At 61.0% G+C, this 57523-nt stretch carries 50 protein-coding genes (2 of these 50 running past the window's edge); 23 read left to right on the forward strand and 27 right to left on the reverse strand.

The annotated features are described in order from the left end of the window. Positions 1-93, reverse strand: partial view of a murein transglycosylase A gene (locus HNQ83_RS02235; RefSeq protein WP_175387462.1) — the start only. The gene continues 1092 nt to the left of window position 1, outside the view; 93 of the gene's 1185 nt are visible here — the first part of the coding sequence; it begins with the start codon at positions 91-93; the stop codon falls past the left edge of the window. Positions 94-221: 128 nt separating this feature from the next. Between HNQ83_RS02235 and HNQ83_RS02240 the strand changes: the two genes are divergently transcribed. Then, on the forward strand, positions 222-671 hold the full coding sequence (locus tag HNQ83_RS02240) for a cytochrome c (RefSeq protein WP_175387463.1): 450 nt from the start codon (positions 222-224) through the stop codon (positions 669-671). 130 nt (positions 672-801) lie between these two features. On the opposite strand, the gene HNQ83_RS02245 is transcribed toward HNQ83_RS02240, so the two are convergent. The 4 genes from HNQ83_RS02245 to HNQ83_RS02260 all read right to left on the reverse strand — a co-directional run bounded on the left by HNQ83_RS02245 (position 802) and on the right by HNQ83_RS02260 (position 5441). Further along, positions 802-1197 (reverse strand): DUF1090 domain-containing protein, encoded by a 396-nt coding sequence (locus HNQ83_RS02245; RefSeq protein WP_175387464.1) that lies wholly within the window; start codon positions 1195-1197, stop codon positions 802-804. A gap of 99 nt (positions 1198-1296) precedes the next feature. After that, positions 1297-2976: an NAD-dependent DNA ligase LigB gene (ligB, locus tag HNQ83_RS02250; RefSeq protein WP_175387465.1), complete on the reverse strand. Its 1680-nt coding sequence runs from the start codon at positions 2974-2976 to the stop codon at positions 1297-1299. Positions 2977-3236: 260 nt separating this feature from the next. Then, positions 3237-4427 carry a methionine adenosyltransferase gene (metK, locus tag HNQ83_RS02255; protein WP_175387466.1) on the reverse strand — a complete coding sequence of 397 codons (1191 nt, stop codon included), beginning with the start codon at positions 4425-4427 and terminating at the stop codon, positions 3237-3239. Positions 4428-4445: 18 nt separating this feature from the next. After that, positions 4446-5441, reverse strand: coding sequence for a metalloregulator ArsR/SmtB family transcription factor (locus tag HNQ83_RS02260; RefSeq protein WP_175387467.1), 996 nt, complete (start codon positions 5439-5441; stop codon positions 4446-4448). Positions 5442-5713: 272 nt separating this feature from the next. Here HNQ83_RS02260 and tkt point away from each other — a divergent pair, with 272 nt between their 5' ends. The 6 genes from tkt to fba all read left to right on the forward strand — a co-directional run bounded on the left by tkt (position 5714) and on the right by fba (position 12070). After that, positions 5714-7711: a transketolase gene (gene tkt, locus HNQ83_RS02265; RefSeq protein WP_175387468.1), complete on the forward strand. Its 1998-nt coding sequence runs from the start codon at positions 5714-5716 to the stop codon at positions 7709-7711. A gap of 151 nt (positions 7712-7862) precedes the next feature. Next, positions 7863-8918 carry an erythrose-4-phosphate dehydrogenase gene (gene epd, locus HNQ83_RS02270; protein ID WP_175387469.1) on the forward strand — a complete coding sequence of 352 codons (1056 nt, stop codon included), beginning with the start codon at positions 7863-7865 and terminating at the stop codon, positions 8916-8918. A gap of 25 nt (positions 8919-8943) precedes the next feature. Further along, positions 8944-10107 (forward strand): phosphoglycerate kinase, encoded by a 1164-nt coding sequence (locus HNQ83_RS02275; RefSeq protein WP_175387470.1) that lies wholly within the window; start codon positions 8944-8946, stop codon positions 10105-10107. 34 nt (positions 10108-10141) lie between these two features. Further along, positions 10142-10363, forward strand: a complete 222-nt coding sequence (locus HNQ83_RS02280) for a hypothetical protein (protein ID WP_175387471.1) — start codon at positions 10142-10144, stop codon at positions 10361-10363. Between the two features lie 56 nt (positions 10364-10419). Next, positions 10420-10752 (forward strand): MliC family protein, encoded by a 333-nt coding sequence (locus tag HNQ83_RS02285; protein WP_175387472.1) that lies wholly within the window; start codon positions 10420-10422, stop codon positions 10750-10752. A gap of 253 nt (positions 10753-11005) precedes the next feature. Further along, positions 11006-12070, forward strand: a complete 1065-nt coding sequence (gene fba, locus HNQ83_RS02290; protein WP_007975467.1) for a class II fructose-bisphosphate aldolase — start codon at positions 11006-11008, stop codon at positions 12068-12070. Between the two features lie 180 nt (positions 12071-12250). Here fba and HNQ83_RS02295 read toward each other — a convergent pair whose 3' ends face one another. Further along, positions 12251-12919, reverse strand: coding sequence for a polysaccharide lyase family 7 protein (locus HNQ83_RS02295; RefSeq protein ID WP_175387473.1), 669 nt, complete (start codon positions 12917-12919; stop codon positions 12251-12253). A gap of 323 nt (positions 12920-13242) precedes the next feature. Between HNQ83_RS02295 and HNQ83_RS02300 the strand changes: the two genes are divergently transcribed. The 3 genes from HNQ83_RS02300 to HNQ83_RS02310 are packed head-to-tail and all read left to right on the forward strand — an operon-like array spanning position 13243 to position 16235. Then, positions 13243-15366, forward strand: a complete 2124-nt coding sequence (locus tag HNQ83_RS02300) for a bifunctional diguanylate cyclase/phosphodiesterase (protein WP_175387474.1) — start codon at positions 13243-13245, stop codon at positions 15364-15366. Positions 15367-15411: 45 nt separating this feature from the next. Beyond that, the gene (locus tag HNQ83_RS02305; RefSeq protein WP_175387615.1) at positions 15412-15900 is read left to right on the forward strand and encodes a M48 family metallopeptidase; all 489 of its coding nucleotides are present in this window, start codon (positions 15412-15414) and stop codon (positions 15898-15900) included. 38 nt (positions 15901-15938) lie between these two features. Beyond that, the gene (locus tag HNQ83_RS02310) at positions 15939-16235 is read left to right on the forward strand and encodes a helix-turn-helix domain-containing protein (protein WP_046818280.1); all 297 of its coding nucleotides are present in this window, start codon (positions 15939-15941) and stop codon (positions 16233-16235) included. 98 nt (positions 16236-16333) lie between these two features. Here the strand turns inward: HNQ83_RS02310 and HNQ83_RS02315 are convergent, their stop codons facing one another. Further along, a complete protein-coding gene (locus tag HNQ83_RS02315; protein ID WP_175387475.1) occupies positions 16334-16786 on the reverse strand; it encodes a GNAT family N-acetyltransferase in 453 nt (150 codons plus the stop codon). A 255-nt stretch (positions 16787-17041) separates the two neighbouring features. Here HNQ83_RS02315 and HNQ83_RS02320 point away from each other — a divergent pair, with 255 nt between their 5' ends. Further along, positions 17042-17779 (forward strand): ABC transporter substrate-binding protein, encoded by a 738-nt coding sequence (locus HNQ83_RS02320; protein WP_175387476.1) that lies wholly within the window; start codon positions 17042-17044, stop codon positions 17777-17779. Between the two features lie 135 nt (positions 17780-17914). On the opposite strand, the gene yccS is transcribed toward HNQ83_RS02320, so the two are convergent. From yccS to betI, 9 genes are all read right to left on the reverse strand, one after another. After that, entirely contained in the window at positions 17915-20098 is a 2184-nt protein-coding gene (yccS, locus tag HNQ83_RS02325) for a YccS family putative transporter (protein WP_175387477.1), read from the reverse strand. Positions 20099-20363: 265 nt separating this feature from the next. Continuing rightward, the gene (locus HNQ83_RS02330) at positions 20364-21542 is read right to left on the reverse strand and encodes an NAD(P)/FAD-dependent oxidoreductase (RefSeq protein WP_175387478.1); all 1179 of its coding nucleotides are present in this window, start codon (positions 21540-21542) and stop codon (positions 20364-20366) included. Between the two features lie 144 nt (positions 21543-21686). Continuing rightward, complete coding sequence (gene dbpA, locus HNQ83_RS02335) at positions 21687-23024, reverse strand: ATP-dependent RNA helicase DbpA (RefSeq protein ID WP_256668837.1); 1338 nt, start codon at positions 23022-23024, stop codon at positions 21687-21689. A 262-nt stretch (positions 23025-23286) separates the two neighbouring features. Continuing rightward, a complete protein-coding gene (gene mdtD, locus HNQ83_RS02340) occupies positions 23287-24714 on the reverse strand; it encodes a multidrug transporter subunit MdtD (protein ID WP_175387480.1) in 1428 nt (475 codons plus the stop codon). Positions 24715-24825: 111 nt separating this feature from the next. Further along, the gene (locus HNQ83_RS02345; protein WP_175387481.1) at positions 24826-26163 is read right to left on the reverse strand and encodes a TldD/PmbA family protein; all 1338 of its coding nucleotides are present in this window, start codon (positions 26161-26163) and stop codon (positions 24826-24828) included. Continuing rightward, on the reverse strand, positions 26163-27605 hold the full coding sequence (locus HNQ83_RS02350) for a TldD/PmbA family protein (RefSeq protein WP_175387482.1): 1443 nt from the start codon (positions 27603-27605) through the stop codon (positions 26163-26165). The genes HNQ83_RS02345 and HNQ83_RS02350 overlap by 1 nt, the downstream gene beginning before the upstream one ends. A gap of 260 nt (positions 27606-27865) precedes the next feature. Then, positions 27866-29566, reverse strand: a complete 1701-nt coding sequence (betA, locus tag HNQ83_RS02355) for a choline dehydrogenase (protein WP_175387483.1) — start codon at positions 29564-29566, stop codon at positions 27866-27868. A 153-nt stretch (positions 29567-29719) separates the two neighbouring features. Continuing rightward, entirely contained in the window at positions 29720-31192 is a 1473-nt protein-coding gene (betB, locus tag HNQ83_RS02360) for a betaine-aldehyde dehydrogenase (RefSeq protein ID WP_175387484.1), read from the reverse strand. Positions 31193-31253: 61 nt separating this feature from the next. Continuing rightward, positions 31254-31847, reverse strand: coding sequence for a transcriptional regulator BetI (gene betI, locus HNQ83_RS02365; protein ID WP_175387485.1), 594 nt, complete (start codon positions 31845-31847; stop codon positions 31254-31256). A 379-nt stretch (positions 31848-32226) separates the two neighbouring features. Here betI and HNQ83_RS02370 point away from each other — a divergent pair, with 379 nt between their 5' ends. Then, on the forward strand, positions 32227-34167 hold the full coding sequence (locus HNQ83_RS02370; protein ID WP_372241872.1) for a BCCT family transporter: 1941 nt from the start codon (positions 32227-32229) through the stop codon (positions 34165-34167). Positions 34168-34365: 198 nt separating this feature from the next. On the opposite strand, the gene choV is transcribed toward HNQ83_RS02370, so the two are convergent. The 3 genes from choV to HNQ83_RS02385 form a co-directional block, all read right to left on the reverse strand. Beyond that, on the reverse strand, positions 34366-35544 hold the full coding sequence (choV, locus tag HNQ83_RS02375) for a choline ABC transporter ATP-binding protein (protein WP_175387487.1): 1179 nt from the start codon (positions 35542-35544) through the stop codon (positions 34366-34368). Beyond that, on the reverse strand, positions 35541-36386 hold the full coding sequence (choW, locus tag HNQ83_RS02380) for a choline ABC transporter permease subunit (RefSeq protein WP_175387488.1): 846 nt from the start codon (positions 36384-36386) through the stop codon (positions 35541-35543). Before choW ends, choV begins: the two co-directional genes overlap by 4 nt. Before the next feature lie 66 nt (positions 36387-36452). After that, positions 36453-37400, reverse strand: a complete 948-nt coding sequence (locus HNQ83_RS02385) for a choline ABC transporter substrate-binding protein (protein WP_175387489.1) — start codon at positions 37398-37400, stop codon at positions 36453-36455. Between the two features lie 436 nt (positions 37401-37836). Between HNQ83_RS02385 and HNQ83_RS02390 the strand changes: the two genes are divergently transcribed. Beyond that, complete coding sequence (locus HNQ83_RS02390; RefSeq protein WP_175387490.1) at positions 37837-39213, forward strand: L-serine ammonia-lyase; 1377 nt, start codon at positions 37837-37839, stop codon at positions 39211-39213. A 513-nt stretch (positions 39214-39726) separates the two neighbouring features. Beyond that, positions 39727-40830, forward strand: a complete 1104-nt coding sequence (locus HNQ83_RS02395; protein ID WP_090325880.1) for a GlxA family transcriptional regulator — start codon at positions 39727-39729, stop codon at positions 40828-40830. 103 nt (positions 40831-40933) lie between these two features. Here the strand turns inward: HNQ83_RS02395 and HNQ83_RS02400 are convergent, their stop codons facing one another. The 6 genes from HNQ83_RS02400 to HNQ83_RS02425 all read right to left on the reverse strand — a co-directional run bounded on the left by HNQ83_RS02400 (position 40934) and on the right by HNQ83_RS02425 (position 46377). Beyond that, a complete protein-coding gene (locus HNQ83_RS02400) occupies positions 40934-41200 on the reverse strand; it encodes a hypothetical protein (protein WP_175387491.1) in 267 nt (88 codons plus the stop codon). 369 nt (positions 41201-41569) lie between these two features. After that, positions 41570-42733, reverse strand: a complete 1164-nt coding sequence (locus HNQ83_RS02405; RefSeq protein ID WP_175387492.1) for a gamma-butyrobetaine dioxygenase — start codon at positions 42731-42733, stop codon at positions 41570-41572. A 12-nt stretch (positions 42734-42745) separates the two neighbouring features. Beyond that, positions 42746-43222 carry a thioesterase family protein gene (locus HNQ83_RS02410; protein ID WP_175387493.1) on the reverse strand — a complete coding sequence of 159 codons (477 nt, stop codon included), beginning with the start codon at positions 43220-43222 and terminating at the stop codon, positions 42746-42748. A 124-nt stretch (positions 43223-43346) separates the two neighbouring features. Then, a complete protein-coding gene (locus HNQ83_RS02415) occupies positions 43347-44312 on the reverse strand; it encodes an L-carnitine dehydrogenase (RefSeq protein WP_007985952.1) in 966 nt (321 codons plus the stop codon). 142 nt (positions 44313-44454) lie between these two features. Then, the gene (locus HNQ83_RS02420) at positions 44455-45342 is read right to left on the reverse strand and encodes a 3-keto-5-aminohexanoate cleavage protein (RefSeq protein ID WP_095195952.1); all 888 of its coding nucleotides are present in this window, start codon (positions 45340-45342) and stop codon (positions 44455-44457) included. A 90-nt stretch (positions 45343-45432) separates the two neighbouring features. Continuing rightward, positions 45433-46377 carry a choline ABC transporter substrate-binding protein gene (locus HNQ83_RS02425; protein WP_175387494.1) on the reverse strand — a complete coding sequence of 315 codons (945 nt, stop codon included), beginning with the start codon at positions 46375-46377 and terminating at the stop codon, positions 45433-45435. A 195-nt stretch (positions 46378-46572) separates the two neighbouring features. Here HNQ83_RS02425 and HNQ83_RS02430 point away from each other — a divergent pair, with 195 nt between their 5' ends. Continuing rightward, positions 46573-47517, forward strand: coding sequence for a GlxA family transcriptional regulator (locus HNQ83_RS02430; protein WP_085716447.1), 945 nt, complete (start codon positions 46573-46575; stop codon positions 47515-47517). A 130-nt stretch (positions 47518-47647) separates the two neighbouring features. On the opposite strand, the gene HNQ83_RS02435 is transcribed toward HNQ83_RS02430, so the two are convergent. Next, positions 47648-48064, reverse strand: coding sequence for a DUF3010 family protein (locus HNQ83_RS02435; protein ID WP_175387495.1), 417 nt, complete (start codon positions 48062-48064; stop codon positions 47648-47650). A 59-nt stretch (positions 48065-48123) separates the two neighbouring features. Further along, entirely contained in the window at positions 48124-48525 is a 402-nt protein-coding gene (locus HNQ83_RS02440; protein WP_175387616.1) for a lysozyme inhibitor LprI family protein, read from the reverse strand. Between the two features lie 236 nt (positions 48526-48761). On the opposite strand from HNQ83_RS02440, the gene HNQ83_RS02445 reads away from it, so the two are divergent. The 8 genes from HNQ83_RS02445 to HNQ83_RS02480 all read left to right on the forward strand — a co-directional run. After that, the gene (locus tag HNQ83_RS02445; RefSeq protein WP_175387496.1) at positions 48762-49739 is read left to right on the forward strand and encodes a dipeptidase; all 978 of its coding nucleotides are present in this window, start codon (positions 48762-48764) and stop codon (positions 49737-49739) included. 78 nt (positions 49740-49817) lie between these two features. Next, positions 49818-50348 (forward strand): DUF5943 domain-containing protein, encoded by a 531-nt coding sequence (locus HNQ83_RS02450; protein WP_008019495.1) that lies wholly within the window; start codon positions 49818-49820, stop codon positions 50346-50348. 15 nt (positions 50349-50363) lie between these two features. Further along, a complete protein-coding gene (gene dgcA / locus HNQ83_RS02455; RefSeq protein ID WP_175387497.1) occupies positions 50364-52424 on the forward strand; it encodes a dimethylglycine demethylation protein DgcA in 2061 nt (686 codons plus the stop codon). A 155-nt stretch (positions 52425-52579) separates the two neighbouring features. After that, the gene (gene dgcB, locus HNQ83_RS02460; protein WP_175387498.1) at positions 52580-54526 is read left to right on the forward strand and encodes a dimethylglycine demethylation protein DgcB; all 1947 of its coding nucleotides are present in this window, start codon (positions 52580-52582) and stop codon (positions 54524-54526) included. Continuing rightward, positions 54526-55746: an electron transfer flavoprotein subunit alpha/FixB family protein gene (locus tag HNQ83_RS02465; protein ID WP_175387499.1), complete on the forward strand. Its 1221-nt coding sequence runs from the start codon at positions 54526-54528 to the stop codon at positions 55744-55746. The genes dgcB and HNQ83_RS02465 overlap by 1 nt, the downstream gene beginning before the upstream one ends. 15 nt (positions 55747-55761) lie before the next feature. Continuing rightward, complete coding sequence (locus HNQ83_RS02470; protein WP_175387500.1) at positions 55762-56532, forward strand: electron transfer flavoprotein subunit beta; 771 nt, start codon at positions 55762-55764, stop codon at positions 56530-56532. Between the two features lie 122 nt (positions 56533-56654). After that, on the forward strand, positions 56655-57221 hold the full coding sequence (locus HNQ83_RS02475; protein WP_175387501.1) for a GNAT family N-acetyltransferase: 567 nt from the start codon (positions 56655-56657) through the stop codon (positions 57219-57221). 218 nt (positions 57222-57439) lie between these two features. Continuing rightward, positions 57440-57523: the start of a TIGR02281 family clan AA aspartic protease gene (locus tag HNQ83_RS02480; protein WP_256668831.1), read on the forward strand. It continues 1131 nt past the right edge of the window; only the first 84 of its 1215 coding nucleotides appear in the window; it begins with the start codon at positions 57440-57442; its stop codon lies off the right edge, out of view.

Below are 57523 nucleotides of genomic sequence, written 5' to 3' on the forward strand. Positions count from 1 at the left end.
TTTGTTGTCGCCACCGGTGCAGCCTGCGAGCAGGGCCACCATTGGCAGGGTCCAGGCCAGGCTGCGACGCCATGCCTTGATACGGCTGTTCATGGAGTGATTCCTTTGCCGGTTGCCTGAGTGCTCCATGCCCTCAGACAACCCTTATTGATAATAGGGCTATTGGTGTTTGCCGATGAGGCGAGGATACTGGCCGCCGTTTCCCGTGACCTGAAGCCACCATGACTCTTAAAAGACTTACTGTTGTATTGCTGGCCTGTCTGACGTTGTCCGCGTGCGGCGGTGTCGACCCCAACTCGCCGCTTGGTCAGCGCAAGGCTATTTTCAAGCAAATGCTCAAGACCGGCGAAGACCTGGGTGGCATGCTGCGTGGCCGTATTCCGTTCGATGGCCCGAAATTCGCCGACGGTGCGGTGAAGCTCGACACGTTGTCTCGTGAGCCGTGGAAGCACTTCCCGCAGGTGCGTGAAGAAGACCACACCAGTGCCAGGAGCGAAGTCTGGCAAAAACAGGAACGCTTTCAGGAGATGGCTCGCACCCTTGAAACCGCAACCGGTGAATTGGTGACCGCCAGCCAGGTTCAACCCTACAAGGCCAGCAACCTGGGGCCGGCGGTGCAGAAGGTCGAAGACGCCTGTAGTGCGTGTCATAAAGAGTTTCGGGATCATTGATAGGCAGCGCCGGGTCTGACGCCTTCGCGAGCAGGCTCGCTCCCACAATTGATCGCATTCCCCTGTGGGAGCGAGCCTGCTCGCGAAGACTGATCTGGCAACACCAAAGATCCTGGTTTATTGCCTGTTGTTATTTGTCCAGCTCGTCCACTGCTTCCTGCAATTCCTTGCGGGACTCGGCGAGTTTGTCCTTGCGCTTGTTGATCTTCTCCGGATCGCCTTTTTTCATGGCTTTGTCGAGATCGGCCTGGCGCCTGCTGACTTCGTGCTTGGCGTCGAGCACCTTGTTTTCCCGCTCTTTCTTCAGCGAGGCTTCAGTGCAGTTGGCGCTGATTTCGCTCAGGGCTTTTTCCAGGCCTGCCTGTTGCTCGGCATTGCCATGGGATTTGGCCAGTTCGATCTGGTTGATGATGCCTTGTTTCTTGGCAGCGCAGCCGGTCAGCCCCGGTGCTTCTTCGGCGGCCATCAACGGGGCGGCCATCACACTGCAAAGGGTCAACAGGGCGAGCGGTGAAAGAAATTTCATAAAAACTCCATGTCAAAAGGCAATCGGATCGATGCGGCGATGGCTTGTTGGAGCCCATCGGAACTACAGGGTTCCCGGGCAGAAAAGCATTGCTGGTCGCTAAAAACCGTCAATCCCTGCCTCCCGTAATATTTCACTCAAGGCCAGAACCTGTGGGTCGCGAAAAAATGCGCTCAATTGTGCTGCGCGTCCCGGGCCGATACCGGCTTCGGCCTGCCATTGTGCTGTGTCTCGTTGCGCCAATTCCTGCCACGAGTCAGCGAGGCGTGCCTGGCCTGTTGGTGGCATGCCCAATGCTTTGAGCCAGCGGGTGAAAGGGCGCTGGCGGGCGCTGTCGAAACTGGTCCAAAGGCGCGCGGCACTGCGTTCGCCCAAACCGTCAATGTTAGCAAGCTCTTGGGCATCGAGGGTCAACCAATCCAGCAGACCGTCAAGATGACCCGCTTCAAGCAGTTTTTCCCAAGTGCCAGGGCCGACATGGGGCAAGGCCAGTCCTTGTTTGCCACTGAGCCAGGTCAGGCGAGCGAGAAACTGACTCTCGCATCCCGCTATCGGCTGCCAGCAGCTTAGCGGATGAAAGTCCGTTGCCTGCGGCACATTCAACGTCGGGCGCTCAGTGCTGCGCAGCACGACACCGTCCAGCCTGGGAATGGTCAGGCCAGCCAGGCTGATGGCGACCTGGTCGCCCGGCCGAATGTCCAGCATTTGCCAGCGCTGCAGGGAGCTTACGCTGACGCGTTTGATTTGCCGGTCATCGAGCATCACTGGCGTCAGCTCCAGCACCGGGGTGATCCGTCCGGTTCGGCCTATCTTGAAATGAACCTTGCGCACTTCAGCCAGTGCCTGGGCGTAGGGATACTTCCAGGCAACGCTCCAATAGGACGGCTTGGCTTGCCAGCGCTCGGCGGCCGGGCGTTGCCCTTGGCGCAGGACGATGCCGTCGCTGGCAAACGGCAGGGGCGAGCGATACCAGTGATCACGCCAGTGCTGCGCATCGGCCATGGTGTTGATCGGTTGGCTGAACCCGGCGGTGTCGGGAAACCCCAGTTCATTCAATGTCGCGGCGCGTTCCGGCAAGCTCGCCGGGCCTTGTGGCCAGTCCCAGGCAAACAGGCCGATCCCGGTGACTTGCTCCACGCTCAACGTCTTGCGATTCATCAAGCCCGCGACCGTGGCTCGGGCTTTGAGGCTGCCGGCCCGGGCCTGCACGTGCTCAGGCAGGCGCCAGTAGAGTTCGCCTTGCACCAGCAGGTCCAGGGACTGCGACAGTTGTTGGGGGATGGCGGCGATCTGGCGGGCCGCCGCTGTCCAGTCCTGGCCGTGCGACCCGTCGCCGCGACTGATTGCCTGGGTCAGCAAGCCGTTGCGGTAAATCAGGGTGACGGCGACGCCGTCCACCTTGGGTTGCGCCCAGACATCCGTACGATTGCGCAGCCAGCGTTCGACGGCTTGTTCATCGTGGAGCTTTTCCAGTCCGGTGTGGGCGATGGGGTGGGCAATGGTGCCGCGTGCAGTGCGTAAAGGATTTGTGGGCGCCCCGGTATTGAAGCACTGGCGCCAGTCGGCAAGTCGTACGCGGGACTGGTCGTAGAGTTCATCGGCGACCGGGGATCTTCCTTTGCGGTGATAGTCATCGTCCCAGGTGTCGATCTGGTTTTGCAGTGCGGTGATTTCGTTCGAGGCGCGTTCGGGTGGCCAGTCGGGGCATTGGGTGGCGTTGGCGTTCTGGCTGACGAAGGCGAGGAGGCCGGTGAACAACAGGCGCAGGGTGAAGGGCATCGTGAGCGTCCTTGCTCATGGGGATGAATCAAGGCTAGGTCAGTTTTTCAGGCGTAACGGGAGGGTGTTTTGCTGAATGTTTTTGCTGGCTGGGCCGGCCTCTTCGCGAGCAGGCTCGCTCCCACAGTAGATCTTCTGAACACCGCAGATCACTTGTGGGAGCGAGCTTGCTCGCGAAGGGGGCGACGTGGTCTTGGCGCAGGCAATAAAAAGCCCCGCACGGCAAACCGTGCGGGGCTTTTGGTACAGCCGGGAAAGGCTTACAGGCCGGCAGCGGAACGCAGGGCGTCGGCGCGGTCGGTTTTTTCCCAGGTGAACGTGGTGAAGGTGTCGTCACCGACAGTTTTGGTGCCCGGGATGCGACCGAAGTGGCCGTATGCCGCGGTTTCCTGATACATCGGGTGCAGCAGGTCGAGCATCTTGGTGATTGCGTATGGACGCAGGTCGAACACTTCGCGGACCAGTTTGATGATCTTGTCATCGCTGATCTTGCCGGTGCCGAAGGTGTTCAGCGAGATCGAAGTCGGTTGAGCGACACCGATGGCGTAGGACACCTGGATCTCGCAACGCTCGGCCAGGCCGGCGGCGACGATGTTCTTGGCCACGTAACGACCGGCGTAAGCAGCCGAACGGTCAACCTTCGATGGATCCTTGCCGGAGAAAGCGCCACCGCCGTGACGGGCCATGCCGCCGTAGCTGTCGACGATGATCTTGCGACCGGTCAGGCCGCAGTCACCCACCGGGCCACCGATGATGAACTGGCCAGTCGGGTTGATGTGGAACTGGGTGTCCTTGGACAGCAATTCGGCAGGCAGCACGTGCTTGACGATCAGCTCCATCACGCCTTCGCGCAGGTCGGTGTACGACACTTCCGGGTTGTGCTGGGTCGACAGGACCACCGCATCGATACCGACAACTTTGCCGTTTTCGTAACGGCAGGTGACTTGCGACTTGGCATCCGGACGCAGCCAAGGCAGCAGGCCGGATTTACGGGCTTCGGCTTGCCTTTGCACAAGCTGGTGCGAGAACGTGATCGGTGCAGGCATCAGCACGTCGGTTTCGTTGCTGGCGTAGCCGAACATCAGGCCTTGGTCGCCGGCACCCTGATCTTCAGGCTTGGCACGGTCGACACCCTGGTTGATGTCAGGGGACTGCTTGCCGATGATGTTCATCACGCCGCAGGTCGCGCCGTCGAAACCGACGTTGGAGCTGGTGTAGCCGATGTCGGTGATCACGTCACGTACGATCTGCTCCAGGTCAACCCAGGCCGAAGTGGTGACTTCGCCGGCGATGATTGCCACGCCCGTTTTCACCAGAGTCTCGCACGCCACACGGGCGAACTTGTCTTCAGCAATGATGGCGTCCAGCACCGCATCAGAAATCTGGTCGGCGATTTTGTCCGGATGCCCTTCAGACACGGACTCGGAGGTGAAAAGGGAGTATTCGCTCATCTCGATGTTTTCCTGAAATTACCGATGGTGAGTGTCGCCAGCCGGCCGCTGAAAATGGCGGACCTGGATCTGGAAACCATTACGTAAGCCTACATAGAGGCTTTCCCCGGGAACGAGTCCCGCAGCGGTGGCCCAACGGGCCAGATCGTCCTGTTCAAACCCCAACCAGAGATCACCGCAGGCCTCCTTGGCCCAACTCTGGTTGTGGCTACATAACTCTGTCACCAACAGGCTACCGCCTGGTTGCAGCAAATGGGCCATGTGTTTGAGCGCATCGGCCGGCGCAGCAAAATGATGCAGCACCATGTTCAATACAACGCAATCGGCCTTGAGGCTCACGCCGTTCAAGGCATCGGCCAGTTGCAGGCTGACGTTGGTCAGCATCTGCCGTTCGCACACCTGGCGCGCCAGTTCGAGCATCGCCTGGCTGTTGTCCAGCGCCGTGACCTGGCTGAAGCGGCGCGCCAGTTCCGGTAGAAAAGCACCGTCCCCGGGGCCGACCTCGATGGCCGTGGCGCCTTCGCTGAAACTCAGCTTGTCGAGTAGTGCCACCACGCTATCGCGGTATTGCGACAAGCCGGCGATCAAGTCTTGCTGGGCGCGAAACTTCTCCGCGACCCGTGAAAAAAAATCCTGACTGGCCGCCGCCCTTTGCCCGTGGACCTGGGTGATGCGTAACTGCACATCGGCAGGCAAAGTCAGGTCATCCACTTCTTCGAGCAAGGCAGCATGCAGCTTGCCACCCAGCAAATCGGTGTGGGGCAGGGCGCGACGGTAGAAGATCGCGTTGCCTTCACGGCGAGTGGCAACCAGGTCGGCCTGGGCCAATACCTTGAGGTGATGACTCATCCCCGACTGGCCGATCCCGAAGATCTGCGCCAATTCAAGTACGCCAAACGAATCGTTGGCCAGTGCGCGCAAAACATTCAACCGCAAAGGATCGCCAGCGGCCTTGCACAAGGCCGCCAGCTCATCGCAATCGTCATGGCGAATTGAAGGCACGCGTAAATTCATAAGGCCGGCAGTCTAGTCACGCGCCCGAAGCATCGCAAGAGCAATATCAAAAAGTTTTGATATTGCTCGATAGATGGCACTTCTTAACGTTAGCTTCAGTCAACAAACGGATGGCGGAAAGGTTTCACCAGCCGAAACCGTCGTTATCCATTGGAAAAACGCCTCCAGATGACTATCTGTCATTGCCCCGAGGCGTCCGGGTGAGGGAAAATGCTCGCCTTTTTTCCGTTTCGTTTATTCACTCTCGTTTCAGAATTCCCAGGAGATCAGCGATGCCTAGCCGTCGTGAGCGTGCCAACGCCATTCGTGCCCTCAGCATGGATGCCGTGCAAAAAGCCAACAGCGGCCATCCCGGTGCCCCTATGGGTATGGCAGATATCGCCGAAGTGCTTTGGCGCGACTACCTCAAGCACAACCCGAGCAATCCATCCTACGCCGACCGCGACCGCTTCGTGCTGTCCAACGGTCACGGCTCGATGCTGATCTACTCGCTGCTGCACCTGACCGGCTACGACGTGTCGATCGATGACTTGAAGCAGTTCCGCCAACTGCACAGCCGCACACCGGGCCACCCGGAGTTCGGTTACACCCCGGGCGTTGAAACCACCACCGGCCCATTGGGCCAGGGCCTGGCCAACGCCGTGGGTTTTGCCCTGGCTGAAAAGGTCATGGCGGCGCAGTTCAACCGTCCTGGTCACAACATCGTCGACCACCACACCTATGTGTTCCTGGGTGATGGCTGCATGATGGAAGGCATCTCCCACGAAGTCGCTTCCCTGGCCGGCACTCTGGGCCTGGGCAAGTTGATCGCCTTCTATGACGACAACGGCATTTCCATCGACGGTGAAGTCGAAGGCTGGTTCACCGATGACACGCCAAAGCGTTTCGAATCCTACAACTGGCAGGTAATCCGCAACGTCGACGGTCATGATCCGGAAGAGATCAAGATCGCGATCGAGACCGCTCGCAAAAGCGCTCAGCCGACACTGATCTGCTGCAAGACCACCATCGGTTTCGGTTCGCCGAACAAGCAAGGCAAGGAAGACTGCCACGGCGCCCCGCTGGGTGACGCGGAAATCGCCCTGACCCGCGCTGCGCTGAAATGGAACCACGGCCCGTTCGAAATCCCGGCCGACATCTATGCCGAGTGGGATGCCAAGGAAGCCGGTCGCGCGGCCGAAGCCGAGTGGGACCAGCGTTTCGCTGCCTACTCCGCAGCCTTCCCTACCGAAGCCAACGAGCTGATCCGTCGCTTGAGTGGTGAGCTGCCGGCCGACTTCGCCGAAAAGGCTGATGCCTACATCGCCGAAGTGGCTGCCAAAGGCGAAACCATCGCCAGCCGTAAAGCCAGCCAGAACGCCCTGAACGCGTTCGGCCCGCTGCTGCCAGAGTTCCTCGGCGGCTCGGCTGACCTGGCCGGTTCCAACCTGACCCTGTGGAAAGGCTGCAAAGGCGTGACCGCTGAAGATGCCAGCGGCAACTACATGTACTACGGCGTGCGCGAGTTCGGCATGACCGCGATCATGAACGGTGTTGCCCTGCACGGTGGCCTGGTGCCTTACGGCGCGACCTTCCTGATGTTCATGGAATACGCCCGCAATGCCGTGCGTATGTCGGCCCTGATGAAGCAGCGTGTGATCCACGTCTATACCCATGACTCCATCGGTCTGGGCGAAGACGGTCCGACTCACCAGCCAATCGAGCAACTGGCCAGCCTGCGCTGCACGCCGAACCTCGACACCTGGCGTCCGGCCGACGCCGTTGAATCGGCGGTGTCCTGGAAGTACGCGCTGGAGCGTAAAGACGGCCCTTCGGCCCTGATCTTCTCGCGTCAGAACCTGCAGCACCAGACCCGCAATGCCCTGCAGATCGCCGACATCAGCCGCGGTGGTTATGTGCTCAAGGACTGCGCAGGCGAGCCTGAGCTGATCCTGATCGCCACCGGTTCGGAAGTCGGCCTGGCCGTTCAGGCCTTCGACAAACTGACCGAGCAGGGCCGCAAGGTGCGCGTGGTTTCCATGCCTTGCACCAGCGTGTTCGACGCCCAGGACGCCGGCTACAAGCAATCGGTCCTGCCGTTGCAGGTCAGCGCCCGTATCGCCATCGAGGCTTCCCACGCCGACTACTGGTACAAGTACGTCGGTCTGGAAGGTCGCGTGATCGGCATGACCACCTACGGCGAGTCGGCACCTGCGCCTGCCTTGTTCGAAGAGTTCGGTTTCACCCTGGAAAACATCCTGGGTCAGGCTGAAGAACTGCTGGAAGACTGATCCAGAAGTGAGTCGCCCGGACTGCCGCCTTCGCGAGCAGGCTCGCTCCCACAGTTGGAATGCATTTCCCTGTGGGAGCGAGCCTGCTCGCGAAAGCGGTGGTTCGGTCAACGCTGCAATGACAGATTGACCACGGTAATCGAGAACCCCCATGCCTCAACCGCGTCCTTACAAAGTTGCACTCAACGGCTACGGCCGGATTGGTCGTTGCGTCTTGCGTGCGTTGTTCGAGCGAGGCGAGAAGGCCGGGTTTGAAATTGTCGCGATCAACGATCTGGCCGACATGGCCAGCATCGAATACCTGACACGCTTCGACTCCACCCACGGGCGCTTTCCCGGTGAGGTGAAGGTCGACGGCGATTGTCTGCATATTAATGGCGACTGCGTGAAGGTCCTGCGCAGTGCCACCCCCGAAGGCATCGATTGGGCGTCCCTGGGCGTCGATCTGGTGCTGGAATGCTCCGGTGCCTATCACACCCGTGAAGACGGTCAGCGCTTCCTCGACGCCGGCGCGCCGCGCGTGCTGTTTTCCCAGCCGATGGCCAGCGAGGCGGATGTCGACGCCACCATCGTCTATGGCGTGAACCAGGATTGCCTGACCGGTGACGAACTGCTGGTGTCCAACGCCTCCTGCACCACCAACTGCGGCGTGCCGCTGTTGCGCCTGCTGGATCAGGCCGTTGGCCTGGAGTACGTATCGATCACCACCATTCACTCGGCGATGAACGATCAACCGGTAATCGACGCCTATCACCATGAAGATCTGCGCCGTACCCGTTCGGCGTTTCAGTCGGTGATCCCGGTGTCCACTGGTCTGGCGCGCGGCATCGAACGCCTGTTGCCGGAACTTGCCGGGCGAATTCAGGCCAAAGCCGTACGTGTGCCGACGGTGAATGTGTCGTGCCTCGATATCACGATGCAGACCGTGAGTGATACCGACGCCACCGAGGTCAACCGGATTCTGCGTGAGGCTGCCACCAGCGGCCCGCTCAAAGGCCTTCTGGCCTATACCGAGTTGCCCCACGCAAGCTGTGATTTTAACCACGACCCACATTCGGCGATCGTCGATGCCAGTCAGACCCGCGTTTCCGGCCCACGGCTGGTAAACATCCTGGCCTGGTTCGACAACGAATGGGGTTTTGCCAACCGAATGCTGGACGTTGCAGAGCACTATCTGCAAACAGCGACTCCAACATCTGCTCTCTAAATCAGTAACCCAGGAAATGCGACCCATGACCGTGTTGAAGATGTCCGACCTCGATCTGCAAGGTAAGCGCGTACTGATCCGCGAAGACCTCAACGTCCCAGTCAAGGACGGTGTAGTCACCAGCGATGCGCGAATCCTGGCTTCGCTGCCGACCATCAAGCTGGCCCTGGAAAAAGGCGCGGCAGTGATGGTCTGCTCACACCTTGGCCGTCCGACCGAAGGCGAATTCTCCGCCGAGAACAGCCTCAAGCCAGTCGCCGACTACCTGAGCAAGGCTCTGGGTCGTGAAGTGCCGCTGGTAGCCGATTACCTGGGTGGCGTCGACGTCAAGGCCGGCGACATCGTGCTGTTCGAAAACGTGCGCTTCAACAAAGGCGAGAAAAAGAACGCCGATGAACTGGCCAAGCAATACGCCGCCCTGTGCGACGTGTTCGTGATGGACGCCTTCGGTACCGCGCACCGTGCCGAGGGTTCGACCCACGGCGTGGCCAAGTTCGCCAAAGTCGCAGCGGCCGGTCCGTTGCTGGCGGCTGAACTGGACGCACTGGGCAAGGCCCTGGGTGCACCGGCCAAGCCAATGGCTGCCATTGTTGCCGGCTCCAAGGTGTCGACCAAGCTCGACGTACTGAACAGCCTGAGCCAGATCTGCGACCAGTTGATCGTTGGCGGCGGCATTGCCAATACCTTCCTGGCGGCCGCCGGTCACCCGGTGGGCAAGTCCCTGTACGAGCCAGACCTGCTGGACACCGCCCGCGCCATCGCCGCCAAGGTCAGTGTTCCGCTGCCAGTGGACGTAGTGGTTGCCAAGGAATTCGCCGAAAGCGCCGCGGCCACCGTGAAGCTGATCGCTGACGTCGCTGCCGATGACATGATCCTGGATATCGGTCCGCAGACCGCGGCGAATTTCGCCGAGCTTCTGAAGTCGTCGAAAACCATTCTGTGGAACGGCCCGGTCGGTGTGTTCGAATTCGACCAGTTCGGCAATGGCACCAAAGTGCTGGCCCAGGCCATCGCCGAGAGCGCGGCGTTCTCCATCGCTGGCGGTGGCGACACTCTGGCGGCCATCGACAAGTATGGCGTTGCCCAGCAAATCTCCTACATTTCTACCGGTGGCGGCGCATTCCTCGAATTCGTCGAAGGCAAGGTGCTACCAGCCGTTGAAGTCCTGGAAAGCCGGGCCAAGGCCTGAGGTCGTCCGTTTGGCCAGGCAAGGGAGTGTTTTCATGGTCAAGACGTTAGCGCTGTTGATCGTCGCGGGTTCACTGGCGGCTTGCGGGAGTGACCCGAAAGCTCCGCAGGTGCCCGAGACGCCTGCACAGGATAAAGGCTGCTACCAGGCCGACTGGCAGGCGGAAACCAACCCGGTGCTCAACAAGCGCTCCGGGCCTGACGGCCTGGACAAATACGAGACACAGACCCCCGCCAAGGAACATGGTTGTCCTTGACGGGTCTGACTCTTTACTCAGGGTTGGCAGCGTGGGCCGCCAACCGAGGAACACGGATGAAAGGTTTTATCGCCATTACGGCGCTGGCTTTGCTGGCCGGGTGCACTCACTTGAACCCGTTCCAGTCGTCCGCCCCGGCGGATAACTGGACCACCTGGACCTGCGACAGCCAGGCCAAGGTGCTTTGGCGTTACACCGACGACAGCCGCCGCGAAGTCGACGTGCGACTGGGCGGTGCGGATCAGGTTTACCGCTTGAAGCAGGAACCGGGCGCGTCGGGTTCGCTGTACAGCAACGACATGCTGGCGTTTCACGTAAAGGGTGAGGAAGGCCTGGTTTACTGGGTCGCCACCAATGATTTGATTGGCCGTGGGTGCAAGGCGCAATAAACGGATTGCGCTGTACCTGTAGGAGCGAGCCTGCTCGCGATGGTCGTTAACGATAACGCTGGGCGCCTGAATGCCCGCGTTGTCCGGGCCACCATCGCGAGCAGGCTCGCTCCTACAGGGGGCCGCGTCAGAACTGATGCAACACCGAATTCGCAGGCCGGGACCAACCCCCGATCTGCAATAACTTGAATAGCCGCCGCCGCTACGGCAGGCTGGCACGATTAACGACCCTCAACCGGGAGAGACACACACAATGGCACTTATCAGCATGCGCCAGATGCTGGACCACGCAGCCGAGTTCGGCTACGGCGTTCCAGCCTTCAACGTCAACAACCTTGAGCAGATGCGCGCCATCATGGAAGCCGCTGACAAGACTGACTCCCCGGTGATCGTCCAGGCTTCGGCCGGTGCTCGCAAATACGCCGGCGCGCCGTTCCTGCGTCACCTGATCCTGGCAGCCATCGAAGAATTCCCGCACATCCCGGTGTGCATGCACCAGGACCACGGCACCAGCCCTGACGTCTGCCAGCGCTCCATCCAGTTGGGCTTCAGCTCGGTGATGATGGACGGTTCCCTGGGTGAAGACGGCAAGACCCCGACCGACTACGACTACAACGTCCGTGTGACCCAACAAACCGTGGCCATGGCTCACGCCTGCGGCGTTTCGGTTGAAGGCGAGCTGGGCTGCCTGGGTTCGCTGGAAACCGGCATGGCCGGTGAAGAAGACGGCATCGGCGCCGAAGGCGTTCTGGACCACAGCCAGATGCTGACCGACCCGGAAGAAGCCGCTGACTTCGTCAAGCGCACTCAGGTCGATGCCCTGGCCATCGCCATCGGCACCAGCCACGGCGCGTACAAGTTCACCAAGCCACCTACCGGTGACGTACTGGCGATCGATCGCATCAAGGAAATCCACAAGCGCATTCCGAACACTCACCTGGTGATGCACGGTTCGTCTTCGGTTCCGCAAGAGTGGCTGGCGATCATCAACCAGTACGGCGGCGACATCAAAGAAACCTACGGCGTTCCGGTTGAAGAAATCGTCGAAGGTATCAAGCACGGCGTGCGCAAGGTCAACATCGACACCGACCTGCGCCTGGCATCCACCGGTGCGATGCGTCGCCTGATGGCCACCAACCCGAGCGAGTTCGACCCGCGTAAATTCTTCGGCGCCACCGTGACCGCCATGCGCGACGTGTGCATCGCACGTTACGAAGCCTTCGGCACCGCCGGCAACGCCTCGAAGATCAAGCCGATCTCCCTGGAAGGCATGTACCAGCGTTACCTGAAAGGTGAGTTGAACGCCAAGGTCAACTAAGTCCTGAGCGTTTGAGTCCCACAAAAAACCCGCAGAAATGCGGGTTTTTTTATGGCCGAAGATTCACGGTCGGATGCGGTCATTGTGGGAGCGGGCTTGCTCGCGAAAGCGGTGGGTCAGCCGGCATCAATGTTGACGGTGAAACCGCATTCGCGAGCAGGCTCGCTCCCACATAGATCACTACTTATCGTGATCGATATCCAGCTTGCTGAACGTCACTTTCCCGCCCTCGCTGGTGTACCCGGTGTTGTCCTGCACATACACCCCGGCCTTGAAGTACAGCGGCTTGTCGCGCCATGTCGCGCTGATGTTGGTGTCCCACTGGTAACCCGCGGCGCTGATGCCGAGCGCGCCGCCAGGGCTGAGGTGGATGAGGTAGGAAAACTCGCGGTCCAGTTTCACGCCGGTGGCGATGGTGATGACCCGGCCTGCGTCGTCATCGGGGCGCATGCGTACTTTGGCGACGATGTTGCCGGTGGCCGTCTTGGTCTTGTACTGGTATTCGACCTTCACCATTGGCTTCTGGCTGTTATAGGCGTGGATCTGACCGATGACGATCTTGCCCGAGCTTGGCACTTGATTGACCGCCAGGGTGGCACGCAGGGAATTGTCGGCGTCGGGGTAGTACCAGTTTTTCAGTGTGCCGTTGCTGTAGGTTTCCCGCAGTTCGGTGCGAGGGTAGATGGCGTTTTCAGTGCGGGAGCCGGTCACCGGGGCCCAGAAAAACAGCGTGCCGGTGTCGGAATGAAAGTATTGATCCTTGAAGCCGTTAACCAGTTTGGAGGTTTCAACGGTGTACGGCGGATTGCCGACAGGAACGCTGAGGTTCCAGGATGCGAGGTCGATCATGGGAAAAGCTTCCAGGGTTTTTGCAGCACGGACGTACCAGAAGCTCTAGCACGGGCCTTCGAGGGCGCTCTTTATAAGCGTAGGAGGCTTTTTTGTTAATGCTGGCCAGACAAAATGGGTGAAGTCAAAATCCTGTTAAAAGGCCATCTTCGCCGGTTTTAGCGGCCTCCAGATGTTACCGTTAGTCGGCAAACTAACGCATTGGTTAAATGATGGCGTACTGACACCTACTGCTTTAGTAGAACCCGGACTAGAGTGATGGCACAGTATCTGTCCGGTTTTCACGAGAAACCGGCCTGACGTCCCGAACAAAGAGAAGCAGCATGGAATGCGCGCACCCCCCGCCAGATGAAGGCCGTTCAACGTTATTAATTGTCGACGATTACCCTGAGAACCTGCTCAGCATGCGCGCGTTGTTGCAGCGCCAGGACTGGCAGGTCATGACCGCAGCCTCAGGTTTCGAAGCCCTCGGTCTGTTGCTTGAGCACGATGTCGACCTGGTGCTGCTGGATGTGCAGATGCCGGGCATGGACGGTTTCGAAGTGGCACGCCTGATGCGCGGCAGCCAGCGGACCCGACTGACGCCGATCATTTTCCTGACCGCCAACGAGCAGTCCCAGGATGCGGTGATCAAGGGTTATGCCAGTGGCGCCGTGGATTATCTGTTTAAACCGTTTGACCCGCAGATCCTCAAGCCCAAGGTCCAGGCCTTGCTCGAGCACCAGCGCAATCGACGGGCCTTGCAGCGCCTGAGCCATGATCTGGAGGTTGCCCGCGCCTTCAATGCCTCGGTGCTGGACAATGCCGCCGAAGGCATCCTGGTGGTGAATGAGGAGGGCCTGATCCGCTTTGCCAATCCGGCGATGTCACGCCTGCTCAATGCCACCGTGCAAGAGTTGCAAGGGCGGATGTTCCTGGATTTCCTGCAAAAACCGCATATCCCGAACTGGGCCGACTCCGATTTGCTTGCTGGTTACAAACGCGGTGAAACCCTGCGCTTGCATGACGCTCTGCTGCGTACGGCCCCGGGTCAGCAGGTGCCGGTCGCGTTGTCCTGTGCACCATTGCCAAAGGAGCAGCAGGCAATGGTGGTGACAGTGCTGGACATGTCGGTCGTGCGCCACCTGCATCAGCAACTCGAATTCCAGGCGGTCACCGACCCGCTGACCGGGTTGCTCAATCGTCGTGGCTTCTACCAGACCGTCGAAAACCTGCTGCTGCGCGGTGAGCGCTCCGACAGTGCCTGGGTCTTGATGTATCTGGATCTGGACGGATTCAAGCGGGTCAATGATTCGCTCGGCCATGATGCCGGTGATCGGGTGCTGCGCTGGGTGTCCGAGCAGTTGAAGGCATGCCTGCGTCCATTCGATATCCTGGCGCGCATGGGGGGGGACGAATTCACGGCGTTGCTGGACCTGGAGTTTCCCGAACAAGCGGCCAAGATTGCCGAGAAGCTGATAGAACGTGTGTCGATTTGCCAACAAATCGACGGCCTGGAAATGACCCTGGGCGCCAGTATCGGCATTGCCACGTTCCCGGATTGCGGGGCCAGCCTGGACGGTTTGTTGCGGGCTTCCGACATCGCCATGTACGAAGCCAAACGTGCCGGTCGTCAGCAATACCGCTTCTACGATCACGAAATGAATGGCCGGGCACGCTCACGGCTGATGCTCGAAGAAAGCGTGCGCACAGCCATCGAAAACCGCGATTTCAGCCTGGTCTATCAGCCACAGGTGGCCATTGCCGGTGGCCAGATTCGCGGGTTCGAGGCGTTGTTGCGCTGGCAGCATCCGAGTGTCGGTGATGTGCCTCCGGGGCTGTTCTTGCCACTGCTGGAGGAAGCCCGGCTGATCAGTCGCCTGGCCAGCTGGATTTACCAGCGCGGTGCCGAGCAACGCAAAGCCTGGGGCACCCTGTTTGCCGAGGATCTGGTATTGGGTGTCAGCTTGAGCAGCACTCAGTTCGCCATGCCCAACCTTGTCACCGAGCTGCGCCAGGTGCTGGAGCGTCATGGCCTGCAGCCTCGACATCTGGAAGTGGAGGTGACGGAAGACGCCTTGACCCACAATCCGGAAGAAACCCGTAAACAGCTGCGTTTGCTGCGCAATCTGGGCGTCAGGGTGGCACTGGACGATTTCGGTTCCGGGCCGTGTTCGCTGGCTCATTTGCGCGACCTGGAACTGGACACCCTCAAACTCGACCGTCATTTGGTTGCCAGGCTGCCGCAGTCGTCGCGAGATGCTGCGCTGGTGCGCAATGTGATCGGGCTTTGCAAGCAGTACGGGATGCTGGTGATCGCCGAAGGGGTGGAAACCGTGGCGCAGTACGAGTGGCTGCAAGCCAATGGCTGTGAGTATGTGCAGGGTTTTCTGGTGGCGCGGCCGATGATGGCCGAAGACATCGGTCACTTCGTGCAGCCCTTCGACTGGAGCGCGCTGACCCGCTGAATTCGCTACACTGGCGACCTGTTCGTCATGTGTGTTGCCGTTGCGATGACCGCGTTGAAATACCTCCAGGCCTATCCCGCTACGTTGCAGGATCAAGTGCGCCAGCTGATCGCCGACGGTCGGCTGGGCGATTACTTGAGCCAGCGTTACCCGCAAAAGCACGAGGTGCAGAGCGACAAGGCGTTGTACACCTATGCGTTGGATCTCAAGCAGGAATACCTGCGTAATGCTCCGGCCATCGACAAGGTGCTGTTCGACAACCGCCTGGACCTGACCCACCGCGCCCTCGGCCTGCACACCACGATCTCGAGGGTGCAGGGCGGCAAACTCAAGGCCAAGAAGGAGATCCGCGTCGCCTCGCTGTTCAAGGAAGCGCCCGCCGAGTTTCTGAAAATGATCGTGGTGCACGAGTTGGCGCACTTCAAGGAATCCGATCACAACAAGGCGTTCTACAAACTGTGCGAGCACATGCTGCCGGGGTATCACCAGGTGGAGTTCGATGTGCGGGTGTACCTGACCTGGCGGGATTTGTAGGCACTGCCACGGTCTGCGAGCTTTTAAGGGAGCATTAGATGGACGTAAGCAAGACCAAGAGCAGCTTCTACCGTCGCTTGTACGTGGCGTACCTGATCGACAGCGGGCTGGCCAGCAGCGTTCCGGCATTGACCGAAGTCACCGGGATGCCTCGGCGCACGGCCCAGGACACCATTGCCGCGTTGGCGGATCTGGATATTGTTTGTGAGTTCGAGCAGGAAGAGGGCGCGCGCAACCATGCCGGGCGCTATCGGATTCGTGGCTGGGGGGCGATTGATCGGGGGTGGATCGAGCGTAATCTTCGGCAGATCAAGGCGGTGCTGGAGTATCCCTGAGATTCTGTGGTTATTGATCTGACGTCTTCGCGAGCAGGCTCGCTCCCACAGTTGAAATGCATTCCAATGTGGGAGCGAGCCTGCTCGCGAAGGGGTCCTTACTGACGCCGCATTCCTATGTGTGGAATACCATCCTCGACAAACTCCTCACCCGCCACCTCAAACCCGTATCGCCCGTAATACCCCTGCAAATGCGCCTGGGCCGAGAGATAGATCGGCATGTCGGGCCAGTGTTTTTCCACTTGCTTCAGCGCCTGAGCCATCAGCTCATGCCCCAGGCCCGTGCCTCGCGCCTGTGGCGCAATGATCACCCGACCGATCACCACGTCGCCGCCCTGCAGTTCGGGGTCGAGCAGGCGCAGATACGCCACCAGTCGATCCCCGTCCCAGGCCATCAAATGGCAGGTATCACCTTCCAGATCCTGGCCATCGATGTCTTGATAGACGCATTTTTGCTCGACGACGAACACCTCGGCACGCAGCTGCAAAATGGCATACAGCTGTTCTTTACCCAGATCGCTGTGGTGTTTGCAGACCCATTCGATAGTCATGTGCTGATTCCTTGAAAACGTCCCTGTGATGGTAAGCGCCCGAGCGATAGATGTCTTTATGGCGGAGAAATCTGTGATAAAGACCAAAATGCCATCATTCCATTCGCGCGCCGTTGTCTTCTTTGTGTAATCTGGAATCAAGCGATGTGCTGTGGCTTCAATGAGCTAACGTTTAGTGCCTGGGTGTGCCGGTAAGGGGCTTGGAGTTTTAGCTGAAAACACGTCGGGCAGCCCGCCCGCTAAGGATTTTCTAGCATGCCGCGATTGCATCGAGCCTTTGCTTTGATTGGATTGCTGTTGCTGTTCCAAACCGCGGCAGCGGAAAAACTGCGCCTGGTGGCTGATGCCTGGCCACCTTTTACCGACGCCACGCTGGTCAACGGCGGGTTGGCCACGGACATTGTCAGTACGGCTCTGGCGCGGGCCGGCTATGCCAGTGACTTCGAACAGGTGCCGTGGGCGAGGGCCTTGCTGGGTGTGGGCGAGGGGCGGTATGACGTGCTGGTCAACGCCTGGTATACCGAGGAACGCACCAAGCTCGGCAAGTTTTCCGGTGAGTACCTGATCAACCGGGTGCGCTTTATCAAGCGCAAGGATGCACCCATCGAATTCAACAATCTGCAGCAATTGCACACCTACCCAGTGGCGGTGGTGCGCGGTTATGCCTACTCACCGGCGTTCGATGACGATGCGTCGCTGCAGAAGGTTCCAGTCCACAGCTTCGCCATGGCCGTGCGCATGGTCGCCGCGGACAGGGTCAAGCTGACCCTGGAAGACGAATACGTCGCGCGTTATTACCTGGCCCGCGAATCCGCCAAAGTGCGCAATGCCGTGGAGTTCCTGCCCCAACCGCTGAGCGAGAACAGCCTGCACATCCTGGTCAGCCTGAAGAACCCCAAGCATGAACAGATCGTCGCCGGTTTCGATCGGGAGATTGCCAAGATGAAGGCGGACGGGAGTTATGAGCGGTTGATGAGGCAGCATGGGATGTAGGGCTGATCAGAGGTTGTGGTGCGGCTGATGGCCTCTTCGCGAGCAGGCTCGCTCCCACAGTGTTAAGTGGTGAATACAACTCCCCTGTGGGAGCGAGCCTGCTCGCGAAGAGGCCCGCCCGGACAGCGCAAAACCTCAATCCTCGCTCGTGTCCTTGATCAAATGCGCCGCCAGGGTCCGCAACGGCCCCAACTGCCGGCAGATCAGCGCCAGTTGCGTCTGCACCAACCGCTGGCCTTCATCGATTTCATCGGGCATCTGCTCCAGCTCATTGGCCAGCGCTTCTTCCTCATCACTTTGAATGGCAATGGCCGATTTACTCGACAGCCCCTGGGCGATTTCATCGATGCTGACGGCCAGTTTGGCGCCGGCCTCCTCAATCAAGTGTTCGCGCACCTCCGGTGGCAACTGGATTTCCCGGTGCGCGCCCAAGCCAGACAAGTAACTGAGCAGCGTGTGTGACAGCACCAGGAAGCGGAAGCCCACGTCCGCTTCCTTACGGAAATGCCCTGGCTCCATCAGCATGTTGGCCAGGGTGGTCGACAGTGCCGCGTCGGCGTTGTGCGCGTTGCGTCGGGCCAGGCGATAGGCCAGGTCGTCGCTCTTGCCGGCGGCGTATTGCTGCATGATCTGACGCAGGTAAATGCTGTTGCAGGCCAGGGTGTTGGCCAGCACTTTGTTCAGGCGCCGTCCCTGCCAGTCCGGCAGGAACAGGAATACGGCAAGGCCGGCGATCAGGCTGCCGAGCAAGGTATCGAACAGCCGTGGCACGAACAGTCCGTAACCGTCGCCCACCTGGTTGAAGCAGAACAGCACCATCAGGGTGATCGCTGCCGTCGCCAGGGTGTAGCGGGTGGTGCGGTTGGTAAAGAACACCACCCCGGCGGCAATCGCGAAGCATGACTGGATCAGCGGGTTGGGGAACAGGTCGAACAGCGCCCAGGCCAGGGTCAGGCCGATGGCGGTGCCGATGATCCGCTGACCGAGCTTGCGCCGGGTGGCGCCGTAGTTCGGTTGGCAGACGAACAGCGTGGTGAGGATGATCCAGTAGCCCTGGGACGGGTGGATCAAATGCACCATCGCGTAGCCGATGCTCAAGGCCAGGGGCAAGCGCAGGGCGTGGCGGAACAGCAGCGACGTCGGCGTCAGCTGCGTGCGCAGGCGTACCCAGACGTCCTTGAGGTTGCGCGGCGAGCGGTCGAGCAGGCTGCTGTCGGTGGCGTCGGCCAGGGCATCGGGGTTGCTGGCGTCGCTGAGCAAGCGGTCGAGGGTGCCAAGATTCGCCGCCAGCGCTCGCAACGAACGCAGCAAGCCGCGCCAGGCTGGGTTGCTCTGGATGCGCAGGTGTTCAAGGGAGGCGTGCAGATCGCCCAGGGCTTCGGCGAAGCTGGCGTCATAGACGAACGGCTGGCGCATCTGGATCGACTCGGCCAGCGCCCGACAGGCCTTGCCCTGCTGGCGCAGCAGGCGCTGGCAGCGGAACAGCACATCGCTGTGGAAAAACGCCTCGGCCAGGGCGTTGTAAGGGTAGTGCGAGGAGCTGGCGCGCTCGTGGATGTCCTGGGCGAGGAAGTACAGTTTCAGGTAACGGCTGACTTTCGAGCCCGGTCTGCCGTTGCCGACCCGGTGCAGGATGATTTCCTTGGCGGCGTTGAGTGCCGCAACCACGCGACCATTCTGTTGCGCCAGTTCCAACCGCCGCGCTTCCACGTCCATCTGCCGGATCGGCTCGAACAGTGACGACTTCAATTTCAGGTAATAACCCAGTTCCCGGAACAGCCGCGCCAGGCTTTGCTGCACCGGCTGATTGGAAAACAGCGCCTGCCACAGCACCGAGAGCAAGCCGTACCAGGCCGCCCCCGCCACCAGCAGCACCGGTTCGTGCCAGACGTCGGTCACCGCGCCACCGCGCTGGTCCACGCCGATCATGGTGTAGACCGACAGGATCAGCGTCGCCGAGGCAATCGCGCCATAGCGTTCGCCCAAGGCTCCGAGCATGGTCAGGCAGAAGGCGGCGAGTGCGAAGGCGATGATGAAAAAGATGGGGTAGGGGAACAGCAGTTCGACCGACAGCGCGGCGACCAGGAAACACACCAGCGTCACGGCCAGCGCATTGAGTCGACCCTGCCAACTGTCGTCGGTCTCGGCCAGGGCGCTGGCGATAATCCCCAGGAACAACGGGATCAGCAGCCCCATTTCATCCTGATACCAACACAGCGCCATGGTGCCGGTCAGGGCGATGAACACCCGCACGCTGTAGCTGAATTTATCCAGCGCCCAAAGGCGACGCAGAGACTGACGGAACGAGGTCGATGACATGAAGTGCGAGGGCCTTCCGAGGCGATGCCGCTAAATTGAGCCAGTAATGACGCCGACGCAATGGCGGCGATCACATCCGACAGCAAAATCTGTTCCTTTACCGAACAACCCCCGCCTCAATTTTTTAGACAGGCAAAGAAACCTGTGGGAGCTGGCTTGCCAGCGATGGCGGTCTGACAGTCAACACAGATGTTGAATGTACTGACCTCATCGCTGGCAAGCCAGCTCCCACAGGGATTGCATTTCAGATTAGAGAAGTGTGGCGTCAGACGTACTGCGCAGCCGCGTAGCCCGAAGCCCACGCCCACTGGAAGTTGAAGCCACCCAGATGCCCGGTCACGTCCAGCACTTCGCCGATGAAGTACAGGCCGGGGCTTTTCAGCGATTCCATGGTCTTGGACGACACTTCGTGGGTGTCCACGCCACCCAGGGTCACTTCGGCAGTGCGGTAGCCTTCGGTGCCGGCCGGCACGACTTTCCAGCTCGCCAGTTTTTCGGCGATGTCGGCCAGTTCGGCGTGGGTGTATTGCTTCATCGGTTTGGAAACGAACCAGTTGTCCGCCAGCAGGTTGGCCATCTTCTTGGTGAAGATTTCACCGAGCAGGGTTTTCAGCTCACTGTTGGGGCGTTCGGCTTGCTGTTGTTGCAGCCAGGTCGGCACGTCGTGGTCCGGCATCAGGTTGATCTCAACCGTATCGCCGGATTCCCAGAACGAGGAAATCTGCAAGATCGCCGGGCCGCTGAGGCCACGGTGGGTGAACAGGATGTTCTCGCGGAAGCTCTGGTCGTTGCAGCTCACCAGGCAGTCCACCGACGTCCCCGACAGCTCGGTGCACAGTGCCTTGAGCTGATCGGTGATGGTGAATGGCACCAGGCCAGCGCGGGTCGGCAGCAGTTCGTGACCGAACTGTTTGGCTACTTGATAGCCGAAACCGGTGGCGCCCAGGGTCGGGATCGACAGGCCGCCGGTGGCGATTACCAACGATTCGCACGTCACTTGGCCGAGGGTGGTGTCCAGCAAATAGCCCTTCTCGAGCTTCTCGATGGTCTGGATCGAGGTGTCCAGGTGCAGGCTCACGCCGACCTGATCGCACTCGTTCAAGAGCATTTCGAGGATGTCGCTGGATTTGTTATCGCAGAACAACTGGCCGAGTTTTTTCTCGTGGTAAGGCACGCCGTGCTTGGCCACCAGACCGATGAAGTCCCACTGGGTGTAGCGGGCCAGGGCAGATTTGCAGAAATGCGCGTTCTGCGAGAGGAAATTGCCCGGCTCGGTGTACATGTTGGTGAAATTGCAGCGGCCACCGCCCGACATCAGGATTTTCTTGCCGGCCTTGTTGGCATGGTCGAGCAACAGCACCTTGCGCCCGCGCCCGGCGGCGGTCAGTGCACACATCAACCCTGCGGCGCCAGCGCCAATGATCACGACTTCGGTAGAGCGCAAAACGGTGTCCTCTAAATGTGTTCGCCACAAAACAAACTGTGGGAGCGAGCCTGCTCGCGAAAGCGGGGTATCAGACACCTCAATGTTATCTGACACTCCGTCTTCGCGAGCAGGCTCGCTCCCACAGGGGGAAGTGCGTTGTGCTTACAAAATACGCACGCGCAACGAACGACCCTTGATCTTGCCGTCGTTCAGGCGCTGCAAGGCCTGTTTGGCGACGCCGCGTTCCACGGCCACGTAGGCCTGGAAGTCGAAGATCGCGATCTTGCCAACCTGGGTACCTGGAATCCCGGCTTCGCCAGTCAGTGCGCCAAGGATGTCGCCCGGCCGTACCTTGTCTTTGCGGCCGGCGGCGATGCACAGCGTGCTCATTTGCGGCAGCAGCGGGCCACCGCCCTTGGAGGTGAGGTTATCCACCTGATCCCAGGTCAACGGCGTCTTCTGCAACTGTTCGATGGCTTGTGCGCGCTGCGCCTCGGACGGTGCGACGAGGCTGATCGCCAGGCCTTTCTCGCCAGCACGACCGGTACGGCCGACGCGGTGGATGTGGATTTCCGAATCACGGGCCAGTTCGACGTTGATCACCATGTCCAGGGAATCGATGTCCAGACCGCGTGCGGCGACGTCGGTGGCCACCAGTACCGATGTACTGCGGTTGGCGAACATCGCCAGTACCTGGTCACGGTCCCGTTGTTCCAGATCGCCGTGCAGGCCGACGGCGGAAATGCCTTTGGCGGTCAGGTGATCGACGGTTTCCTGAACCTGCTGCTTGGTGAAGCAGAAGGCCACGGTGGAGGCTGGACGGAAATGACCCAATACCTTGGTCACGGCGCTCATGCGCTCTTCCGGGGAGATCTCGTAGAAGCGTTGTTCGATCTGCGTGTCGTCGTGGAACGCCTCGGCCTTCACTTGCTGCGGGTTGCGCATGAATTTCGACGCCAGCTGCTTGATGCCCACCGGGTAGGTGGCGGAGAACAGCAGGGTCTGGCGACGCTCCGGGGCCTGCATGATGATTTCTTCGATGGAGTCGTAGAAACCCATGTCGAGCATGCGGTCGGCTTCGTCGAGGATCAGGGTGTTGAGGCCGTGGAGTACCAGCGAACCCTTGCGCAGGTGCTGCTGGATACGTCCCGGCGTGCCGACGATGATGTGCGCGCCGTGCTCCAGCGAAGCGATCTGCGGGCCGAGGGACACGCCGCCACACAGGGTCAGGACCTTGATGTTGTCTTCGGCACGGGCCAGGCGACGGATTTCCTTGGCGACCTGGTCGGCCAGCTCGCGGGTCGGGCACAGGATCAACGCCTGGCAACCGAAATAACGCGGATTGATCGGGTTCAGCAGGCCGATACCGAAGGCGGCGGTCTTGCCGCTGCCGGTCTTGGCCTGGGCGATCAGGTCCATCCCCTTGAGGATCACCGGCAAGCTTTGCGCCTGGATCGGCGTCATCTGGGCATAACCGAGGGAGTCGAGGTTAGCCAGCATGGCGGCGGACAGCGGCAAAGTATTAAATTCGGTGGCGATGGTGGTCACGGGACTGGCCTGCAAAACAAAATGTCGCGCAGTGTACCAGCCTCTGGCCATTAACCTCGAAAGTTCTGGACGAACGCAAACCTGTGGCGAGGGGATTTATCCCCGTTCGGCGGCGAAGCCGTCGCAAAAACCTGTGTGCGCGGTTCGACTGATGGAACACTGGGGTCGCTTCGCAACCCAACGGGGATAAATCCCCTCGCCACAAATGTTCTCTTCAATGTTCGATGTGTTGTTCCGGACTTCTGACGCGCCGTCCGTCCTCCTTTGAAAGCTGCGAAAAGATTGTCGCGGCCAGCATGGCCATGATTCCGACGGTCACAAAGGTCAGTTGGAACGCACCCAAAACCGTGTCCACGCCATCATTGCCGATCTCTGCCGTAAAGCCACCAAGCAATGCGCCGGCGCAAGCTACACCGAGGCTCAGAGACAACTGCGCTACCACCGACAGCAAGCTGTTGCCGCTGCTGGCGCTGGCGTCGTCGAGGTCGATCAGGGTCACGGTGTTCATCGCGGTGAACTGCAAGGAGTTGATTGCCCCGAGGATCGCCAGCAGGCACAGCAGCAGCCAGTACGGCGTCTGCTCGCTGACCAGGCCCATGCTCGCCAGCATGATCCCCAGCGCCAGGGTGTTGCCGGTCAGCACGATGCGGTAGCCCAGGCGTTCGATCAGCGGCCGTGCCACCCACTTGGCGATCATCGCCGCCGCCGCCAGCGGCAGCATGCTCATCCCGGCTTGCGACGGCGAATAGCCCAGCGCCACTTGCAGCAGCAACGGCACGAGGAACGGCAGGGCACCGCTGCCGAGTCGGGCGAACAGGTTGCCGAGAATGCCGACGGCGAAGGTCCGGGTCTTGAACAGCGATGGCGCGAACAAGGGGTTGTCGATATGCCCGGCGCGCAACCAGTAAGCGGCGAGACAGGCCATGCCGCCAAACAGCAACAGCATCACCCGCAGGTGCGGCAGGTGCAGCTCTCCCAGGCCCTCCATGGCGATGGTAATCAGAATCATCGCCGCACCGAACAGCACAAAGCCGAGGCTATCGAAGCGCGTACGTTCGCTGCCGCGCAGGTCCGGGATGAACTTCCACACGGCGTAGCAACCGACCACCCCGACCGGCAGGTTGATCAGGAAGATCCAGTGCCAGGTCAGGTACTCCACCATCCAGCCGCCCATGGTCGGGCCGATCAACGGGCCGAGCAGGCCGGGAATAGTGATGAAACCCATGATGCGCACCAGCTCCGAGCGCGGGTAAGCACGCAGCACTACCAGCCGCCCGACCGGTAGCATCAGTGCTCCACCCAGGCCCTGAACGACCCGGGCGCCAATTAGCAGGGTCAGGCTGTTGGACATCGCGCAAAGCAGTGAGCCGAGGCTGAACAGCAGAATGGCGCCGAAGAAGATTTTCCGCGTGCCGAAGCGATCGGCAATCCAGCCTGAAGCGGGGATCAGCAGGGCCACGGTGAGCATGTAGGCGATGATCACGCCCTGCATGCGCAGCGGGTCTTCCGCCAGGTCCGCGGCCATGGCCGGCAGGGCGGTGTTGAGAATCGTCCCGTCGAGGGACTGCATGAAGAAGGCAATGGCGACAACCCACGGCACCCAGCGGGCGGTAACAGGGTCGAGAGGCGGGCGGTTGGGCATGGGACCTCTTGTCAGTGTGAATCAGGGAGTCCGTGGTGGCCTCTTCGCGAGCAGGCTCGCTCCCACAGGTTATTCACCGTCCATGTGGGAGCGAGCCTGCTCGCGAAGCTTTTAAAGGGTCAACGTGAGCCGGCTGACCAGCGCCCCCGGCAACAACGCCGAAGCCGTCGCCCGTTGGCTATAGGTGCTCGCCGACAGCAACAACTCCCGCTCTGCAGTCAGCGCTTCCAACTGCGAGCCGAGCAGGCTGAAGGCGCTGTCATCGAAGCGCATGGTGCTGACCGGTGCCTGGATCTCGCCGTTCTCGACCCAGAAGGTCGCGAATCGGGTCATGCCGGTCAGGCGCGCCGCCGGTTGGTCGGAGAAGTTCAGGTACCACAGGTTGCTGATGTACAAACCGGTGCCCAGTTGCTTGAGGATGTCCGCGTCTGGCAATGAACCGGCCTGCATGTTCAGGGCGCTGGGAGACTCCCCGCCGCTGGCGCCGTTGGCGGTCAGGCCGTACTCGGCGGCGCTGCGTGAACCGACCAGTTGCGCGCCGGCCTTGCCCTCGACAATCAGCCCCAGATCACTGCGCGGATAGCCTTCGTCGGAGAACGCCGGGCTCAATGAGCCGCTGACTTTTTCATCCAGCGAGACAAGCGGGCTGAAGGATTGATCGCCCCCATAAAGCTTTTGCAGCGGACTGCTTTTGCTGGCAATCGACTGCGCCGAGAACCCGCCCCAGCACAGCATGCCCATGATTTCTTCCAGTGCGGCTGGCGCCAGGTAAGCGCGGTACTGACCCGGTGCCAGCGTGCGCAGCGGCCGCCCCAGGAATTCAAGTTGCTCGCGGGCCTGCTGAAAACGCCTGGCAAAACCCTCGCTGCTCCAGTCGTGCCCGGCGTAGCTGGCCTTCACGGCCTGGCCGTTTTCGTGGAACAGGCTGAAATCGAAGTTGAAACTGTTGGCCTGATGCCAGCCGAATGCGCCGGCGGAACTGGCGAAACCACGGCTGATGGGGCCGGCGGCATAGAATCCGACCAGATCCAGGCCTTCGGCGGCGCGGGTGATTTCGGCGACCACGTGCTCGGTGTCCGGCAGCGGATGCTCCTGCACGTTTCTGCTTTGCCAACCGTTGTAGTTCAGCAGCAGGTACGGGTCCTGGGGCAGCAACGGCAAGGTGTCACGCAGTTGTTGCAGGCCGTCGGCCAGCCGTTGTTGATCCACCTTCAAGTCGCCGGAAAGGGTGATGTCGAGGTCGGCGTGGCGGCCATCGTTGATCAGTTTCAGACCGATGCTCGCCTGCTGCACCTGTCCGGCCTGACGCACCTTGGCATGGTTGAAACGCACGAAGGCCGACGATTCGGCGGCGTAGCTGAGGGTGAACTGTTCCGGTTCGCGCAAGGCCTCGCGCAAGCCGTTGACCAGGGCCTTGAACGACTCGGCCTGAGTTTTTGACGTACTCATCAAGCGTCTCCCCCAAACACATCAACGTTGCTGAACACGCAGGCCGGCGACGCATGACCAACGCGGATCACCTGATTCGGTTCGCCCTTGCCGCAATTGGGCGTGCCCAAGACCTTGAAGGTGCTGGCATCGCCGACAGCGCTGAGGCTCTTCCAGAACTGCGCGGAAATCGCCCGGTAGTTCGGGTTCTTCACCACGCCCTTGAGTTCGCCGTTTTCGATCAACTGGCCCCATTCGCAACCGAACTGGAACTTGTTGCGCGCATCGTCGATGGACCACGAGCGGTTGGTGCTCATCAGGATGCCGTGCTCGATGTTGCCGATCAGTTGGTCCAGCGGCTGATCGCCCGGCTCGATATTCAGATTGGCCATGCGATCGATCGGCGGACGGTTCCAGCCACAGGCGCGGCTGTTGGCGACGCCGTCCAGGCCTGCGCGGAATTGTGACAGCGCACCACCCAAGGGCCGCAGCAACAGGCCTTCGCGGATCAGGAATTGTTTGCTGGCGGCGGTGCCGTCGTCGTCATGGCCGTAGCTGGCGAGCTGCTCGGGAATGTCCGGGTCGAAAGTCACGTTGAGCAGTTCAGAGCCGTATTGCAGGTGCCCGAAGTCTTCGGCCTTGACGAAACTGGTGCCGGCGTAATTGCGCTCGTCACCGAGGATGCGGTCCAGTTCCAGCGGGTGGCCGATGGATTCGTGGATTTGCAGCATCATCTGGTCTGGCATCAACAGCAGGTCGCGCGGACCCTGCGGGGAGTTCGGCGCCAGCAGCAGTTGAAGGGCCTGATCGGCGATTTTCGGACCGGCGCCCACCAGGCCGCAGCGGCTGATCACATCAAAGCCACCCTGTTGGCCGAAGTTCTCGCGGCCCAGGGTACGGGTCTGGCTGTCGTTGCCGTCGTAGGCGGTGACTTCCAGGCCGGGATAGACAAAGCGCTGAGCCTGACGCAGTTCGGCACCCGCGCTGTTGAGGTAGATCTGCTCGACGTGGGTGATGCCGATGCTCACCTGCCAGTTCACCAGGCGTTCGTCCTTGGGGACGGCGGCGGATTCGGCACCGAGCAATTGGTAGCAATCGCTCAGGGATGGGAACGGCTGGTCGAGGTTCGGCGAGTGGTAATCGGCGCGGTCGCTGGACACGGCTTGTTCGCGCAGGTCCAGCAGGGCGTGGGGCTTGAGTCGGCGGGCCTGCTGCTCGGCGCGCTCGAGGGCGGCTTGCAGGCCTTGTTGCGACAAGTCGTTGGTGGCGGCATAGGCTTCGACGCCGTTCACCCGCACGGTCAGCATCGCGCCTTCGTCACGGCGCAGGCTCGGTGGTTCGGCGACATTCTTGCGCACCGACAGGTATTGACCGGACTCGCGCACATAACGCAGGGAAAAGAATTCAGCGCCCGTGCGCAAGGCAGCGAAGCGCTGCTTGAGCTGGGGGTGGAAATCGAACATTCGGGAACCTCCTTGGTGTGGCGCATCGATGTTGCGAGGGGAGGGTGAATCGTTTGCGTGGCGCTAGAGTAGGCCTGCGTGGGGATGGGATCAAGGAGGGGGCGGTGCAGGAAGGTTTGGCTGGGTGAGTCAGGTCGAGGTGTGTTGTTTCACAAGGCCTCTTCGCGAGCAGGCTCGCTCCCACAAAAGACCTGAGTTGTTCACAGATCCAATGTGGGAGCGAGCCTGCTCGCGAATAGCCGTGATGCGGTGTAACAGCGTTACGCGGTTTGAGGCACTTCCCGCACCGGCTTGCTCTTCACCGGAGCATCGCCGGCCACATAGTAGGCGGCCTTGCTGCGCGGCAATGGCTGGCGGCCACGGATCTTGTCGGCGATTTTCTCGGCCATCATGATCGTCGGCGCGTTCAGGTTGCCGGTGGTGATGATCGGCATGATCGACGCATCGACCACCCGCAGGCCTTGCATGCCATGCACGCGACCTTCGCCATCGACCACAGCCATCTCGTCGGCGCCCATCTTGCACGAGCAGGATGGGTGGAACGCGGTTTCGGCGTGCTCGCGGATGAACTTGTCCAGCTGCTCATCGGTTTGCACGTCGATGCCCGGGCTGATTTCGCGGCCACGGAAGGCGTCCAGCGCCGGTTGCTGCATGATTTCACGGGTCAGGCGGATGCCGTCGCGGAATTCCTGCCAGTCCTGCTCGGTGGCCATGTAGTTGAACAGGATGCTCGGGTGCTGGCGCGGGTCCTTGGACTTGACCTGGATACGGCCACGGCTCGGCGAACGCATGGAACCCATGTGCGCCTGGAAGCCGTGCTCTTTCACACCGTTGCTGCCGTTGTAGTTAATCGCTACCGGCAGGAAGTGGTACTGGATGTTCGGCCATTCGAATTCCGGGCGGGTACGAATGAAACCGCCGGCTTCGAATTGGTTGCTGGCGCCGATGCCGGTGCCGTTGAACAGCCACTCGGCACCGATGGCCGGCTGGTTGTGCAGGAGCAGCGACGGGTACAGCGAGACCGGTTGGGTGCAAGCGTATTGCAGGTACAGCTCGAGGTGGTCCTGCAGGTTTTCACCGACGCCCGGCAGGTCGTGGACCACCGGAATGTCGAGGCTTTCCAGCAGTTTCGCCGGGCCGACGCCGGAGCGTTGCAGGATCTGCGGCGAAGCGATGGCGCCGGAGCACAGCAGCACCTCCTTGCGGGCTTTGACTTCAACGCGTTCTTCGGCCGCGCCGACCAGGTAACGCACGCCGACCGCGCGCTTTCCTTCGAACAGGATCTTGTCGGTCAGGGCGTGGGTGACGATGGTCAGGGTCGAACGCTTCTTGGCCACGTCCAGGTAACCGCGGGCGGTGGAGGCACGACGACCTTTCGGTGTCACGGTGCGGTCCATAGGGCCGAAGCCTTCCTGCTGGTAACCGTTGAGGTCTTCGGTGCGCGGGTAACCGGCCTGCACGCCGGCTTCGACCATGGCGTGGAACAATGGGTTATTGCCGGCTTTCGGCGTGGTCACGCTGACCGGGCCTTCGCCGCCATGGTAGTCGTTCGGGCCGATGTCACGGGTTTCCGCCTTGCGGAAATACGGCAGGCAATCCAGGTAAGTCCAGTCTTCCAGACCTGGCAGTTTGGCCCAGCCGTCGTAGTCCATGGCGTTGCCGCGGATGTAGCACATGCCGTTGATCAGCGAGGAACCGCCAAGGCCCTTGCCGCGACCGCATTCCATACGGCGACCGTCCATGTGTGGTTCCGGATCGGTTTCGTAGGCCCAGTTGTAGCGACGGCCTTGCAGCGGGAACGCCAGGGCGGCCGGCATCTGCGTGCGGAAGTCCATGCGGTAGTCCGGGCCACCGGCTTCGAGCAGCAGGACGGTGACGCCAGCGTCTTCGGTCAGACGGGTCGCCAGGGTGTTACCGGCCGAGCCGGCACCGATGATGATGTAATCGAATTCTTGGGACATTGAATGCACCCTCTTTGAAGTTGGTCAGGTCAGGCCCCGGCGAGTGCTGCGCACTCGATTCGCGAGCAGGCTCGCTCCCACATTGGAATGGGGCTCCTGTGGGAGCGGGCTTGCCCGCGAAGAGGCCCTCGCAGGCAATACAAGGCTCGGGTCTTAGAACACCGAGACGTAATCGCCCAGCTCGACCTGTACCGATTTGATGCGGGTGAAGTTGTTCAGCGAGCTGATCCCGTTCTCACGGCCAACACCCGACTGCTTGTAGCCGCCGACCGGCATCTTGGCGTCGGACTCGCCCCAGGCATTGATCCAGCAGATACCGGCTTCCAGTTGATGAATCACGCGGTGGGCGCGGTTCAGGTCCTTGGTGACGATACCGGCGGCCAGGCCGAAGTCGGTGTCGTTGGCGCGGCGGATCACTTCTTCCTCAGTTTCGTAGGAGAGGATCGCCATCACCGGGCCGAAGATTTCTTCACGGACGATGGTCATGTCGTCGGTGCAGTCAGTGAATACCGTCGGTGCAACGAAAGCGCCCTTGCCGAACTCGCCGTCGGTCAGACGCTCGCCGCCGCACAGCAGGCGTGCACCTTCTTCCTTGCCCTTGGCGATGTAGCCCAGCACGCTTTCCATGTGGGCGAAGCTGACCAGCGGACCGAAGTTGGTGTTTTCATCTTCCGGGTTGCCGATGCGGATGCGCGCGACGCGCTCGGCGATCTTGGCTTCGAATGCGGCTTTCAGGTGCGCCGGTACGAACACGCGAGTGCCGTTGGTGCAGACCTGACCGGAGCTGTAGAAGTTGGCCATCATCGCGGTGTCGGCAGCGCGATCCAGGTCGGCGTCGTCGCAGATGATCAGCGGGGATTTGCCGCCCAGTTCCATGGTCACGTCTTTGAGCGAGGAGCTCGAAGCGCTGGCCATGACTTTCTTGCCGGTGTCGGTGCCGCCGGTGAACGAGACTTTCTCGATGCGCGGGTGCTCGGTCAGCCAGGTGCCGACTTCGCGACCGCTGCCGGTCAGGACGTTGAACACGCCGGCTGGCAGGCCGGCTTCGGTGTAGATCTCGGCCAGTTTCAGGGTGGTCAGCGAGGTGACTTCGCTTGGCTTGAAGATCATCGCGTTACCGGCCGCCAGGGCAGGTGCGGATTTCCACAGGGCGATCTGGATCGGGTAGTTCCACGCGCCGATGCCGGCCACGACGCCCAGCGGCTCGCGACGGGTGTAGACGAAAGAGGTGGTGCGCAGCGGAATCTGCTCGCCTTCGATGGCCGGCACCAGGCCAGCGTAGTACTCCAGTACGTCGGCGCCGGTGACGATGTCGACGTAACGGGTTTCGGAGTAAGCCTTGCCGGTGTCCAGGGTTTCCAGGGCAGCCAGTTCGTCGTTGCGCTCACGCAGGATTTCCACGGCGCGACGCAGGATGCGCGACCGCTCCATGGCGGTCATGGCGGCCCAGATTTTCTGGCCCTTTTCGGCGCTGACGACGGCGCGCTCGACGTCTTCCTTGGTTGCGCGTTGTACTTTTGCGAGGACTTCACCGTTAGCCGGGTTGATGGCTTCGAACGTGGCGTCGCTGCCAGCGTCACTGTAGCCGCCATCGATGTAGAGTTTTTGCAGTTCGAAACGGGCCATAAAGTCCTCGCAAGTGCATTAAGTGATTGGCGCGTTCAGGGGTTGAGCGTTCTGTTGTGCTCTAACTCACCTGCTTGGCCAGTTGTAAATCCATGTATTCGTAAGCAATCCGGTGCGCCTGCTCGGTGTCGAAAGCGTCTCCCGACAGCGCGCCGCGCAACCACAAACCGTCAATGAGGGCTGCCAGGCCACGGGCTGCACTGCGCGCATCTTCGAGCGGCAGTACGCGGCGGAACTGGCAGCACAGGTTGGAATACAGACGGTGATCGTTGATCCGCTGCAACCTGTGCAAAGACGGGTGATGCATGCTGGTGGCCCAGAAGGCCAGCCAGGTTTTCATTGCCGGGCCATTGACCTGGCTGGCGTCGAAGTTGCCTTCGATGATCACCTGAAGGTGAGCCCGCGGGCTGTTGTCCTTCAGCGCCTGACGGCGCGTGGTGACGTTCTCGCTCAGGACGCTCATCAGGTACTGCGCCGTGGCAGCTATCAGGCCGTTCTTGTCCTGAAAATAGTGACTGATGATGCCATTCGAGACACCGGCCAAACGGGCGATCAGCGCAATGCTGGCGTCCCCCATTCCGACCTGATCGACCGCCAGCAGAGTGGCTTCGATCAATTGCTGGCGGCGGATGGGTTGCATACCGACCTTGGGCATCTTGCACATCTCCTTAGGCCTTCCGGCAGACGTCGAGCGGCTACCGGATTGAGGGCCAGTCTATTTTGTTTTGATTGAACGTTCAATCAACAAAGAATAAGATCTGCGACAAATCGTCGCTGCTTACCGAATTTTCCTACGTGTAAATGGCGGCAAACCGACATCCGAAAAAGCTCGAAACCTGTACGCCACGGCGTCTCAAGGGCTTCGGGCTTTTTTCGGGCTGTCTTTATATCACCCACTGGTCGGCTGCCCACTAACCGATTGGTCGGGTACCCATTGCCTTGCGTTCTTCTCTCGCACTGCCCGGAGCATCTGTGCCATGAGTTCTGCCTCGCTAATAAAGACCCCACCCGAGAAGGTGACGGTCAACGGTTGGGTGTTCTACACCTCTACCGCGTTGATCCTGTTGTTGACCGCCATTCTGATCATCGCCCCGCAAGAGGCGGGCAGATTGCTCGGAACGGCTCAGGCCTGGTTGTCCCGCAGCTTCGGCTGGTACTACATGGTGGTGATTGCCGCCTACCTGATTTTCGTCGTCGGCCTGGCGTTTTCGTCCTACGGCAAACTGAAGCTGGGGAGCAAGGACGACACCCCGGACTTCAGCTACGGCGCCTGGGCGGGGATGCTGTTCTCCTCGGGTATCGGCATCTCGTTGCTGTATTTCGGTGCGTCCGAGCCGTTGGACCACTATTTCAACCCGCCGGAAGGCGTGGCCGGCAGCAACCTGGCGGCGCGTCAGGCGGTTCAGCTGACGTTCCTGCACTGGGGCCTGCATGGCTGGGCGATCTACGCACTGGTGGGCCTGGCGGTGGCGTACTTTGCCTACCGTCACAACCAGCCATTGGCGTTGCGCTCGGCGCTGTACCCGCTGGCGGGCGAGCGTTGGGTCAAGGGCGCGGCCGGTCACGCGGTGGACGGTTTCGGCATGTTCGTGACCCTGTTGGGTCTGGTGACCAACCTGGGGATTGGTTCGCTGCAAGTGTCGTCGGGCCTGGAAAACCTGTTCGGCATGGAACACAGCAACACCAACCTGCTGATCGTGATCATCGTGATGAGCACCGTGGCGACCATCGCGGCCGTGTCGGGTGTGGAAAACGGCATTCGTCGTCTGTCCAACCTGAACATCGTGCTGTTCAGCGGCCTGTTGATCTTCGTATTGCTGTTCGGCCCGACCTTGCACCTGCTCAACGGCTTCGTGCAGAACATCGGTGACTACCTCAACGGCGTTGTACTGAAGACCTTCGACCTGTACGTGTACGAAGGCGACAGTGAGAAGTCCGACCGCTGGTTGGGCCTGTGGACCCTGTTCTACTGGGCCTGGTGGATTTCCTGGGCACCATTCGTGGGCATGTTCATCGCGCGTATTTCCCGTGGTCGCACGGTGCGTGAACTGGTCGCTGGCGTGCTGCTGATTCCGCTGGGTTTCACCCTGGCGTGGCTGTCGATTTTCGGTAACTCGGCCCTGGACCTGGTGATGAACCACGGAGCCGTGGAACTGGGCAAGACGGCGCTGGAGCAGCCGTCCATGGCGATCTACCAGTTGCTGGAGCATTACCCGGCGTCGAAAGTGGTGATCGGCGTCTCGATTTTCGTGGGCTTTGTGTTGTTCCTGACCCCGGCGGATTCCGGCGCGGTGATGATGGCGAACCTGTCGTGCAAGGGCGGTAACGTCGACGAAGACGCCCCGCACTGGCTGCGGATTTTCTGGTCGGTGGTGATCACCCTGGTGACCATCGGCCTGCTGTTCGCCGGTAACTTCGAAGCCATGCAAACCATGGTGGTGCTGGCCGGCCTGCCGTTCTCGGTGGTGCTGGTGTTCTTCATGTTCGGCTTGCACAAGGCCATGCGTCAGGACGTGCAGATCGAGCAGGAACAAGCGGAACTGGCGGCACGCGGTCGCCGTGGTTTTACCGAGCGCCTGACTCAACTGGATCTGCAACCGAGCCAGTCGGTGGTACAGCGCTTCATGGACAAGCATGTCACGCCGGCGCTGGAAGATGCCGCCGTGCAAATGCGCGCTCAAGGCCTGGATGTGCAAACCGTGCTGGGCAAGGCCAAGCGTTGCATGGGCCTGCGGATCGAGATGGAAGAGGGTAACCCTTTTGTCTACGAAGTCAGCCTGGACGGCTACCTGGCCACGCCAACCGAATCGGCTCAATCCGATGAGGCGCGCCAGCGTTACTACCGTGCCGAGGTGTACCTGCACAACGGCAGCCAGGATTACGACTTGATGGGCTTCACCCAGGACCAGATCACCCGTGACGTGCTCGATCAGTTTGAAAGCCATCGGCAGCTCCTTGGCCGGGTTTACAGCTAAGTTGTGAAGGGATGCGGTGCTTCTGTCTGAAGCACCGTATCGCCTTCTTCGCGAGCAGGCTCGCTCCCACAGTTGACCGTATTCCAATGTGGGAGCGAGCCTGCTCGCGAAGGGGGCATCAGCCACAAAGCGGAATGACCCGATATCCCATAAACAAAAACGCCGCGATCCTCTCGCGGCGTTTTTGTGTCTGTTGCCTTAACCCAGGTTCTTTCCGAGTAGCGCGTGGTACAGCTCGCTGTCGCCGAGAATCCCCACCACGTGGTTGTTATCGTGCAGCACCAGCTTGTTGCCGGTCTGGTAGCGAATCTGCAGCGCGTCGCGCATGCCGATGTTCGAGTCCACCAGTGTTGGCCGACGACCCAGGCCTTCAACCGCCTGGCCCGGTACCCAGTTCTGCAGATCCAGGCTCGAGCCGTTCTGGCGTGCGCCCTTGATGGTGTTGCCCTCGGCCAGGTCGAGCCATGAATCGCCGCCCGGATCCAGGCAGACCGAACCGTTGATGCGCTTGCAGTTGTCCAGGGTGCGCATCAGGCTGCGGCCGCAGAGTACGTTCAGCGGGTTGGTGTGGGCCACGAAGGTCCGCACGTAGTCGTCCGCCGGGTTGAGGACGATTTCTTCAGGCTTGCTGTACTGGATGATCCGACCGTCTTTCATGATCGCGATACGGCTGCCGAGCTTGAGGGCTTCATCGAGGTCGTGGCTCACGAACACGATGGTTTTGCTCAGCTTGCGTTGCAGTTCCAGCAGCTCGTCTTGCAGGCCCTGACGGATCAGCGGGTCCAGTGCCGAGAACGGTTCGTCCATCAGCAGAATGTCGGCGTCCATCGCCAGCGCGCGGGCCAGGCCCACACGTTGCTGCATACCGCCGGAAAGCTCATCGGGCTTCTTGTTGCGCCATTGGGTCAGGCCCACCAGTTCGAGTTTCTCATCGACCAGTTTCTTGCGTTCCTTCTCCGGACGGCCCTGCATTTCCAGACCGAAGCTGATGTTCTCGCGCACGGTCAGCCAAGGCATCAGGGCGAACTTCTGGAACACCATCGCGATGCGCTTGGTGCGCATCATTTTCAGTTCGGCGGCGGAGCAGGAGGCAATGTTGATTTGCTTGCCTTCGTGCTCGACGAACAGCTTGCCGCGGCTGACGGTGTTCAGCCCGTTGATGCAGCGCAGCAGGCTGGACTTGCCGGAACCGGACAAGCCCATCAGCACGCAGATTTCACCTTTTTCGATATCCAGGCTGGCCTTTTCGACGCCTACGATCTGGCCGGTCTTTTTCAGGATCTCGCTGCGGGTCAAACCTTGATCGAGAAGTTTCAGTGCCTCGCGCGGATCTTTGGTGAAGATCACGTCGACGTCTTCGAAGCGAATTATGCTCATGCGTCACCCCCTACTTTGGCTTCGGGTTGTTTGCAGATACGGTCGAGCATGATCGCCAGCAGTACGATCGCCAGGCCCGCTTCGAAGCCCAGGGCGATATCAGCAGTGTTCAGTGCGTTGACCACCGGTTTACCCAATCCATCGGCGCCCACCAGTGCCGCGATCACCACCATCGACAGCGACAGCATGATGCACTGGGTGATGCCGGCCGCGATGCTCGGCATGGCGTGGGGCAGTTCGATCCGTGTCAGCAGTTGGCGACGCGAGCAGCCGAAGGCCTTGCCGGCGTCCATCAGTTCTTGAGGGACATCGCGGATGCCCAGGTAGGTCAGGCGGATCGGCGCGGCGATGGCGAACACCACCGTGGAGATCAGGCCTGGCACCACACCCAGCCCGAAGAGGGTCAGGGTAGGAATGAGGTAAACGAAGGTCGGTACGGTCTGCATCAGATCGAGTACCGGTCGCATTACAGTGTAGAACATTGGCTTGTGCGCCGCGACGATGCCCAGCGGCACGCCGATGACCACGCAGACCAGGGTCGCAAACATCACCTGGGCAAGGGTCTCCATGGTTTCCTGCCAGTACCCCAGGTTGAGGATCAGCAGAAAGGAAGCGACAACAAAGGCGGTCAGCCCCCATTTGCGCTGGATCAAGTGGGCCAGAATGGCGATGAGTCCAATCAAGACCAGCGGGTTGAACCAGGTCAGCGCGAAAGTCACGCCGTGGATCATCGTTTCCAGCGTCACGGCAATGGCGTCGAAGGTGTTGGCGCCGTGTTGCGTCAACCATTCGACGAAGCTCGCAATGTGCTGGCCTAGAGGTATTTTCTGATCAATCAGCATGGTAGTGAACGTCCGCATGCAAGGAAATAAACAGCCCGGACGGCCGGAGCCGTCCGGCATAAGCGATTACTGTGCGAGCTTGGCTTTCACGGCCTCCAGGCCTGGTTTACCGTCAATGGTGTTCACGCCAGCGAGCCAGGTATCGAGCACCTGTGGATTCTTTTTCAACCAGGCCTTGGCGGCCGCGTCAGGCTTCATCTTGTCGTCCAGGATGTTGCCCATGAGTTCGCTTTCCATGTCGACAGTGAACTCCAGGTTTTTCAGCAGTTGGCCCACGTTGCTGCATTCCTCGGCGTAACCCTTGCGGGTGTTGGTCGCCACGGTGGCAGCACCGAAATCCGGGCCAAAGAAATCGTCGCCGCCAGTCAGGTATTGAATCTTGAAGCGCTTGTTCATCGGGTGCGGCGCCCAGCCGAGGAAGACCACGGCGGTGTCGCGTTTCTGTGCGCGGTCGACCTGGGAAAGCATCCCCGCTTCGCTGGACTCGACCACCTTGAAGCCGGCGTCTTTCAGGCCGAAAGCGTTCTTGTCGATCATGCTCTGTATCAGGCGATTGCCGTCGTTGCCCGGCTCGATGCCATAGATCTTGCCGTCGAGTTCTTTCTTGAATTTGGCGATGTCGGCGAAGTCATGCAGCCCCTTGTCGTACAGGGCTTGAGGAACGGCGAGGGTGTACTTGGCGCCCTTGAGGTTGGTGCGTACGGTGTCCACGGTGCCGGCATCGCGGTAAGGCTTGATGTCGTTTTCCATGGTCGGCATCCAGTTGCCGAGGAAGATGTCCATGTTCTTGCCGTCGGCCAGGGACTTGTAGGTCACCGGCACGGAAATCATGGTGGTCTTGGTCTTGTAGCCCAGCGCGTTGAGCACAACGCTGGTGGTCGCGGTTGTCGCGGTGATGTCGGTCCAGCCGACATCAGAGAAATTTACGGTGCTGCATTGGGCCGGTTCGGCGGCTTGCGCCAGAACCGGCAGACTAAGCATGGCGGCCAACAACAACGACGGGGAACCTTTCATGGATGGACTCCTTGGTGTTTTTTTTGGCAGTGTTCCGACTGGACCACCGCACTTATAGAGTTGCGGTTGGATGGCGTTTTGGAGACAGCTCTACCACGGCGCCTAGCAATCGAGTCGATATGATCATGTACCAGTGAAAATCTGACGCCTACAGGGTGCGTCGTAACCAGTACAGGGATGGTCGCATCCAGTGTCAGTGACGTCGTTTACAGATTTTTTCAGCCACTTTTCCCCCTCTGCATCGCAAAAAAACGCCGAAAACATGGCGCAAAACGCACACGGCGTTAGTGGACAAGAGTGCGTCGGTTAGAGACGTCGAACGACATGACAAAAGCCTGATGATGCGGTCATCTCGGCGGATTGCAGCTTGAGCGTAGCAGCTCCGCCACCGGGCGCTTTTGCGCCTGGAGTTGGCTCACCCAGGAGTTCGGCAGTAATGGCTATCAGTGTTTTCGACCTGTTCAAAATCGGCATCGGCCCTTCCAGTTCGCACACCGTAGGGCCTATGCGGGCGGCGGCGCTGTTCGTGCAGGGTTTGCGTGAACGGGGGCTGCTGGAGCAAGTGCGGCGCGTCGAAGTTCAGCTCTACGGTTCACTGTCAGCCACCGGCATCGGTCACGGCAGCGACAACGCGGTCATCATGGGCCTGATGGGCGAGTGGCCGGACGCGATCGATCCGTCGCAAATCGGCATTCGCATCGCCACCCTGCGCGAAACCGACACGCTGCTGCTCGACGGTCGCTTGCCGGTACCGTTCATCTGGGCCCGGGACATGCGCCTGATCGACGAAAACCTGCCATTCCACCCCAATGCCATGACCCTGGTCGTCGAAGGCGATGACGGCGAGTTGCATCGCGATACCTACTATTCGGTCGGCGGCGGTTTTGTCGTCGATGAGGCACAGGCTTCCAGCGGTGTCGTCGACCTGGATCGCACCGTGTTGCCCTACGATTTTTCCAGCGCGGCAGAGCTGCTGGAACTGTGCAAAAAGCACAACCTGCGCGTGGCTGAATTGATGATGGCCAACGAGAAGGTCTGGCGCAGCGAAGAGGAAATTCGCAGCGGCCTGATGCACCTCTGGCGTGCCATGCAGGACTGCGTCGAGCACGGCCTCAAGCACGAAGGCATCCTGCCCGGCGGCCTGAACGTGCGCCGGCGTGCGGCCAAGCTGCATCGCAGCTTGCAGGAGTTGAACAAACCCAATGTGATCGGCTCGACCCTCAGCGCCATGGAGTGGGTCAACCTGTTCGCCCTGGCGGTCAACGAAGAAAACGCCGCCGGCGGGCGCATGGTCACGGCGCCGACTAATGGCGCGGCAGGGATCATTCCGGCGGTGTTGCACTACTTTATGAAGTTCAGCGAGGACGTGACCGACGCCAATGTCGTCGACTACTTCCTCGGTGCGGCGTCGGTGGGGATTCTGTGCAAGAAGAATGCGTCGATCTCCGGTGCGGAAGTCGGTTGCCAGGGCGAAGTCGGTTCGGCCTGCGCCATGGCGGCGGCAGGGCTGGCGGAAATCCTCGGCGCGACGCCGGAGCAACTGTGCAACGCGGCGGAAATCGGCCTGGAACACAACCTCGGACTGACCTGCGACCCGGTGGGCGGCCTGGTGCAGGTGCCGTGCATCGAGCGCAACGCGATTGCCGCGGTGAAAGCGATCAACGCGGCGCAGATGGCATTGCGCGGCGATGGCCAGCACTTTATCTCGCTGGATCGGGTGATACGCACGATGCGCGATACCGGTGCCGATATGCATGACAAATATAAGGAGACATCGCGGGGTGGGTTGGCGGTTAGCGCGGTGGAGTGCTGATACCGAGTTGGCCCATTCGCGAGCAGGCTCGCTCCCACAGGGGAATGCGATCAAATGTGGGAGCGAGCCTGCTCGCGAAGGGGCCAGACCAGTCAAAACTGCGCGTAAAGTGAACACCCGTCACAAACCGCGCCACCTTTTGGCGCGTCGCTAACAGATAAATTGCCTCACCGGCGGTCGGGTACAATCAGTGCTACGACCGCCTGTCACCCGTGCCTGCGGTGACACTCTTTCCGGGCTCGTCGCAGCCCTGTTCCCACAAGTGCTACCGATTTGCTCACACGCAACGGGGCAGAGCGCTTGTCGCCGTTGATGGCACTTATAACCCCTACTCGCCGCGCGTCATATATAGACACATTCCGACGTCGTTTTTAGGAGTTATTGAACGCACATTCAAATTTAGGCATGGCAATTGCTCTGTCATTACAAAGCCCGTCTCCCACGCGAGAACGATGGCAATAACAAGAGCCTCCGCCTGAGGCCATCACCCGCTTTGTGTGAGGAGATACCGCGATGACGTCGTTCAACTCCGGGGCCCAACCCCAGAACCGTGCGCCTCAATCCATCGGCTTTCTGCTGCTGGACAATTTCACGCTGATTTCCCTGGCCTCCGCAGTCGAACCCCTGCGCATGGCCAACCAGTTGTCCGGCCGTGAGCTGTATCGCTGGACCACCCTCACCGTCGATGGCGGTCAAGTCTGGGCCAGTGACGGTCTGCAAATCACCCCCGATGCCTCCATGCACAAAGCGCCACCGATGGATACCGTGATTGTCTGCGGCGGTATCGGTATTCAACGCACTGTTACCCGCGAACACGTTTCATGGCTGCAAAGCCAGGCGCGTCAGTCCCGCCGCCTCGGTGCCGTCTGCACCGGCAGCTGGGCCCTGGCCTGCGCCGGCCTGCTGGACGGCTTCGATTGCAGCGTGCACTGGGAATGCCTGGCGGCCATGCAGGAAGCCTTCCCGCGCGTCGCCATGAGTACCCGCCTGTTCACCCTCGACCGTAACCGTTTCACCAGTTCCGGCGGCACCGCGCCACTGGACATGATGTTGCACCTGATCAGCCGTGATCACGGTCGTGAACTGTCCGCCGCGATCTCGGAGATGTTCGTCTACGAGCGCATCCGCAACGAACAGGATCACCAGCGCGTGCCGCTCAAGCACATGCTCGGCACCAACCAGCCGAAACTGCAGGAAATCGTCGCGCTGATGGAGGCCAACCTCGAAGAGCCGATCGATCTGGACGAACTGGCGGTGTATGTCGCCGTGTCCCGTCGTCAGCTGGAGCGGCTGTTCCAGAAGTATCTGCACTGCTCGCCATCGCGTTACTACCTGAAACTGCGCCTGATCCGGGCGCGGCAGTTGCTCAAGCAAACGCCGATGTCGATCATCGAGGTGGCGTCGGTGTGTGGCTTCGTGTCCACGCCGCACTTCTCCAAGTGCTACCGCGAGTACTTCGGCATTCCGCCGCGTGACGAGCGCGTAGGCTCCAACACCACGCAGCAAGTGGCGATGATGCCGCTGCCACAAGCCCTGGTGCTGTCGCCGCTGTCCGGGCCGTTGTCGGCGTTGAGTCAGGCGCGTAATGAGTCGACTTTCGCTAGCGTAAGGCTCTAAAACCGAGTCGCATCCTTCGCGAGCAGGCTCGCTCCCACAGTTGACCGGGTTCCAACAGAGGAATGCGGTCGAATGTGGGAGCGAGCCTGCTCGCGAATGCGTTTTATCGGGCGGTATGGCTTTGCTGGTATTCCGCCAACGCCGGCAGCAACTGCTTGTCGATGGCCTGGCGCACAGCCGGCAGGATCGTCGCACTGCTGGTGTACATCTGCTTGACCATGGTCCGCAGCACGATGGCCCGCTCGTTGTTCAAACCGCGCACCGCATACTCGCAAGCCTGCTCGGCCGTGGCGCCGCTCGGTACTTGAAAGCCCAATGCCTTGAGCTGGCCCAACAGGTCTTCCTGGTCAATCAAATCGGCGTACATCATGACGCAAATCCTTCTTCTGGGAACGGTGTCGTGGCTCGATTCTGGTAGGGGTGCCGGGTGGCGGCAAGGGCGATTTGTCGCAATGGCCGCATTGGCTATGAAAGCGTCGTTTTCGGGCTATTTACCTGCGAAGGGAGTCGGCACACTGGACTCAGCTTGCTTCACGAAGGTTTGGTCACCCTCGCACGGCAGCTCCTCAACAGTACCTATTGCCTCGATCCTGTCACGGCTTGATCGGGGCTTTTTTTTGCCTGTGAATCAGAGGGTTTTGTGTTGTTTGACAGGCCGCATTCGCGAGCAGGCTCGCTCCCACAAGGACCGCCTGAAACCTGTGGGAGCGAGCCTGCTCGCGAAGAACGATGACTCGGTTTAACGCTGTAGCACCAAAATGCGCGACAGCAATTCATCCCGATCGACATAGCACCCCTGGAAATGCCGGGCCCCGGTGGCGGGATCGAAGGCATTGCGGGCGTGGAGGGTGCGGCGGTTGTCGAAGCACCAGAGTTCGCCGGGGTTGAGCCTTTGCATCAACCTGAACCGGGGCTCGCGGGTCATCGCGATAAAGCGGCGATAGGCGCGGTAGAGCAAGGGCATCTGGTCCACCGACGCATCGAACGGCCCGCGCAGAAAATTCGCCATGCGGATCTCCGATATCTGGCCCAATGCGTCCAGGTCGATGATGGGGGCGAGGCAACGGTAGTCGCTATGGCGGTCCTTGTTGCGAAACTCCACGGGGATCTCGCAGAGGCTTTTGAATGACTCGGGATCCTCCCGGCGCAAGGCATCGGCGATGGCGAAACCATCGACGAAAATACTCTCGCCACCCTCGGCGTCGTTGACCAGGCAATGCAGGAATTGCAGCCCCGGTTGCAACTCCCGGGTCGGCAGATCGCTGTGCAGTGGCAGGTTGAAAGCGGTGTAGGCGTTGCTGTCAGCGTCGGCCTTGGATTGCACGTTGAACAGCACACCGAAATTGCTCTCGCGGATGAAAGAAATGCGCTGCGCGATCAGCTTCAGAGAGCCGGGTTCGGTGGGCACGCCACGGACCTGGGTCAGGCCGATATCCCGTACGGCGAGAAGCCACTGCAATAGGGCATCGTTGTCGTGCATCAGCGCCTGATACTCGAACACTGGCAGTGCCAGATCGTTATGCCATAGGCGTGCTTTTGGCTTGCCGGCGAGGCGTTCGGCGCGGGATTCGTCGTCGTAGGCGTGGGCACGCAACCAGCCTGGATCGAAGCGACTCAGGTGGCCGTCCTGCCATTGCACGCTCAGGCAGCCTTCAAGGTCGACGCTGGCTTGTGCAGGGATCAGGTTTTCCGGAACGTCGACGATTTCCAGCACCTGTTCGCGGGTCACTGTGTAGACGCATTGCGGGCACGGGCAGTTGTCCCGCAGCCATTGGTGATGGAAGGGGCTGACACGGTTGTCGGCCCACTTCACCAGCACACGATCCGCCATCGCTTGCACGCCTGACAGCGCGCTGATCAACGGATAAGTACGGAAGTCGGCAAAAGCGGCGGCGGTGTTCATGCAATCTCCTTGTTATTTTTTTGGGGGTAATGCGATCACTCGGCCAATGTACTTGGGGGTTGGCAGGTCGGTCTGGTCGGCGACGATGGCTTGCAGTTTGCCCAGGGTCACGTCGCTGAACGGTGTGGAACTTGGCCCGGCAAGGTCGACGTGCAGCAGCATTTGCTCGTTGCCGGCCAGCTCTTTGTCATCGCCCACGAGGTGCAGGCTGTGATAGAGGTGCAGGCGCTTGCTGTCGTGGCCAATGATCTGTGTGCGCACCTCGACATCGGCGTCGAGCTTCACTTCGTGCAGGTAGTTCAAGTGCAGCTCCAGGGTAAACAGCGAGTTGCCGCTGGCTTCGCGGTTGTTGCTGTCCATGCCCAGGCGATCCATCAGGGCGTCGGTGGCGTAGCTGAAAATCAGCAGGTAGAACGCGTCGCGCAGGTGGCCGTTGTAGTCGACCCAGTCGGGGATGATGCGGGTTTGGTAGGTGGTCAGTGCTGGCATGTTTCAGTTTCCAATAAGTGTGGTGACTGTACTGCCGCATTCGCGAGCAGGCTCGCTCCCACAAGGACCGCGCAAAACCTGTGGGAGCGAGCCTGCTCGCGAAGGGGCCAGTCCTGCTGGGTGATTACTCGCTGAAGGCCATCCCATGTTTCTCTTTGGTGGTCTTCACCGCCTCCAGCACCGCCAGCAGGCAGTCATCACGATAGCGTTCCAGCGCCGAAATGCTGTGTTTGCCCAACTGATCGCTGGTGCCGTCCACCACATCGTCGATCAGTTTGTCAGTCAGCTCAGGCGCAGGCAGGTAGGTCCACGGCAACTGTAGCGCCGGGCCGAACTGTGCCATGAAGTGACGCATGCCTGCATCGCCACCGGCCAAGGTGTAGGTCAGGAAAGTACCCATGAACGACCAGCGCAGACCGGCGCCAAAGCGAATTGCATCGTCGATCTCGCCGGTGGTCGCCACGCCATCGTTGACCAGGTGCAGCGCCTCGCGCCACAACGCTTCGAGCAAGCGGTCGGCGATGAATCCCGGCACTTCCTTGCGCACATGCAAGGGGCGCATGCCGAGGGATTCGTAGACTTTCATGGCCGCTTGCACGGCTTCGGGGGCGGTGTTCTTGCCGCCGACCACTTCCACCAATGGCAGCAGGTAAACCGGGTTGAACGGGTGCCCGACCACGCAGCGTTCCGGGTGCGTCGAGCTCTCGTAAAACTCGCTCGGCAACAGTCCCGAGGTGCTGGAGCCGATCAAGGCATTGGGCTTGGCGGCAGCGCTGATTTTGCTGTGCAGCTCGAGTTTCAGCTCAAGACGTTCGGGGGCGCTTTCCTGGATGAAATCGGCGTCGCGCACGCACTCTTCGATGGTGGCGACAAAGCGCAGGCGATCTTGCGAGGCGCCGGGCGCCAGGCCTTGTTTCTCCAGGGCGCCCCAGGCATTGGCGACGCGTTTGCGCAGGGCGGCTTCGGCACCGGGCGCCGGGTCCCAGGCCACCACGTCGAGGCCGTGGGCGAGGGCGCGGGACACCCAACCGCTGCCGATGACACCGCTGCCCAGGGCTGCGAAGGTTTTGATTTCGGTGATAAAGCTCATGGCTACGTCCTAAAGAGTTCGGTGATGCCCTTGTGGGAGCGAGCCTGCTCGCGAAAGCGGTGTGTCAGTCGACTGAAATGTCGGATGTGACGGCCTCTTCGCGAGCAGGCTCGCTCCCACAGGGGTAAAGAATGAGTAGTGATTAACCGCGCTGCTTCAGGCCCATTTTCTTGCGGCCTTCAGCCGGGGTGAGCACCCGGGCGCCGAGGCGGCTGAGGATTTCGCCGGCGCGTTCGACCAGTTGGCCGTTGGTCGCCAGCACGCCCTTGTCCAGCCACAGGTTGTCTTCCAGGCCAACCCGCACGTTGCCGCCGAGCAATACCGCCTGTGCGGCCATCGGCATTTGCATGCGGCCGATGCCGAAACCGGCCCAGACCGCGTCGGCCGGCAGGTTGTCGACCATGGCTTTCATGGTGGTGGTGTCCGCCGGGGCGCCCCACGGGATGCCCAGGCAGAGCTGGAACAGCGGGTTGTCCAGCAGGCCTTCCTTGATCATCTGCTTGGCGAACCACAGGTGACCGGTGTCGAAGATTTCCAGCTCGGCCTTCACGCCCAGCTCTTGAATGCGTTTGGCGCCAGCACGCAGCTGGGCCGGGGTGGACACGTAAATGGTGTCGCCGTCGCCGAAGTTCAGGGTGCCGCAATCGAGGGTGCAGATTTCCGGCAGCAGTTCTTCGACGTGGGCCAGGCGGGTCAGCGGACCGACCAGGTCGGTGTTCGGGCCGAACTCCATCGGGTTCTCGCCGGCACCGATTTCCAGGTCGCCGCCCATGCCGGCGGTGAGGTTGACGATGATGTCGACGTCGGCTTCACGGATGCGCTCCATCACTTCGCGGTACAGCGCCACGTCACGGCTGAACTTGCCGGTTTGCGGATCGCGAACGTGGCAGTGAACCACGGTGGCGCCGGCCTTGGCGGCTTCCACGGCGGCAGCGGCGATTTGTTTCGGGGTGACCGGCACGTGTGGGCTCTTGGCGGTCGTGTCGCCAGCACCGGTGAGTGCGCAGGTGATGATGACGTCGTGGTTCATTTGGCGGTTCCTTACAGGCGTGGTGGTCCCGTTCGCAGCCCGGTCGGGCTGCGAATCGGAGGTTCAGTTCAGGTGTGTTTCCGGGGGGAGCTATTTGCTGGTCAGCTTGAGGTTTTCAGCCGCAGGCTTGCCGTCGAAGGTGGTCACGCCTTCGAGCCAGCGCTGCTTGTCTTGCGGGTGATCTTTCAGCCATTGCCTGGCCGATTCGAAGGCGTCCTTGTGATCCAGCAGTGGCTGCATCATCCGGCTCTCGTCTTCGGCGGTGAAGGTCAGGTTGCTCAGCAGTTTGCCGATGTTCGGGCACTGCTCGGCGTAGGTCGGCGCGGTCACGGTCCAGACCGTGGCCATGCCTTCGTTCGGGCCCAGCGCGTCTTCGCTGCCGGTGAGGTAGGTCATCTGCACGTTGACGTTCATCGGGTGTGGTGCCCAGCCGAAGAACACCACGGCTTCCTTGCGGCGCACGGCACGATCCACCGCCGCGAGCATGCCGGCCTCGCTGGACTCGACCAGCTGGAACTTGCCCAGGCCGAACTGGTTCTTGGCGATCATCGCCTTGATCTGGGTGTTGGCACCCGAGCCAGGCTCGATACCGTAGATCTTGCCGCCCAGTTCTTTTTCGAACTTGGCGATGTCGGCGAAGGTTTTCAGGCCCTTGTCGGCGAGGTAGGTCGGCACGGCGAGGGTGGCGCGAGCGTCCTTGAGGCTTGGCGCTTCAAGCACCTTGACCTGATTGGCGTCGACGAACGGGGTGATGGTCTGGGTCATCAGCGGGTTCCAGTAACCCAGGAACAGGTCCAGGCGCTGATCGCGGATCCCGGCGAATATGATTTGCTGGGAGGCGCTGGTTTGTTTGGTGCTGTAGCCGAGGCCGTCGAGCAATACCTGGGTCATGGCACTGGTAGCGATAACGTCGGTCCAGTTCACTACGCCCATGCGCACGTTCTGGCACGACGCAGGTTCGGCGGCCATGACACTGGCGCTCAGCAAAGCGGTACCGCTGAGTGCAAGAACACAGCTGCTGATCAGTCGTTTCATCTCAGGATTCCTCGGCAGTTCGTTATTGTGGGTCCGGTCGTCTTTGTGCGCCGGTGATGTCACGTTACGCAGCTGTGTCCCCATAAAAACGCACTGCGGCGACCGACTCTTGCACTGCAGCGACCTGCCCACTTGAATGCCGGTGGCAAGTGGCGTATCAACGTCCACACGCTACCCGTCAACCGAGTGCGCTCCATGTCCCAGGATTTCTATTTCTTGTTGATGCCGGGTTTCTCGGCCATTGGATTTATCTCGGCCATCGAGCCGTTGCGGGTCGCCAATCGCTTTCGCGGCGAGCTCTATCGCTGGCACGTGCTGAGTGCCGATGGCGGGGCGGTGCTGGCCAGTAACGGCATGTCGGTCAACGCCGATGCGGCGCTGGAGCCGCTGAAAAAGGGCGCGACCTTATTGGTGGTCGCCGGCTTCGAGCCGTTGAAGTTCGCCACCCCGGCCCTGGAACATTGGCTGCGTCGCCTGGACAACGAAGGCGTGACTCTCGGCGCCATCGACACCGGCAGCTTTATCCTCGCCGAAGCCGGCCTGCTCGATGGCCATCGCCTGACCCTGCACTGGGAAGCCATCGACGCCTTCAAGGAATCCTATCCGCAGCTCAGCGTCACCCAGGAGCTGTTCGAGATTGACCGTCGACGCATCACCAGCGCGGGCGGCACTGCGTCGATCGACTTAATGCTGGATTTGATTGCCCAGGCCCACGGCCCGGAACTGGCGATCCAGGTCAGCGAACAGTTCGTGCTCGGCCGCATCCGCCCGCGCAAAGACCACCAGCGCATGGAGGTCGCTACGCGCTACGGCATCAGCAACAAGAAACTTGTTCACGTTATCGGAGAGATGGAACAGCACAGCGAGCCGCCGCTGAGCACCCTGGAACTGGCGGAATCGATCAAAGTGACGCGCCGACAGCTAGAGCGGTTGTTTCGCCTGCATCTGAATGACACGCCGAGCAATTTCTACCTGCGCCTAAGGCTGGAAAAGGCCCGGCAGCTGCTGCGCCAGACCGATATGAGTGTGTTGGAAGTGAGTATTGCTTGCGGGTTTGAGTCGCCCTCGTATTTCACCCGCAGCTATCGGGCGAAATATGAGCGCTGCCCACGGGAGGATCGGCGGACCGCGAAGGCCTGACCCCCGAGAACCCTGTGGGAGCGAGCCTGCTCGCGAATGCAATCTGTCAGTTGGCCCATGTGCCGGCCGATACACCGCTTTCGCGAGCAGGCTCGCTCCCACAGTGGCGCTGCTTTGTCTGGAAGATCGGTTACTTTTTCAGTAACGCCGAGCAGGCAGCCTTGTACGCCTCATGCTGATATTTGTTCAGCGTCGCCGGCAGTTCAAAGTTGTGCTTCTTGGCCTGCGCGTTGATGGTCTGCGGCGATAACAATGTCACCTCGCAATTCTCCAGCAACTGGAAAACCCCTTCGATCTTGAACGTGGTCGGCCCACCCGCGAATTCGCCTTTCTTGCTGCGTTTCTTGATCGCGATTCGATCTATCGAATTCTCGCGGACAAACGACGCAACCTGGGCGGCAAAGACTTTGACGTTGGCGGCTTCGTCGTCATCGTCCAGGGCGATTTTTTTGGTAGCGAGCGAGACGTGATTCAACGCATGGCCGTCGAGAGCGGCCACGGCAATGATTGCTTCGCTGCCTTTGATTTCGATGCCGCAGACTTTCATGGAGAATCCCTTTTAGTTGGAGGAGCGCAGCCTACAGCTCAATTGACTGAAGTTTGTATTTACTCCTGCCCAATCGACTCCAAAAACTCCGACCGCTCGTCACTCACCCGCGCCACGCAATCATTTTGCGCAATGGTGAACGCCTTGCTGCCGGCCGTAGCGGGGAAGGCTTCGACGGCGCAGTCGGCGTCGCGGGTTTTCAGCCATTGTTGCTGGGATGCCTTGAGCTTGGCGGTGATGTCGGCCAATTGCGTCGCGTTCTTGCCATAGAGCGACTGCAGGCGCTCGTTCAGGTTTTTGTAGTTTTCGCTCAACAGGTCTTCAGCGGTGGTTTTGCTGAAGGCCGAGCACTCCAGGGTCTGGACGTCGTTTTCGACTTTGTCGCAGGGGTTGTCGTCGGCTTCTTCCGCTGCGTGTACGCCGGTCGCAATCAGGGCCAGTGCCAGGATGATCGATTTCATGTACGTCGTGCTCTCGTCCAGTGAAGCATTCTGAGGTTGCGGCGAATTCTGGCCCATGCCGGCGACCTTGAACAGGTCGCGAATCGTGCCCTGTGACGACCCTTTGTCGCGGATTGACGCTTTCGGCAATTCCCCTGTCGTTTTTGCACCGGGTCGCCAAGGCCCTCAGGCATATGCTGGCCCCAAAGCGCCGGCAGACGATTCGGCGCATGAATCGCTAATAAGGGGACAGCCTGATGAGCCCAGCCGAATTGCACGCCGACAGCATCGTTATCGACGGGCTGATTATTGCCAAGTGGAACCGTGAACTGTTCGAAGACATGCGCAAGGGCGGTCTGACCGCAGCCAACTGCACCGTGTCGGTGTGGGAGGGCTTCCAGGCCACCGTCAACAACATCGCCGCCAGCCAGAAACTGATCCGCGAGAACAGCGACCTGGTGATTCCGGTGCGCACCACCGCCGACATCCGCAAGGCCAAGGAGCAGGGCAAGACCGGCATCCTCTTCGGCTTCCAGAATGCCCACGCTTTCGAAGACCAGATCGGCTATGTCGAGGTGTTCAAGCAGCTCGGCGTCGGTATCGTGCAGATGTGCTACAACACCCAGAACCTGGTCGGCACCGGTTGCTACGAGCGTGATGGCGGCCTGTCGGGCTTCGGTCGTGAAATCGTCGCCGAGATGAACCGTGTCGGTGTGATGTGCGACCTGTCCCACGTCGGCTCCAAGACTTCCGAAGAAGTCATCCTCGAATCGAAAAAGCCGGTCTGCTACTCCCACTGCCTGCCGTCGGGCCTCAAAGAGCACCCGCGCAACAAGTCCGATGAAGAGCTGAAGTTCATTGCCGATCACGGCGGTTTCGTCGGCGTGACCATGTTCGCGCCGTTCCTGGCCAAGGGCATCGATTCGACCATCGACGACTACGCCGAAGCCATCGAATACACCCTGAACATCGTCGGCGAAGACGCCATCGGCATCGGCACCGACTTCACCCAGGGTCACGGCCAGGACTTCTTCGAGTACCTGACCCACGACAAGGGCTACGCCCGTCGTCTGACCAGCTTCGGCAAGATCATCAACCCGCTGGGCATCCGCACCGTGGGCGAGTTCCCGAACCTGACGGAAACCCTGCTCAAGCGCGGCCACTCCGAGCGCGTGGTGCGCAAGATCATGGGCGAGAACTGGGTCAACGTCCTGAAAGACGTCTGGGGCGAATAAGCCGCCGCACCCCTGAATCCTTTCCCCCGGCCGTCCGTGCCGGGGGCAACACCAAAATTTTTCTGGAGTTAAGTTTCCATGGCCAAGATCGCCCCGCAATTGCCTATCGAAGTCGACAGCGAAACCGGTGTCTGGACCTCCGACGCCTTGCCGATGCTGTACGTACCGCGTCATTTCTTCGTCAACAACCACATGGGCATCGAGGAAGTGCTGGGCGCCGAAGCCTACGCCGAGATCCTCTACAAGGCCGGCTACAAGTCCGCCTGGCACTGGTGTGAAAAAGAAGCCGAATGCCACGGCCTGGAAGGCGTCGCGGTGTTCGAGCACTACATGAAGCGCCTGTCGCAGCGCGGCTGGGGCCTGTTCAAGATCCAGGACATCGACCTGGATAAAGGCACCTGCAGTGTCAAGCTCGAACACTCGGCATTCGTCTACGTGTACGGCAAGGTCGGGCGCAAGGTCGACTACATGTTCACTGGCTGGTTTGCCGGCGCGATGGACCAGATCCTCGCCGCTCGCGGCAGCAAGATCCGCACCGTGGCCGAGCAAGTCTACGGTGGCTCCGAAGAGGGCCACGAAGACGGCTTGTTCATCGTCAAGCCGTTGTAAGTCGAGGAACCCGCCATGGCTTTCGAAGCAATGTTCCAGCCGATCCAGATCGGCAAACTGACCATCCGTAACCGCGTGCTCAGCACCGCGCATGCCGAGGTCTACGCGACCGACGGCGGCATGACCACCGACCGGTACGTCAAGTATTACGAAGAGAAGGCCAAGGGCGGGATCGGCCTGGCGATCTGCGGCGGTTCGTCCGTCGTCGCCATCGACAGCCCGCAGGAATGGTGGAGTTCGGTGAACCTGTCCACCGACCGCATCATCCCGCACTTCCAGAATCTGGCCGACGCCATGCACAAGCACGGCGCCAAGATCATGATTCAAATTACCCACATGGGCCGTCGCTCCCGTTGGGACGGCTTCAACTGGCCGACGCTGATGTCGCCGTCGGGCGTGCGCGAGCCGGTGCACCGCGCCACCTGCAAAACCATCGAGCCGGAAGAAATCTGGCGGGTGATCGGCAACTACGCGCAAGCGGCACGCCGCGCCAAGGCCGGTGGCCTGGACGGTGTCGAACTGTCGGCCGTGCACCAGCACATGATCGACCAGTTCTGGAGCCCGCGGGTCAACAAGCGTACCGACGAATGGGGCGGTACTTTCGAAGGCCGCATGAAGTTCGGCCTGGAAGTCTTGAAAGCCGTGCGCGCCGAAGTCGGTGACGATTTCTGCGTGGGCATGCGCATCTGCGGCGACGAATTCCACCCGGACGGCCTGTCCCACGAGGACATGAAGCAGATCGCCAAGTATTACGACGACACCGGCATGCTCGATTTCATCGGCGTCGTGGGCTCGGGTTGCGACACCCACAACACCCTGGCCAACGTGATTCCGAACATGAGTTACCCGCCGGAGCCGTTCCTGCACCTGGCCGCCGGCATCAAGGAAGTGGTCAAGGTTCCGGTGCTGCACGCGCAGAACATCAAGGACCCGAACCAGGCCACCCGTATCCTGGAGGGCGGTTACGTCGACATGGTCGGCATGACCCGCGCGCACATCGCCGACCCGCACCTGATTGCCAAAATCAAGATGGGCCAGGTCGATCAGATCAAGCAATGCGTCGGCGCCAACTACTGCATCGACCGTCAGTATCAAGGCCTGGATGTGTTGTGCATCCAGAACGCGGCGACCTCCCGTGAATACATGGGCCTGCCGCACATCATCGAAAAGACCACCGGCGTGAAACGCAAGGTGGTGGTGGTCGGGGCCGGCCCTGCCGGGATGGAAGCCGCCCGTGTGGCCGCCGAGCGTGGTCACGACGTGACCCTGTTCGAGAAAAAGGAATTCATCGGCGGGCAGATCACCACGGCGTCGAAAGCGCCGCAACGTGACCAGATCGCCGGCATCACCCGCTGGTATCAGCTGGAGTTGGCACGGTTGAAAGTCGACCTGCGCCTGGGCACTGCGGCGGATGCACCGACCATCATGGACCTGCGTCCGGATGTGGTGGTACTCGCCGTCGGCGGCCATCCGTTCATCGAGCAGAACGAGCACTGGGGCGCGGCGGAAGGCCTGGTGGTCAGCAGCTGGGACATCCTCGATGGCAAGGTGGCACCGGGCAAGAACGTGCTGGTGTACGACACCATTTGCGAATTCACCGGTATGTCGACGGCGGACTTCATCGCTGACAAGGGCAGCCAGGTCGAGATCGTCACCGACGACATCAAGCCCGGCGTGGCGATCGGCGGTACGTCGTTCCCGACTTACTACCGCAGCATGTACCCCAAAGAAGTGATCATGACCGGCGACATGATGCTGGAGAAGGTCTACCGCGAAGGCGACAAGCTGGTGGCGGTGCTGGAAAACGAATACACCGGTGCCAAGGAAGAGCGGGTGGTGGACCAGGTGGTCGTGGAAAACGGCGTGCGCCCGGACGAAGAAATCTACTACGCGCTGAAGGAAGGTTCGCGCAACAAAGGCCAGATCGACGTCGAAGCCTTGTTCGCGATCAAACCGCAGCCATGCCTGGAACAGAGCGGCGACGGCTACCTGCTGTTCCGCATCGGCGACTGCGTGGCCCAGCGCAACGTGCACGCGGCGATCTACGACGCGTTGCGGCTGTGCAAGGACTTCTAACGGCTTGCAGTAAACCCTGTGGGAGCGAGCCTGCTCGCGAATGCAATCTGTCTGCCGACATCGATGTCGACTGACCCACCGCTTTCGCGAGCAGGCTCGCTCCCACAGACGTCGCCGACCGAGATTCTCCAAGTTGTACTGGTGGGAGCTTCACCATGTTAAACACCCTTCTTCCAATCCTGTTGTTCGCTGCCCTGGGCCTCGCGGTTCTGGGCGCGTTGCGGCGGGTGGCCATGTGGCGTCGGGGCCGGGCCTCGAAGGTCGATCTGATCGGCGGCCTGTTCGCCATGCCCAAGCGCTACATGGTCGACCTGCACCACGTGGTGGCGCGGGACAAATACATTGCCAACACCCACGTCGCCACGGCCGGCGGCGCGGTAGCGTCCATCGTGCTGGCGATTCTGGTGCATGGTTTCGGCCTGCATAACCGGATCCTCGGTTATGCGCTGCTGTTGATGTCGGCGGTGATGTTCGTCGGCGCAGTCTTTGTCTACCTGCGTCGGCGTAACCCACCTGCGCGCCTGTCGAAAGGCCCGTGGATGCGCTTGCCGAAAAGCCTGATGGCGTTCTCGGTGTCGTTCTTCCTGGTGACCCTGCCGGTGGCGGGCATCCTGCCGGAAAACTTCGGCGGCTGGGTGCTGGCCGTGATCCTGGGGATCGGCGTGCTGTGGGGCGTGTCGGAACTGTTCTTCGGCATGACCTGGGGCGGGCCGATGAAGCACGCCTTCGCCGGTGCCCTGCACCTGGCCTGGCACCGTCGCGCCGAACGCTTTGGCGGCGGTCGCTCCACCGGTTTGAAGCCGCTGGATCTGGAAGATCCGTCTGCGCCGCTGGGCGTGGAAAAACCCAAGGATTTCACCTGGAACCAGCTGCTCGGTTTCGACGCCTGCGTGCAGTGCGGTAAATGCGAGGCCGCGTGCCCGGCGTTCGCCGCCGGTCAGCCGCTGAACCCGAAAAAACTGATTCAGGACATGGTCGTCGGCCTGGCCGGTGGCACCGATGCCAAGTTCGCCGGTAGCCCTTATCCAGGCAAGGCGATTGGTGAGCACGCCGGCAACCCGCATCAACCGATCGTCAACGGTCTGGTGGATGCCGAAACCCTGTGGTCCTGCACCACCTGCCGCGCTTGCGTCGAGGAATGCCCGATGATGATCGAGCACGTCGATGCCATCGTCGACATGCGTCGCCATCTGACCCTGGAAAAAGGCGCGACCCCGAACAAGGGCGCCGAAGTCCTGGAAAACCTGATCGCCACCGACAACCCGGGCGGCTTTGCGCCGGGCGGGCGGATGAACTGGGCGGCGGACTTGAACCTCAATCTGATGAGCGAGAAGAAGTCCACCGACGTACTGTTCTGGGTCGGCGACGGTGCGTTCGACATGCGCAACCAGCGCACCTTGCGTGCCTTCGTCAAAGTGCTCAAAGCAGCGAAAATCGACTTCGCCGTGCTCGGCCTCGAAGAGCGCGACAGCGGTGACGTGGCCCGCCGCCTGGGCGACGAAGCGACCTTCCAGCTGTTGGCCAAGCGCAACATCCAGACCCTGGCCAAATACAGCTTCAACCGCATCGTGACCTGCGATCCGCACAGCTTCCACGTGCTGAAAAACGAATACGGCGCCTTCGACGGCAACTACCTGGTGCAGCACCACAGCACCTACATGGCCGAAATCATCGGCGCTGGCGCGCTCAATCTCGGCCAGCACAAAGGCAACAGCGTGACCTATCACGACCCGTGCTACCTCGGCCGCTACAACGGCGAATACGAGGCGCCGCGCGAGGTGCTGCGTGCCCTCGGGATCGAGGTCAAGGAAATGCAACGCTCCGGTTTCCGCTCGCGCTGCTGCGGCGGCGGTGGCGGTGCGCCGATCACCGACATTCCGGGCAAGCAACGGATTCCCGACATGCGCATGGAAGACATCCGCGAGACGGGCGCCGAACTGGTGGCCGTGGGTTGTCCACAGTGCACCGCGATGCTCGAAGGCGTGGTCGAACCCCGGCCGCTGATCAAGGACATCGCCGAACTGGTGGCTGACGCGCTGCTGGAGGACGAAGCCCCAAAGTCGTCCACCCCGGCCAAACGTGAACCTGCGGAGGTGCACTGATGAGCGACATTATCCGCCGCGATCCCCGCGCCGAATGGATCGCCCGTAACCGCCTGCACCCGCTGCACGCGGCCATGCAACCGACGCAACATAGCTGGATGGGGCCGAACGGCGTCATCCGCAAGAATCCCCATGGCATCGGTTTTATCGGCCCCAACGGGATCAAGCGCATCGACCGCAGTGGCGCGCAACAGGGCGGGACGACGAAACGCTCGGCCGCCGTTGAAGTGCAATTGCCATTGCATCAAGTGCCTGCGCCGGCGTTCTACATCTGCGTGGTGCCGGACATGGTCGGCGGCCGTTTGAGCAGCCACGACCGAGATCTGCTGGGCCTGGCCCATCAACTGGCCGGCAAGGACGGCGCGGTCCTGGCGGTGGTCTTCGGCGAACACAAGGAAAGCGCCTTTGCCACCGCTGGCGTCGATCGCTTGCTGGTGCTCGAAGGCGACGAGTTCAGCGGTTATGCACCGGAACAACGAGTCCAGGGCCTGCGGGCTGTGGATAACCAGTTCAATCCGCGCCACTGGTTGCTACCGGATAGCCGCAGCGGTGGCGGTGAGTTGGGTCGACGCTTTGCCGCCGCATTGGGCGAACGCCCGGCCACGCGGATCTGGCAGGTCAAGGATCAGGAGTGCATCGGCCGTGCTGGTGCCGGTTTGCAAGACCTGGCACGTCCGGTCGCTCGCCTGATTCTGGCCGCCGTCGAATGCGCCGAACCGGTCAGCGAAACCCGTCACGAAGCTTTGCCGGTGGAGTTATCCACAACCATCGCGCGCAGTTTGTCGCGCATCGAGGATCTGGGCGCGGTGGCGGTGGACCCGGCGGCGATTCCCATGGCCGAAGCCGAATTCATCTTCTCCGGCGGCAACGGGGTCAAGGACTGGGATCTGTTCCACCAGACCGCTGCGGCGCTGGGGGCTACCGAAGGTGCCTCCCGGGTGGCAGTGGACGACGGCTTCATGGCCCGCGACCGTCAGGTCGGCGCGTCCGGGACCTGGGTCACTGCACGGGTTTACGTGGCGGTGGGGATTTCCGGGGCGATCCAGCACCTGCAAGGCATCGGTGCCTGCGACAAGGTGGTGGCGATCAACCTCGATCCTGGCTGCGACATGATCAAACGGGCCGACCTGTCGGTGATCGGCGAGAGCGCCGAGATTCTTCGAGCCTTGATCGCGGCGGTAGAGGCCTACCGCAACGACGCCAAGCGCGATGCGGCTTAAGGGAAGGAAAGGGTTATGAGCACGAAAATCATCAGCCTGGTGTCCATCGGCGCCCACCCGACCTCCGGTCGTCCGCGTCGCGCGGAACAGGATGCGCGGGCGGTGGAATTGGGTCTGCAACTGGCTGGGGATAACTTGCAGGTGCTGCATGCCGGCGACGTGGCTGAGCCTGCGCTGCGCGCTTATCTGGGCATGGGCCTGGAACAACTGCACGTGCTGGAACAACCCCAGGGGGCCGACGCTTTGCCAGCCTTGACGGCGTATCTGCGCGACGCCGGGGCCCAGGTAGTGCTGACCGGCAGCCAGGCGGAAACCGGCGAAGGCTCGGGGATGCTGCCGTTCCTGTTGGCCGAAGGCCTGGGCTGGCCGCTGGTGGTGGGGCTGGCGCAGGTCGAATCCATCGACGGCGGTTCGGCGCTGGTGCTGCAAGCCTTGCCCCGTGGCCAGCGTCGCCGGCTGAAGGTGCGCTTGCCGTTTCTGGCGACGGTGGATAACGCCGCACCCAAGCCACGGCAGAGCGCCTACGGCCCGGCCCGGCGCGGGGTGTTGCAGGCCGATGAGGTGGAAGTCGTCGATGATGAACTGCTGGCAGTCGCCACCCTGCAACCGGCCAAACCTCGGCCAAAACGCCTGAAAGTGATCAAGGCCAAGAGCGGCGCCGATCGCATGAAAGCCGCAACGGCGAAAGCCAGTGGCGGAGGGGGACAAGTGCTCAAGGGCGTTACGGCGCAAGCTGGGGCTGAAGCGATCCTCAAACTTCTCATTGAAGAAGGCGTGGTTCGCTGACCAACAATCACTGAGAATCCAATGTGGGAGCGAGCCTGCTCGCGAAGGCGGAGTGTCAGCCGACATGAATATTGCCTGACCCACCGTTTTCGCGAGCAGGCTCGCTCCCACAAGGAAAACCAATGGCAGTTGAATTTCGTCCGGCAGTCCGCGCGGATGCGCGGGACATTGCGCGGCTGTTCCAGATTTCATCCGAAGGCGCTTCAGATTACATCTGGAGCCAGATCGCAGAACCCGGCCAGGATCTGCTGGACGTCGGCGCCATTCGTTACGCCCGTGACGATGTGGATTTTTCCTATCAGAACTGCCTGATTGCCGAGGCGGACGGACAAGTCATCGGCATGCTGCACAGCTACGTGATGCGCCACGACCCGCTCGCCGAGCCGGTTACCGATCCGGTGCTGGCGCCCTACGCGACCATGGAAATCCCCGACACCCTGTACATTTCCAGCCTCGCCCTGCATGAAGGCTGGCGCAATCAGGGCCTGGGCAAGCAGTTCCTCGCCTACGCCTACGACCGCGCCAACCAGCTGGGGCTCAATGGCCTGAGCCTGATCGACTACGCCGCCAACACCGGCGCCCGGCGCTTCTACGAGCGCCACGGCTTTCGGGTGGTCGATACCTGCCAGATCACGCCGCATCCGATGATCCGGGTCACCGGCGAAGCCTACCTGATGTACCGGCCTTAGGGGCCCAACTCGGACCTGTGGGAGCAAGGCTTGCCCGCGATGGCGCCAGCAAGATCGCCATCGCGGGCAAGCCTTGCTCCCACAAAAAAGCACGTCCGGGTAATCACCCGTTGAGCTACATTTTCTAGGTGCGCTGGTCAGGGTGCAGCACGCAGTCAGGGAGCTTTCAGAGGTTCAGCGCTTGTTCATAAGACCTGGTTTTTATGAGTGGGTTGGCCATGAAGCCGCTGACGCGATTGCTCCTTGCCTGGGTCGTCCTGGTGTCCACGGGACTTCTGGCCGCTAACCGGCCGAACGCGCCT

Origin of the sequence: Pseudomonas sp. C2B4, assembly GCF_013359695.1 — a bacterium.
GTDB lineage: Bacteria > Pseudomonadota > Gammaproteobacteria > Pseudomonadales > Pseudomonadaceae > Aquipseudomonas.

Excerpts from the sequence above, each read along its gene's own strand:
- HNQ83_RS02240 (WP_175387463.1), top strand. The coding sequence starts at position 222 with ATGACTCTTAAAAGACTTACTGTTGTATTGCTGGCCTGTCTGACGTTG.
- HNQ83_RS02245 (WP_175387464.1), bottom strand. The coding sequence starts at position 1,197 with ATGAAATTTCTTTCACCGCTCGCCCTGTTGACCCTTTGCAGTGTGATG.
- ligB (WP_175387465.1), bottom strand. The coding sequence starts at position 2,976 with ATGCCCTTCACCCTGCGCCTGTTGTTCACCGGCCTCCTCGCCTTCGTC.
- metK (WP_175387466.1), bottom strand. The coding sequence starts at position 4,427 with ATGAGCGAATACTCCCTTTTCACCTCCGAGTCCGTGTCTGAAGGGCAT.
- HNQ83_RS02260 (WP_175387467.1), bottom strand. The coding sequence starts at position 5,441 with ATGAATTTACGCGTGCCTTCAATTCGCCATGACGATTGCGATGAGCTG.
- tkt (WP_175387468.1), top strand. The coding sequence starts at position 5,714 with ATGCCTAGCCGTCGTGAGCGTGCCAACGCCATTCGTGCCCTCAGCATG.
- epd (WP_175387469.1), top strand. The coding sequence starts at position 7,863 with ATGCCTCAACCGCGTCCTTACAAAGTTGCACTCAACGGCTACGGCCGG.
- HNQ83_RS02275 (WP_175387470.1), top strand. The coding sequence starts at position 8,944 with ATGACCGTGTTGAAGATGTCCGACCTCGATCTGCAAGGTAAGCGCGTA.
- HNQ83_RS02280 (WP_175387471.1), top strand. The coding sequence starts at position 10,142 with ATGGTCAAGACGTTAGCGCTGTTGATCGTCGCGGGTTCACTGGCGGCT.
- HNQ83_RS02285 (WP_175387472.1), top strand. The coding sequence starts at position 10,420 with ATGAAAGGTTTTATCGCCATTACGGCGCTGGCTTTGCTGGCCGGGTGC.
- fba (WP_007975467.1), top strand. The coding sequence starts at position 11,006 with ATGGCACTTATCAGCATGCGCCAGATGCTGGACCACGCAGCCGAGTTC.
- HNQ83_RS02295 (WP_175387473.1), bottom strand. The coding sequence starts at position 12,919 with ATGATCGACCTCGCATCCTGGAACCTCAGCGTTCCTGTCGGCAATCCG.
- HNQ83_RS02300 (WP_175387474.1), top strand. The coding sequence starts at position 13,243 with ATGGAATGCGCGCACCCCCCGCCAGATGAAGGCCGTTCAACGTTATTA.
- HNQ83_RS02305 (WP_175387615.1), top strand. The coding sequence starts at position 15,412 with ATGACCGCGTTGAAATACCTCCAGGCCTATCCCGCTACGTTGCAGGAT.
- HNQ83_RS02310 (WP_046818280.1), top strand. The coding sequence starts at position 15,939 with ATGGACGTAAGCAAGACCAAGAGCAGCTTCTACCGTCGCTTGTACGTG.
- HNQ83_RS02315 (WP_175387475.1), bottom strand. The coding sequence starts at position 16,786 with ATGACTATCGAATGGGTCTGCAAACACCACAGCGATCTGGGTAAAGAA.
- HNQ83_RS02320 (WP_175387476.1), top strand. The coding sequence starts at position 17,042 with ATGCCGCGATTGCATCGAGCCTTTGCTTTGATTGGATTGCTGTTGCTG.
- yccS (WP_175387477.1), bottom strand. The coding sequence starts at position 20,098 with ATGTCATCGACCTCGTTCCGTCAGTCTCTGCGTCGCCTTTGGGCGCTG.
- dbpA (WP_256668837.1), bottom strand. The coding sequence starts at position 23,024 with ATGCTGGCTAACCTCGACTCCCTCGGTTATGCCCAGATGACGCCGATC.
- mdtD (WP_175387480.1), bottom strand. The coding sequence starts at position 24,714 with ATGCCCAACCGCCCGCCTCTCGACCCTGTTACCGCCCGCTGGGTGCCG.
- HNQ83_RS02345 (WP_175387481.1), bottom strand. The coding sequence starts at position 26,163 with ATGAGTACGTCAAAAACTCAGGCCGAGTCGTTCAAGGCCCTGGTCAAC.
- HNQ83_RS02350 (WP_175387482.1), bottom strand. The coding sequence starts at position 27,605 with ATGTTCGATTTCCACCCCCAGCTCAAGCAGCGCTTCGCTGCCTTGCGC.
- betA (WP_175387483.1), bottom strand. The coding sequence starts at position 29,566 with ATGTCCCAAGAATTCGATTACATCATCATCGGTGCCGGCTCGGCCGGT.
- betB (WP_175387484.1), bottom strand. The coding sequence starts at position 31,192 with ATGGCCCGTTTCGAACTGCAAAAACTCTACATCGATGGCGGCTACAGT.
- betI (WP_175387485.1), bottom strand. The coding sequence starts at position 31,847 with ATGCCCAAGGTCGGTATGCAACCCATCCGCCGCCAGCAATTGATCGAA.
- choV (WP_175387487.1), bottom strand. The coding sequence starts at position 35,544 with ATGAGCATAATTCGCTTCGAAGACGTCGACGTGATCTTCACCAAAGAT.
- choW (WP_175387488.1), bottom strand. The coding sequence starts at position 36,386 with ATGCTGATTGATCAGAAAATACCTCTAGGCCAGCACATTGCGAGCTTC.
- HNQ83_RS02385 (WP_175387489.1), bottom strand. The coding sequence starts at position 37,400 with ATGAAAGGTTCCCCGTCGTTGTTGTTGGCCGCCATGCTTAGTCTGCCG.
- HNQ83_RS02390 (WP_175387490.1), top strand. The coding sequence starts at position 37,837 with ATGGCTATCAGTGTTTTCGACCTGTTCAAAATCGGCATCGGCCCTTCC.
- HNQ83_RS02395 (WP_090325880.1), top strand. The coding sequence starts at position 39,727 with ATGACGTCGTTCAACTCCGGGGCCCAACCCCAGAACCGTGCGCCTCAA.
- HNQ83_RS02400 (WP_175387491.1), bottom strand. The coding sequence starts at position 41,200 with ATGATGTACGCCGATTTGATTGACCAGGAAGACCTGTTGGGCCAGCTC.
- HNQ83_RS02405 (WP_175387492.1), bottom strand. The coding sequence starts at position 42,733 with ATGAACACCGCCGCCGCTTTTGCCGACTTCCGTACTTATCCGTTGATC.
- HNQ83_RS02410 (WP_175387493.1), bottom strand. The coding sequence starts at position 43,222 with ATGCCAGCACTGACCACCTACCAAACCCGCATCATCCCCGACTGGGTC.
- HNQ83_RS02415 (WP_007985952.1), bottom strand. The coding sequence starts at position 44,312 with ATGAGCTTTATCACCGAAATCAAAACCTTCGCAGCCCTGGGCAGCGGT.
- HNQ83_RS02420 (WP_095195952.1), bottom strand. The coding sequence starts at position 45,342 with ATGAACCACGACGTCATCATCACCTGCGCACTCACCGGTGCTGGCGAC.
- HNQ83_RS02425 (WP_175387494.1), bottom strand. The coding sequence starts at position 46,377 with ATGAAACGACTGATCAGCAGCTGTGTTCTTGCACTCAGCGGTACCGCT.
- HNQ83_RS02430 (WP_085716447.1), top strand. The coding sequence starts at position 46,573 with ATGTCCCAGGATTTCTATTTCTTGTTGATGCCGGGTTTCTCGGCCATT.
- HNQ83_RS02435 (WP_175387495.1), bottom strand. The coding sequence starts at position 48,064 with ATGAAAGTCTGCGGCATCGAAATCAAAGGCAGCGAAGCAATCATTGCC.
- HNQ83_RS02440 (WP_175387616.1), bottom strand. The coding sequence starts at position 48,525 with ATGAAATCGATCATCCTGGCACTGGCCCTGATTGCGACCGGCGTACAC.
- HNQ83_RS02445 (WP_175387496.1), top strand. The coding sequence starts at position 48,762 with ATGAGCCCAGCCGAATTGCACGCCGACAGCATCGTTATCGACGGGCTG.
- HNQ83_RS02450 (WP_008019495.1), top strand. The coding sequence starts at position 49,818 with ATGGCCAAGATCGCCCCGCAATTGCCTATCGAAGTCGACAGCGAAACC.
- dgcA (WP_175387497.1), top strand. The coding sequence starts at position 50,364 with ATGGCTTTCGAAGCAATGTTCCAGCCGATCCAGATCGGCAAACTGACC.
- dgcB (WP_175387498.1), top strand. The coding sequence starts at position 52,580 with ATGTTAAACACCCTTCTTCCAATCCTGTTGTTCGCTGCCCTGGGCCTC.
- HNQ83_RS02465 (WP_175387499.1), top strand. The coding sequence starts at position 54,526 with ATGAGCGACATTATCCGCCGCGATCCCCGCGCCGAATGGATCGCCCGT.
- HNQ83_RS02470 (WP_175387500.1), top strand. The coding sequence starts at position 55,762 with ATGAGCACGAAAATCATCAGCCTGGTGTCCATCGGCGCCCACCCGACC.
- HNQ83_RS02475 (WP_175387501.1), top strand. The coding sequence starts at position 56,655 with ATGGCAGTTGAATTTCGTCCGGCAGTCCGCGCGGATGCGCGGGACATT.